The sequence below is a fragment of the Fervidobacterium sp. genome, assembly GCA_026419195.1.
GTDB lineage: Bacteria > Thermotogota > Thermotogae > Thermotogales > Fervidobacteriaceae > Fervidobacterium.
This window is the reverse complement of sequence record JANZZV010000006.1, coordinates 115,343-161,076: the sequence shown is the minus strand read 5'-3', so window position 1 is coordinate 161,076 and position 45,734 is coordinate 115,343. Positions and strand designations below refer to the sequence as shown.

The 45,734-nt window shown below is 35.5% G+C and carries 35 protein-coding genes; 25 read left to right on the top strand and 10 right to left on the bottom strand.

Features of this window, described 5'->3' with window-relative positions; all coding sequences use genetic code 11:
- Positions 1–116 precede the first annotated feature (116 nt).
- Genes N2Z58_06460 through N2Z58_06430 form a run of 7 tightly spaced genes read left to right on the top strand, consistent with a single transcriptional unit; the run spans position 117 to position 5,183 of the window.
- A complete protein-coding gene (locus N2Z58_06460; protein MCX7654301.1) occupies positions 117–1,025 on the top strand; it encodes an RnfABCDGE type electron transport complex subunit D in 909 nt (302 codons plus the stop codon).
- Complete coding sequence (locus N2Z58_06455) at positions 1,022–1,627, top strand: FMN-binding protein (GenBank protein MCX7654300.1); 606 nt, start codon at positions 1,022–1,024, stop codon at positions 1,625–1,627. Before N2Z58_06460 ends, N2Z58_06455 begins: the two co-directional genes overlap by 4 nt.
- Position 1,628: 1 nt before the next feature.
- Positions 1,629–2,246: an NADH:ubiquinone reductase (Na(+)-transporting) subunit D gene (locus tag N2Z58_06450; GenBank protein MCX7654299.1), complete on the top strand. Its 618-nt coding sequence runs from the start codon at positions 1,629–1,631 to the stop codon at positions 2,244–2,246.
- 17 nt (positions 2,247–2,263) lie between these two features.
- Positions 2,264–2,857 carry an NADH:ubiquinone reductase (Na(+)-transporting) subunit E gene (locus tag N2Z58_06445; protein MCX7654298.1) on the top strand — a complete coding sequence of 198 codons (594 nt, stop codon included), beginning with the start codon at positions 2,264–2,266 and terminating at the stop codon, positions 2,855–2,857.
- A gap of 28 nt (positions 2,858–2,885) precedes the next feature.
- Positions 2,886–3,995, top strand: coding sequence for a 2Fe-2S iron-sulfur cluster binding domain-containing protein (locus N2Z58_06440; protein MCX7654297.1), 1,110 nt, complete (start codon positions 2,886–2,888; stop codon positions 3,993–3,995).
- 29 nt (positions 3,996–4,024) lie between these two features.
- The gene (locus N2Z58_06435) at positions 4,025–4,474 is read left to right on the top strand and encodes a hypothetical protein (protein MCX7654296.1); all 450 of its coding nucleotides are present in this window, start codon (positions 4,025–4,027) and stop codon (positions 4,472–4,474) included.
- Positions 4,475–4,502: 28 nt separating this feature from the next.
- The gene (locus N2Z58_06430) at positions 4,503–5,183 is read left to right on the top strand and encodes a metal-dependent hydrolase (GenBank protein ID MCX7654295.1); all 681 of its coding nucleotides are present in this window, start codon (positions 4,503–4,505) and stop codon (positions 5,181–5,183) included.
- A 55-nt stretch (positions 5,184–5,238) separates the two neighbouring features.
- On the opposite strand, the gene N2Z58_06425 is transcribed toward N2Z58_06430, so the two are convergent.
- The 4 genes from N2Z58_06425 to N2Z58_06410 form a co-directional block, all read right to left on the bottom strand.
- A complete protein-coding gene (locus N2Z58_06425) occupies positions 5,239–6,882 on the bottom strand; it encodes a DEAD/DEAH box helicase (protein ID MCX7654294.1) in 1,644 nt (547 codons plus the stop codon).
- A 163-nt stretch (positions 6,883–7,045) separates the two neighbouring features.
- On the bottom strand, positions 7,046–7,570 hold the full coding sequence (locus N2Z58_06420; protein MCX7654293.1) for a cysteine hydrolase: 525 nt from the start codon (positions 7,568–7,570) through the stop codon (positions 7,046–7,048).
- A gap of 32 nt (positions 7,571–7,602) precedes the next feature.
- Positions 7,603–8,094 carry a transcription repressor NadR gene (locus N2Z58_06415; protein ID MCX7654292.1) on the bottom strand — a complete coding sequence of 164 codons (492 nt, stop codon included), beginning with the start codon at positions 8,092–8,094 and terminating at the stop codon, positions 7,603–7,605.
- A gap of 140 nt (positions 8,095–8,234) precedes the next feature.
- The gene (locus tag N2Z58_06410) at positions 8,235–9,761 is read right to left on the bottom strand and encodes a bifunctional UDP-sugar hydrolase/5'-nucleotidase (protein MCX7654291.1); all 1,527 of its coding nucleotides are present in this window, start codon (positions 9,759–9,761) and stop codon (positions 8,235–8,237) included.
- A gap of 429 nt (positions 9,762–10,190) precedes the next feature.
- Between N2Z58_06410 and N2Z58_06405 the strand changes: the two genes are divergently transcribed.
- The 4 genes from N2Z58_06405 (at position 10,191) to N2Z58_06390 (ending at position 17,294) form a co-directional block, all read left to right on the top strand.
- Positions 10,191–10,520: an STAS domain-containing protein gene (locus N2Z58_06405; protein MCX7654290.1), complete on the top strand. Its 330-nt coding sequence runs from the start codon at positions 10,191–10,193 to the stop codon at positions 10,518–10,520.
- Positions 10,521–11,034: 514 nt separating this feature from the next.
- Positions 11,035–13,374 carry a methyl-accepting chemotaxis protein gene (locus tag N2Z58_06400; protein MCX7654289.1) on the top strand — a complete coding sequence of 780 codons (2,340 nt, stop codon included), beginning with the start codon at positions 11,035–11,037 and terminating at the stop codon, positions 13,372–13,374.
- A 494-nt stretch (positions 13,375–13,868) separates the two neighbouring features.
- Positions 13,869–15,563, top strand: a complete 1,695-nt coding sequence (locus N2Z58_06395) for an HD domain-containing protein (protein MCX7654288.1) — start codon at positions 13,869–13,871, stop codon at positions 15,561–15,563.
- An 18-nt stretch (positions 15,564–15,581) separates the two neighbouring features.
- The gene (locus N2Z58_06390) at positions 15,582–17,294 is read left to right on the top strand and encodes an HD domain-containing protein (GenBank protein MCX7654287.1); all 1,713 of its coding nucleotides are present in this window, start codon (positions 15,582–15,584) and stop codon (positions 17,292–17,294) included.
- 32 nt (positions 17,295–17,326) lie between these two features.
- Here N2Z58_06390 and N2Z58_06385 read toward each other — a convergent pair whose 3' ends face one another.
- On the bottom strand, positions 17,327–18,631 hold the full coding sequence (locus N2Z58_06385) for a diguanylate cyclase (GenBank protein MCX7654286.1): 1,305 nt from the start codon (positions 18,629–18,631) through the stop codon (positions 17,327–17,329).
- A gap of 283 nt (positions 18,632–18,914) precedes the next feature.
- Positions 18,915–20,627, bottom strand: coding sequence for a methyl-accepting chemotaxis protein (locus N2Z58_06380; protein ID MCX7654285.1), 1,713 nt, complete (start codon positions 20,625–20,627; stop codon positions 18,915–18,917).
- Between the two features lie 358 nt (positions 20,628–20,985).
- Between N2Z58_06380 and N2Z58_06375 the strand changes: the two genes are divergently transcribed.
- The 14 genes from N2Z58_06375 to N2Z58_06310 all read left to right on the top strand — a co-directional run bounded on the left by N2Z58_06375 (position 20,986) and on the right by N2Z58_06310 (position 41,829).
- Positions 20,986–22,440, top strand: coding sequence for a glycosyl hydrolase (locus N2Z58_06375; GenBank protein ID MCX7654284.1), 1,455 nt, complete (start codon positions 20,986–20,988; stop codon positions 22,438–22,440).
- 42 nt (positions 22,441–22,482) lie between these two features.
- Positions 22,483–23,871: an extracellular solute-binding protein gene (locus tag N2Z58_06370; protein MCX7654283.1), complete on the top strand. Its 1,389-nt coding sequence runs from the start codon at positions 22,483–22,485 to the stop codon at positions 23,869–23,871.
- A gap of 412 nt (positions 23,872–24,283) precedes the next feature.
- Positions 24,284–25,411: a carbohydrate binding domain-containing protein gene (locus N2Z58_06365; protein MCX7654282.1), complete on the top strand. Its 1,128-nt coding sequence runs from the start codon at positions 24,284–24,286 to the stop codon at positions 25,409–25,411.
- A gap of 73 nt (positions 25,412–25,484) precedes the next feature.
- The gene (locus N2Z58_06360) at positions 25,485–26,879 is read left to right on the top strand and encodes an extracellular solute-binding protein (protein MCX7654281.1); all 1,395 of its coding nucleotides are present in this window, start codon (positions 25,485–25,487) and stop codon (positions 26,877–26,879) included.
- Between the two features lie 36 nt (positions 26,880–26,915).
- Positions 26,916–29,897, top strand: coding sequence for an extracellular solute-binding protein (locus tag N2Z58_06355; GenBank protein MCX7654280.1), 2,982 nt, complete (start codon positions 26,916–26,918; stop codon positions 29,895–29,897).
- Positions 29,887–30,780: a sugar ABC transporter permease gene (locus tag N2Z58_06350; GenBank protein ID MCX7654279.1), complete on the top strand. Its 894-nt coding sequence runs from the start codon at positions 29,887–29,889 to the stop codon at positions 30,778–30,780. Before N2Z58_06355 ends, N2Z58_06350 begins: the two co-directional genes overlap by 11 nt.
- A 9-nt stretch (positions 30,781–30,789) precedes the next feature.
- Positions 30,790–31,662 (top strand): carbohydrate ABC transporter permease, encoded by an 873-nt coding sequence (locus N2Z58_06345; GenBank protein MCX7654278.1) that lies wholly within the window; start codon positions 30,790–30,792, stop codon positions 31,660–31,662.
- Positions 31,663–31,685: 23 nt separating this feature from the next.
- Positions 31,686–33,704: a YIP1 family protein gene (locus tag N2Z58_06340; protein MCX7654277.1), complete on the top strand. Its 2,019-nt coding sequence runs from the start codon at positions 31,686–31,688 to the stop codon at positions 33,702–33,704.
- Positions 33,685–35,961, top strand: a complete 2,277-nt coding sequence (locus N2Z58_06335; protein ID MCX7654276.1) for a DUF5696 domain-containing protein — start codon at positions 33,685–33,687, stop codon at positions 35,959–35,961. Before N2Z58_06340 ends, N2Z58_06335 begins: the two co-directional genes overlap by 20 nt.
- Positions 35,958–36,812: a sugar ABC transporter permease gene (locus tag N2Z58_06330; GenBank protein MCX7654275.1), complete on the top strand. Its 855-nt coding sequence runs from the start codon at positions 35,958–35,960 to the stop codon at positions 36,810–36,812. The genes N2Z58_06335 and N2Z58_06330 overlap by 4 nt, the downstream gene beginning before the upstream one ends.
- Positions 36,809–37,735 (top strand): carbohydrate ABC transporter permease, encoded by a 927-nt coding sequence (locus N2Z58_06325; GenBank protein ID MCX7654274.1) that lies wholly within the window; start codon positions 36,809–36,811, stop codon positions 37,733–37,735. Before N2Z58_06330 ends, N2Z58_06325 begins: the two co-directional genes overlap by 4 nt.
- 31 nt (positions 37,736–37,766) lie before the next feature.
- Positions 37,767–39,911, top strand: a complete 2,145-nt coding sequence (locus tag N2Z58_06320) for a beta-glucosidase (protein ID MCX7654273.1) — start codon at positions 37,767–37,769, stop codon at positions 39,909–39,911.
- Positions 39,912–39,929: 18 nt separating this feature from the next.
- Positions 39,930–40,793, top strand: coding sequence for a glycoside hydrolase family 16 protein (locus N2Z58_06315; protein MCX7654272.1), 864 nt, complete (start codon positions 39,930–39,932; stop codon positions 40,791–40,793).
- Positions 40,794–40,815: 22 nt separating this feature from the next.
- On the top strand, positions 40,816–41,829 hold the full coding sequence (locus N2Z58_06310) for a substrate-binding domain-containing protein (protein ID MCX7654271.1): 1,014 nt from the start codon (positions 40,816–40,818) through the stop codon (positions 41,827–41,829).
- A 46-nt stretch (positions 41,830–41,875) separates the two neighbouring features.
- Here N2Z58_06310 and N2Z58_06305 read toward each other — a convergent pair whose 3' ends face one another.
- From N2Z58_06305 to rho, 4 genes are read right to left on the bottom strand one after another with little or no spacing between them, the layout of a single operon-like run.
- Entirely contained in the window at positions 41,876–42,130 is a 255-nt protein-coding gene (locus tag N2Z58_06305) for a hypothetical protein (protein ID MCX7654270.1), read from the bottom strand.
- 25 nt (positions 42,131–42,155) lie between these two features.
- Positions 42,156–43,556 (bottom strand): NADPH-dependent glutamate synthase, encoded by a 1,401-nt coding sequence (gene gltA, locus N2Z58_06300; GenBank protein ID MCX7654269.1) that lies wholly within the window; start codon positions 43,554–43,556, stop codon positions 42,156–42,158.
- Positions 43,547–44,410 carry a sulfide/dihydroorotate dehydrogenase-like FAD/NAD-binding protein gene (locus N2Z58_06295; GenBank protein MCX7654268.1) on the bottom strand — a complete coding sequence of 288 codons (864 nt, stop codon included), beginning with the start codon at positions 44,408–44,410 and terminating at the stop codon, positions 43,547–43,549. The genes gltA and N2Z58_06295 overlap by 10 nt, the downstream gene beginning before the upstream one ends.
- A gap of 53 nt (positions 44,411–44,463) precedes the next feature.
- The gene (rho, locus tag N2Z58_06290) at positions 44,464–45,714 is read right to left on the bottom strand and encodes a transcription termination factor Rho (protein MCX7654267.1); all 1,251 of its coding nucleotides are present in this window, start codon (positions 45,712–45,714) and stop codon (positions 44,464–44,466) included.
- Between the last annotated feature and the right edge of the window lie 20 nt (positions 45,715–45,734).

Below are 45,734 nucleotides of genomic sequence, written 5' to 3'. Positions count from 1 at the left end.
AATTGCAATATTTTGTGTAAACGTGATATAATTATATACGAAATATAGAAATCCTTTATCTTTCAGTTCAAATTTGGGGGGATGGTAGTGTGGATAAAATTTTTCAAAAGCAACCTATGATGAGAAAGATGCTTATAGCTCTTTTACCCGTGTTTGTTTTTTCTGTGATCGCGTATGGTTTTAGACCTATATGGCTTGGTATCTGGGTCTTTGCTACAGGGATATTCATTGAATATCTTTTCGAAAAAAATAAGAAAAAGCCGGTTAGTGAAGCTGCACTTGTCACTTGTATGCTGTATCTTCTTTCCTTACCTCCAAATACACCATTCTGGGTAGCAATTATCGGTATTGCTTTTGGTATAGCATTTGGAAAAGGGGTCTATGGTGGATTTGGTAGAAATGTTTTTAACCCAGCTATAGTTGGCAGGTTATTTGTTTACATAACGTTTCCATCATTTTTGACAATGGGCTGGGTAAAACCTTCTCTTTTCGGTACAGATGCCGTAAATTCTGCAACACCTCTTGCATTGCTAAGAGACCAACAAAATATCAAGTTTTTAGATCTTCTGTTGGGTTGGCGCGCCGGTTCACTTGGTGAAGCTCCAGTTTTAATAATAATCTTCTCGGCAATCTATTTACTTGTCACTAAGACAGCAAGCTGGAGATTGATGGTTTCAACTTATGTCTCAGCAAGTGCTTTAACATTTATGCTGGATATTTTGAAAGTTCCAAAGGCATTGCCAACATTACCTGCAATTCTCTCCGGAAGCTTGATTTTTATAACTGTATTCATGGCTACGGAACCGATAACAGCCCCGAAGAAAATAAGATCACAATGGTTGTATGGGATTATAATCGGTTTAACAGGAATTTTAATAAGGACTTTCTCGCTTTTTCCGGAGGGCTGGAGCTTTGCAATTCTGATTGGTAACACTTTTGCTCCGTTGCTTGATGAAATATTACAGGACAGAAAGAAGGTTTCTCCAAAACAAGCTGAACAAGGTACAAAGAAGGTGAAAGCATGAAATTTAATAGAGAAGGAAAAACTTACACTGTTGTCTTTACGATAAGCGTAACATTCCTTTTCGTGCTCATTTTATCTGGACTAAATACGTTTACAGCGGGAATGGTAAAGAAAAATCAGGAACTTTTCAAAATAAAAGCTATTTTGAACGCTGTAGGTATACAGTACGTTTCTGACGAAGAAGCAATAGAAAAATTCAAATCTTCAGTAATAAAAGAAGACGTTAAAGAATATGAGCTTTACAAATCAGTTGTAGACGGTGAGGAAATATACACTATTATCTTTAGCGGAAGTGGATTGTGGGGGACGATCACGGGTGCTCTTGCTGTAAACAAAGATGTGTCAAAAATAGTAGGAATAGATTTTATATCACAGAACGAAACACCTGGTCTTGGTGGTAGAATAGAGGAAGATTGGTTCAAAAGGCAATTTGAAAATGAATCGATAAAAAACGGTATTATCGTTTCAACAACTAAGGTTCCAGATTCAAAAGAAGATGGTATGGTAGATGCAATAACAGGTGCGACGCTAACATCCAAGTCTATTGAAAATATAATAAGGAATTATATTCCTATACTAAGGAACCTCTTGGGGGTGAATTAATATGTCCGAATATAAAAAGATATTTAAAAACAACTTATGGATTGAGAATCCGGTGTTTGTACAAATACTTGGCATATGTTCTACTTTAGCTGTCACAAATAATTTGAGAAATACCCTTATCATGACCATTGGAGTTACACTTGTAACAGGTTTATCTAACTTTACAATCTCAGCAATGCGAAATATTATACCTCGGAAAGTCAGAATGATAACTCAAGTGCTTGTCATTTCTTTTTATGTAATAATAGTGGATATATTCTTAAGGGCATATCTTCCAGACGTCAGTAAAGCTTTGGGACCATACGTAGGTTTGATCATAACAAATTGTATTATCATGGGACGTGCTGAAGCTTTTGCCCAAGGCAACAAACCATTAATATCTTTCTGGGACGGATTTACAGCAGGACTTGGTTACATGCTTGTTCTCGTGGTTGTGGCATTTTTTAGAGAACTGCTTGGATTTGGAACAATATTTGGTATTCGAATCATTCCATCGGCCGTACCTGCGTGGACGATTATGGTCATGCCACCAAGCGCATTTTTTGTACTCGCTTCGTTTATATGGTTCGTTAAGAGTATGCAGTTAAAGAAAACAGCAGGTGCATCTCCAAATAAGTAGATTGAGGGGGGATATTCATGGTTCCTGATATAAATCCTATCGTATTATTCTTTGCATCAATTTTTACAAGCAATATATTGCTAACAAATTTCTTAGGTATGTGTTCTTTCATTTCGATTTCTAAGGATTTAAAATCTTCCAACGGATTAGGTCTGGCCGTTACATTAGTCATGACCATAACTACAGCTTTGAATTGGATTTTGGAAAAATATCTTATTGCTAGCTTTGAACTTGGTTATCTTAGGTATATTCTATACATAATTGTGATAGCTGCCGTTGTCCAAATTTTAGAAATGATCATCGACAGGATATCTCCTAACCTTTATATGGTCTTAGGTATATTCTTACCACTGATAACTGTTAACTGTGCCATACTTGGTGTTGCATTGTTCATGCAATTGAGGAATTATACATTTATACAATCTGTCTTTTTCGGACTCGGTAGTGGTATTGGCTGGTGGCTTGCAATAGTACTTTTAGCAGCTATAAGAAAAAAGACAGAAAATGCACCTATCCCAGCATCTCTTAAGGGTGTGGGTATAACATTGATCACAATCGGAATTATGGCAATGGCATTTATAGGCTTTGCTGGTATGATAAGAGTTCAATAAATTTTTGGACCTAAGGGTGGTGGTGACGATGAACATATTTGTAGCACCGATTGTTGTTTCTTTGGTAAGTGGAGTCCTTGCGCTTGTTATTGCCATCGTTGATAGCATAGTAAACAATTACGGTGAGGTGGATATCGACATAAACGAAGGTAAGAAAATACTGAAAGTTAAAGGTGGTGCACCGCTGCTCCAAACCTTAGGTTCACAAGGTATATTTGTACCTTCAGCTTGCGGTGGAAGAGGCAGTTGTGGTGCTTGTAAAGTTAAAGTACTCTCCGATGTTGGTCCACACCTACCAACAGAGGTTCCTTATATGTCAAAAGAAGAAATCAAAGAAAATATCAGGTTATCATGCCAAATAAAGCTGAAAAAGAGTATAAAAATCTACCTTCCTGAAGAGTTGTTCAATATTCGAAAATTTAAAGGAATACTTGAGGGTTTAAAGGATGTCACCTACGACATCAAAGAACTTAGGATAAGACTTGTTGAACCAAATGAAATAGACTTCAAAGCGGGTCAATATGTACAACTTGTGATCCCACCTTATGAAAACATAAAAGAATTTACCCAGCGCGCTTATTCGATCTCATCATCACCCAAGAATAGGAATCATATAGAACTACTAATCCGACTTGTGCCTGGTGGAATTGCAACAACCTATGTACACAAACACATGAAAGAAGGAGATATAGTTGAGGTTATAGGACCTTTCGGTGAATTTTATATGAGGAATACTGACGCTGACATGATTATGGTAGCTGGTGGAAGTGGCATGGCTCCTATTAAGTCTATAATTTTTGATATGTGGGAAAGAGGAATAACAAACAGAAATGTATGGTACTTTTTTGGTGCAAGAAGTAAGAAAGATCTTTATTACGTTGATATTTTTAAAGAACTTGAAAAGAAGTGGGAAAAATTTCATTTTATACCTGCTCTATCCGAGCCTCTTGCCGACGATAACTGGACAGGTGAAACTGGTTTGATAACAAGCGTTCTTGAAAGGTATCTTGATAGTGTAATTCCAAAAGACAACAAAAAGGAAGGTTATTTATGCGGTAGTCCTGGTATGATTAATGCGTGTGTACAAGTTTTTTCTAAGTTCTCTATTTTTGATGTTTATTACGATAAATTCGCGTAAAATCGCTTAACTTTTCAGGGGGGAATTTTATGAAAATGACGCCAAAATATGTAAAAGCCCAAGAAAATATGAAACCAGGAAAGATAACTGCCGATGGATTCTTAGGAGATGACGATAGGAATATTGTTGATATAATACAAGCAGACGAAGAAGAATTTCAGTTTCTTGGCTTAGATTTCGTACAAGTTGCCAAATTAATGAGAAAACTAATGAAGGAAGGATTAAAAGGTTTAGGTGAGCCTGTTAAATTTGAAAAATGGGATATTAGAGTAGATGAAGCACGTGGTTTTCTACCTTGTCCGTTTCAAGACGGAATATTCAGAAAGCGTGTGGCAGTTGTTAAAAATTTAAATAACAACGAAGAGATTATATACAGCGAACTTTCAATACATTTGCTTGCCGCTCATCATTTTCTACAAGGTAAAGGTTCAAAATTCAGATTGGAACCAACAAAAATCAAGAAAGTATTTTATGAGTGATTTATTATAAATTAGGGAGGTGGATAAGATGAAACTCACATTCTTAGGACATGCAGCTTTGTTGATAGAAGGTATTGATGGAAAGTACAACGTTATAATCGACCCATTCATTTCTGGTAACCCGTCTTATCCAAAAAGCTTTATTTTACCAAAAATCGATTATATATTTGTCACACATGGACACGGTGATCACTTAGGTGATACTATTGAGTTGTGCAGGAAGTATAATCCAACAGTTATATCGAACTTTGAGATATGCAATTATCTTCAGTTGAAAGGTTGCAAAATTCATCCGATGCACGTTGGCGGAGTTTACTACTTTGAATTTGGTAAGGTTAAACTTACACCAGCGGTTCATGGTTCAGGAATACACGATGGAGACAAAACAATTTACGGTGGTAATCCATGCGGAATATTAATACAGACTGAAGGAAAAAGTATTTACCACGCCGGCGATACTGGACTTACGAAAGAGTTTGAGCTTTTGAAAGATGTAGACATAGCTTTCCTACCAATAGGTGGAAACTTTGTTATGGATGTTGAAGATGCACTTAGAGCTGTTGAGATGATAAGACCCAAGACTGTAGTACCAATTCATTACAACACATGGGAGATAATAAAAGCAAATGAAGATAAATTTAAACAGGAAACTGAAAAGCTTGGTGTAGAATGTATTATCATGAAACCAGGAGAAACAATAGAAATTTGAACTATTCGATAAAAAAGCACTGGATTGTTCCAGTGCTTTTTCTTAAAAAATAACATTATCTTTGACGTGCACGTTCGACAAATGGTTTTTCGTATCTATTCGCATGCTTTCGCTTGTTTAAAGTCCTCATAATTATTTCCGCATCAAGTTCGTTGACATCAATGAACGAATAATTTTCAAAAATTCTTACATTGTTTATATTTGACTTTTCAACACCTGTTTTATTTGAAATGAAATCCACCAGCTTCTTTTTATCTAATCCGCTTGAGCTTCCCATATTGACAAACAATCTTACGGTATTATCAAAATCCGCATGCTTGGTACGTTTTGAAAAATCTCTGATTTTTACGTCGCCATATCGTGAAGTATCTATCTTTTCTTTCAACAGTGCGTGCATCAACATCTCTACTGCTTCTGTTGGTCCCATTTCTTGTATCAGCTGCTGTGCCATTTGCCTGTACAAATCGTTAGAAACCTTAGGAGTATTCTTAATATTCTGCACAAGATTTTCAAGTTGTCTAAGTATAATCTCCTCTACTTGTGGAATTTTTTCTTTAACTATCTTAGCCTTAGCAAACCTTTTAACCTTAGTAAAATGAAAATAATCATCTCTTGTTACAAACGTAATAGCAAATCCCTTTTTTCCAGCTCTACCAGTTCTTCCTATCCTGTGAACGTAATACTCTGGATCTTTTGGTACGGAATAATTTATCACGTGAGTTAAGCCATCTATATCGATTCCTCTTGCAGCTACATCGGTTGTTACCAATATCTTTAGCTGTTTTCTTTTGAATCTATCAAGTACCCTTTCCCTTTGATATTGTGAATAATCACCGTGCAAACCATCCGCGTTGTAGCCTAAATCAGATAATTTTTTTGTAATTTCATCTACTTCCACTTTTGTTTGGCAAAAAACTATGCCATAAAATTCTGGATTCATATCGATTATCCTGCAAAGTAAAGGTAACTTGTCTTGTTCATCAACCTCAAAATACAGTTGCTGCGCGAGCTCAGTAGTAAGCTCATTTTTCACTGTAGATATGTGTACATAATCCTTCATAAAATTCTTCGCTATTTCAACTATTTCTTTTGGCATTGTAGCTGAAAAAAGAAACGTTCTTTTTGTTTTAGGAGTTTGCTTTATAATTTCAAGCACGTCATCAAGAAATCCCATATCTAACATTCTATCTGCCTCGTCAAGTATTAAATACTCAACATCTGAAAGGTTTATAGTCCCTCTGTTGAGATGGTCTATAATTCTTCCTGGTGTCCCAACAACGATATCCACACCTTTTTCCAGGTCTTTCAGCTGCCTTTCAATTGATTGCCCACCATATATGGTTGTAATTCTTATGTGTCTTCTCCCTTTAAGGCTTTTCAATTCCTCAAATATCTGTAATGCTAATTCACGTGTAGGGGTGACCACAATTGCTTTGATGCCTTTACCAACTTTGAAGTCAATCCTTTCAAGGACTGGTATACCAAAGGCAGCCGTTTTCCCCGTGCCAGTCTGAGCTTGTGCTATAATGTCCTTATCCGACGTTAAAGCAACCGGTATAACAAGCTTTTGAATATCCGTTGGCTGGACATATCCTTTCTTTTCCACCGCATCCAATACATCTTGACTCAGTCCGAGATCCTTAAACGTTTCATAAACCTTCTCCATAAAATCTTTACCACCTTTCTCCTTGTAGTCCATCCCCCAACCTTGCTTCTCAATTTCTGACAGTGGGTGTTCAAGCAAGGAGAAAGGGATTGACATATGAGTGATTCATCGAAATATGTTTATTTATTCGTGCTTGACAAAGTTTATCATATATTCTGATATATACAATTAAGAAAAAATTAAATTATAAAAAACATCATAATACTTTCGCAAGTAAAACATCTCTCATTTCCTTAAGAGCAAATTCATGCATGGATTTATCAAAACTATTTACACAATTGGAATGAACAATTACTTCTATACCTCTATTTCTCAATTCCTCAACAGTGAAAAGTACGCATATATGCGTAACAAGTCCTCCAACGTGTACTTTATCTATCTTGAGTTCTCCAAGTAGGTTCTCAAGGTCTGTACCATAAAAAGCGGAGTATCGACTTTTCTTAATTTCAAACGCATTTTTATATCCCACTATTTCCTCTTTTAGTTCATCTACAATTTCACTACCAAACGTATTACGCAAACAATGCACACCCCATATCTCAAACTCGTAATCATTATCTTCATGCCAATCTCTTGTGTAAATTATTGGCAGAGTTTTATTTTTAAATTCCTTGACAAGCTCTATAATCGGTGGTATAACATGCTCTGCACCCGGGAAATAAAGTGCCCCATTAGGCTTTGCAAAATCATTTTGCAAATCTACGATCAACAAAGCTTCCATAATTCTCCCTCCTTTAATCAACCTTTGCTTTTTTACTTTAACCTATACTTTTCTATAGCTCTCAATATTTTTTGCATTGTATCCTCGTCTGGTGCTTCTATTGTGTGAAGATGTATTCCACCGGAGATTTCTAACAGGGGTTTCGTGTTAGAAGACTTAAGAATTGTCATAAATTTCTCGACATCATCTAACGTTGAAACATCTATTCTCCCAATTATTTCACCGTAAACAGGGTGTTCGACGATAACATCTATAACTTTTCCACCATTTTCAACAATAGTCTTCAGTTCATCGTATATCTCTTCTGCTGAGTGTTTTACAGCAACAATTCTCCTAACCCTGCCGCCAGAATCAATAACGTAACCATCTCTTGTAGATACTATCTTAAATCCTTCTTCCCTTAGTTGCGATATATCTGAAACAATTATTTGGCGACTTACGCCAAGTCTTTCGGCAAGTTCTTTCCCTTTAACCGGTACTTTTGATCTTTTCAATATTTCCAATATTTCTTGCTTCCTATCCATAACAACCATCCTCCTGAGTATATACTACGACTATATTATACACTTAAGGTAAACAAAAGTTAATATACGAATCTGAAATTTGTAGTAATTAAAAAAGCGGGGAGTTTCCCCGCTTTTTTCTATTTAACTATTGATCTACTTTACTTTCTCTCCACTCTTGGTTTATCATCGTAGCTTTTTATATTTCCTCCGAGTACTTTCTGAATGTATTCTACAACAACATCTGCCATCACAAAGAACGTGTTGTATCCTTTTTGACCTTTAAGCATTGCGTATCCATCTCCACCAGCAGCCATATAATCGTTTGTCACGACTTTGTATATTTTTTCAGCCTCCACCGGTTTTCCACCAACAAGTAACTGTGTTAACTTCCCTCCTTCAGATCTCCAGGTTGCACCAGCAACTTGCAAGAACGCACCTTGACCATTTGGTACAGAAGCAGCGTATTCAAATACTTTTATTAAATCTGAACCCTTCATTTCAAGCACGTAAAGTGTATTACCAAATGGAAGGACTGTAAGTATGTCTCTAATCGTAATATTACCTGGCTTAATAGATGCTCTAATTCCGCCACCATTTGTTAAAGCAACTTCCGCTCCAACTTTCCAAAGCATCGAATCTGCTATCAAATTAGCAAGATTAGTCGTTTTTGACCTAACATTTGCCCTTTCTCCGTCAAGTAATATCTCAGTTGTACCTATAACAGTATCAAGCTTTGCTCCACCAAGTTTTTTGAAATAATCAAGCGGTGTTTTCACATAAAGTGCTTCTTGGGTAACTACTTGCAAGATATTCTTACCTGCTGCATCTTTGCCTACTACTTTGGATTGTACAACAGGAATAGCCTCCCATTCTATTTTTGTAATTTTCCCACCTTCGAAGTATATATCAGCTCGACCAACCACTTTTGCCCATTCGAAAGCTTGTACAATTGGTACACCATTTACTATTAAAGGTTTTGTCATATTAGTATGGCTATGTCCATCGATGATCAAATCTATACCTTCGACCTCTTTTGCAAGCTGGTCAGCTGTTGTATAAAGACTTGAATACCCTTGACCAACACCCAAATGTGTTAATGCAATAACAACATTTGCTTGTTTTCTTAACTCTGGTATAAGTTTCTTAGCTACTTCTATAACATTTTTAAATTCAAGGTCTTCCGAATTCGGTCCTTCAAGTATCTTAGTATGTTCCGTTGTAAAGCCTACGACGGCAACCTTGATCCCTCCAACATCTTTGATCACATAAGGTGTGAAGAAAGGTTTACCATCTTTGTATATGTTCGCACTCAAAAGTGGGAACTTCGCCCAAGAGAGTTGTTTTATAAGTACTTCTCTTGGTTTATCAAATTCGTGGTTACCAACAGCCATAGCGTCAAGCTTCATTCTGTTAAGCACAAAGATATCCGGAAGTGCATTTAAAAGATCAGACTCAGGTACCCCTGTGTTAAGATCCCCTGCGTGTAAAAAGAGCACGTTGGGATTAATCTTTCTCTCAGCATCAATAATTGTGGCAAGAGTTGCAAACCCACCTATGATATTTCCTGCAGAGTCAGTGAAGGGCCAGGCACGACCATGTGTGTCGTTGATGTGAAAAACCGTTATCTTTACCGCAAATGCAAACAGTGTAAAAAGCAAGACCACAAAAACTAAATACTTTTTCATAGCAACTTCCCTCCCGGTTTGTAGTTTAGCATCTATATTATACACTACAAATTGTCAATTAAGAATAAGTTTTTTAAATCAATACAAAGAATGGGCAGTTAATTGTCTAAAGTTTTTTACAAAAAGCATGAAAGACAATATTTCCGATGTAACAAGAAGATCTAAAGAAAAAACCTTATTAACAACAATTATATTTGGAAAAAATATAACTAAAGTAAAAGTAAATATACCCTATCTTGTCTGTTAAATTTACATCTTTCATCATTTGACAATAACTGTACTTTTCTGAAAATTTGTGTAAATAAATCATGAAAAATTTTAAAAATTCTTAACTACACTGAAACATAATTGATGTATAATATTATTTAGAAAATAGTACTAGGAACTTGCTAAATAAAAACTAGCAAGCAAAAAAGGAGGTGAAGAAGTATGTTTAAAGTTTTTGAAAATCATAAGAGCACGGTTTTAAGTGTAGAGAAAGATCTAACATTACTTAATGCCACAAGTTTTCTGGATATGGTTAAGAAGAACGTACTTCATAACGGAAAAACAAAAATAATCGTTGACCTAAGTAAAGTCAGTTGTGATACTTCAGGGTTGGCGGCATTGATGAAGCTTAATAGGGATTTGCAAAAACTGAATGGCAAGGTTTGCATAGTTCATGGAAAAGGAATTGTTAAAACACTGATTGAATTTTCAAAATGCCATGAGTACCTAAGTCTTTGCGAAAACTTAGAAGAAGCTATGGAAAAGATTTGATAACCCCCAACCAACTCTTCTGTCGACCTTTTTGGAGAATTTAGATTAACCGCTTTGGACTCCAAAATCTTTTCCAATATTACATAATTATCTAGTCATTTTGACAAAACACTAGAGAAATATAAACAACAGAGCCTCATAAAAAGTAGGCAAATATAGTAAATTTCGAAAATTAAAAACTCCGGTGTTAAGTGTTTAATTTATCAAAATGTATATCATAAGATGTCCCCATCTTTTATGGAGAAGTTTTTTATATTAATGAATTCAAAGATAAAAAAATAGATTAAATTGATTCACCAAAGACTGGCAAATTTTTTCAACAAGAATTTTGCCAAAATAGTTTTTTATGTTATAATATACAAATAGACAATGTTTAATCTTTGTTTAATCTTTCGAAGTAATTGCTTCAGGTAGTTTTGAAATATGCTCCTTGACGTAAAACTTCCCCTTTTTCATTCTTTTTTGAAAAACGTTCCTTTATCATTTTTTAGCATCAAAATTTGGGGGTGAAAACATGAGTATCAAACTTATGAACTTCGTTATACTTCCACTCTTGGTATTTGTTGCTGTGTTTTTAATGTTCTTAGTTGGCTTTTTTGGATTGAGAAGCTTAGGCAACATATGGAGTACTGAACTTCAAAAAACATTGCTTAACACCTTTGAACATCAGCTTGAGGCACTCACACCAACTTTGAAGTTTGCGGCAAGTATAATTTCTTCGAATTCTGAGATTATTCAAACTTTTGCAAACAACGATCGCGATAGACTTCTTGAGCTTTTACAGCCAATTCATAAGAAGTTTTCAGAAGAGTTCGGAATCACCTTGATTCATTTTCATACCGAAGATCTTAAATCCTTCCTTAGAACAACCGATCCGCAGAAGTACGGTGATTCACTCGATTACAGAAAAGACATTCAAAAGGTTCGTAGTACAAGTAAACCACTTCTAAGCTACCAACCTGGGAAAAGTGGACCTGCAGTAAGGTACATAGTACCTATAAATTACGAAGGCAGACTCATAGGTACTTTCGAAGTTGGCTATGTTATCAACAAAAACTTTCTGAAAGTATTCTCTGGAGAGGTGATCTTGAAACAGTTTCTTGATGAGCGCGGTGGAAAATCAGATGTTCTCGTGCGGGCAGAAGAGGTTGAAGATTTTTCCAACAAATATAACCTTGACAGCATATCCAAAGGTAATACGCAAATTTTCACCGATTCGAAGTACTTTTATATAGCTTATCCATTGCGTACAGCAGATGGTACTATTTTTGCATCGTTTTTACAAAGAATCGATGGTTCAGCTATACTCAATTCTGTAAGACAAACTACGCTCCTTCAAGTTATTTTCGGACTTGGATTGTTGATAGCAAGCGTTGCAGCGATGATGTTTTTTGGTTATATAACAACACGCAAATTAGACGTTATCTCCTCAAAAATGTTACAGCTGTCAAAACAAAAAGACCTGACTGTGAATCTTTCTATCAACGCAAAGGATGAAATTTCGGTTGTTCAAAATAGCTTAGGACAACTTATTGGTAGTATTAGAAATTCACTAAAAGATTTTATGTTAGCCGATCAAGAAGCAAATGTGTTAATAGGTGGACTGATCTCGAAATTTGATCAACTTACAACGATAATCGAAAATTTCAGAAAGTCATTTGATTTAAGTATAAATATGGTTGAGACAACGTCCTCATCATCTGAAGAGATTACTGCTACAATAGAAGAAATAGCTTCAGCTACAACAACTGTAACTAACGCTGCACAAAATGTTTCATCTGCAGTTGATAATGTCACAGAAGATGTGACATCAAGCACGCAAGCCATCGAAAAGATGAAAGAAAGCATACGTTCTACTCTTGAAGAGTCAAAACTTGTTGTTTTAGAAACCTCTGAATTACGTGAAAGGTCGGTAAAAATTGGTGATATATTAAAAACAATAACCGACATAGCCGACCAGACAAACCTTTTGGCACTCAACGCGGCTATTGAAGCTGCTCGTGCTGGAGAAGCTGGACGCGGTTTTGCCGTTGTTGCAGACGAAATAAGAAAATTAGCAGAAAGTACAAGGATATCGGCATCAGAGATTGCAAAAATACTTACGGAATTGAGAGAAAGAGTTGGAAATATAAGTAGTAAAGTTGAAACATTCGATGAGAAGATACGCACAATAGAGCAAGCTGCCATCGGTGTGGGCAACAAATTGGAAGAAATACTAAAAGAAATGTCCAAACTCGATAAGGATGCATCGAGTTTGGCTGCAGTCACACAAGAGCAAAGTGCATCTATACAAGAGATATCAGCGGCAATGACGAATATGTCTAAATGTGCTGCAGATCTCGGACAAATGGTCGAAAAGAATAAGGCTGAGTCGGATAAAATTGTCGAGGAATTTGAAAATATGTTAGGTATACTTAATGAAATCTCAAAGTTATTCAAGAATATTGCCAAGTCCATCTCAACTGACTTACATGTTTACAACTTCGAAGATATTATTAATATTATTCAAGCAGCTATAAACGCTCACGTAAGCTGGGTAAAAGCTGTTGAAGAGGCTGTTGAAAATCGAGCAAGTTCGTTGAATGTTATCTTGGACGGAACATTTTGTCGATTTGGTTCAATTTATCACTTTGTGCGACCACCAGAATTTATAGCTGAAAAATGGAAGAGTATAGATGAGCCACATATGAAAGTTCATGAGGTTGGAAAACAAATTAATGAAGCTTTGAAAGCTGGAGATTTCGTAAAGGCTAAGCAATTGCTAAAAGAAGTTTATCAAATAAAAGACCAACTTATTAGAACAATGGAGGAAATTAAAACTGAGCTAATACGTGCAAAAGAAGGAAAGATTTGAGATATATTCTGATTATACAGGAAAATATGTATGAGAAAATTTTCAAAAAACTACAAGAGATTTCTTCTACGCACTTGCTTGAGTTACAGCCAAACTTTGGTTAAATTTAATGTAAAAGTAGATCAATAAGCTAAGAATTACAAGAGTAAATTCTTCACACTACAAAGCATAATACCATTAAAAGAAAAAAACAGGTGCTATGTGAAGATTACATAAGCAATTGAGTTCCAAAAACAAAAACATCGCAATTGAATATATTGAATATGAAGTTAATTCAAATAAAAGCGGAAATTGACTTACTTTGCTGAGGAATGTTTTAATAAAAAGTCTGGTGTAATATCGACTTAGCTAAAATACTCCATCCTCAAGATGGAGTATTTTTATGCACAAATTATGAATTTTAAGATATTTTTATAAAAATAGCTTGATCTGTGTGATATAATATTAATATACTGGTAAATATGAGCTTAAACCATTTTATTGAGGTGATATTAATGAGCAAGAGAAGTATAAATAGGTGTGTGAATCTGAGTTTAATAGCTGTAGGTTTGCTTATTTCATATGCTCTCATCATAATTAGTTTCATCGCTTTTGAAAGCATAGTCCTTGAAAAACTTCACAAAACCCTGCGTGTTGAGTTTAAAAAAATCAACAACGTCGTTGCTGGTCGTGATAACTTTGATTCTTTAATACAAATTATGCAAAAATATAACTACGACTCTTCTACGTACTCTTCTACTTTGCAAAACTTCCTTGCTGGCTCTGCTCAAAAGGAATCACTTTTAGCTGAAATTAGAAATTTCGCAGCTTATCTCAACGATTTTCAAAACAAACAAATCGAAAAACACAACAAAAAAATTAGCTTGTTGTATTTTTTGCTTGTCTTGATTTCATCTGTTATTATCTTTTTCCTTTTCAGGTCTATGAATCGCGTTAAGCGTTACATAAGAAAGATTTTGAAAAGATTAGATTCAATATCTGATAATGCGTATATATCTCTTATCCCTGTGGAACAACCTGAATTCCGAGAAGATATCAAACTCAACAATTCTATTTACAATATCAATCTTGTTCAGTCTATATACGATATTTTTAAACATTCACAACTTACAACCTCGATTGAAGATTTTATTTACACAGTGGGACCATATTTGTGTAATTTGTTTAATGCTCAAAGATTTTCAGTTGCACTGATCGATTGGGAATCTGAGAGTGTAACTGCTGAGGTTGCTTACATTTCCAAACCGGATGTCGTTCCTTGCTTAACCCCTGGGTTTACGCAAAAATTAAATGAAACTTCACTCAGTCAAATGTTGAGTGAAAATCGACAAACTCGGATTATCAATAATCTTGAGGAATATTATGAAAAGACAAAGTCTGTTAGTACCCATCTTATTGTGGAAGAGGGATTCAAGTCAAGTTTAACGGCAATTGCGAGTATAAATACTCGTCCATTTGGTTTTTTCTTCCTGAGTTCGGATAAAGAGTACAATTTCAGAGAAAGGGATGCGAGGTTATTTGAATCGATATCGAATATACTTTCACACAGGTTACATTATTCGTTGACAACCCAAAAGCTTTTGTCGTACTTTGGGAATAGTCTAGTGAACATAGTGGAATTCAGGGATAATGAGACAGGGAATCATATAAAGAGGGTAGCATGGTATGGGAGGATAATAGCAGAAGAGTTGAAGTTACCACCGAAGATTGTAAGGGAGATATACGAATATTCACCGTTACATGACATAGGTAAGGTAAGTATACCAGATGCGATATTGTTAAAACCTGGGAAATTGGATGAAAAAGAGTGGGAGATAATGAAAAGGCACGTAGAAAACGGTGTAAAGATAATAGAAAATTTTGAAAGAGAAGCGAAATGGATATTAGAAGAAAGTAGCTTAAGGACGATGAAGAACATAATCTACGAACACCACGAATGGTGGGATGGGAGTGGATATCCGGAAGGGAAGAAAGAAGAGGAGATAAGTGTAGAAGGTAGGATAATAGCGCTAGCGGATGTATTTGATGCGCTAACTACAAAAAGGCCGTACAAAGAGGCGTATAGTTTTGAAGAGGCGGTGGAGCAGATAATAAAGGAAAGAGGAACACATTTTGATCCAAAGGTAGTTGAAGCATTTTTGAAAAGGATAGATGATATCCGTATGGTTTATGAAAAACTGAAAGATTAAAGATTGGGGGGAGGTTATTTGAAAGGACCACTTTCAAATAATGATAATATTGATTATCTTGTCAAAAAAAGCGTGAGAAATACAACGACAGTTATTGCCATGATTTTTTCAGTGATAATTTCCCTTACTGTTTTGACTCAACTATGGGAAACTTTTAAGAAGAACGAAGAGTTAAAGATCACTCAGGTAGAAACTATATGGGCTGAGAAAATTTTGTGCATATCTCACATGTGTAATATCTTAGCACAACAACCTGAACTATTTTCAAGTGAAGAGAGCATACAGAATGTTTTGAAGCACGTATATCTTGAATACTTTAAGCTTATTGCCTATCCAGCTTTCGGTACGGTTTACGGGAAAATGATCACCTATCCAAAATACGATTATCCACCAGAATACGATCCCAGAAGTCGTCCTTGGTACAGGCTTGCTATCAGCAATCCAAAAAACGTGGTGATAACACCGCCTTTCATTCACGGCATACTCAAAGAACCTACGATTGCGGTGGTAAAAGCGGTGTATAATAGTGAGGGTAAGTTCCTTGGAGTATTGGGATTTGACATAGTAGCAAGTAGGATTTCTGAAAATATTTTACCTGATAAGGCCTACATTGTTGATTCTGAAGGGACACTTGTGGCAAAGAAGGGTGAAATTTCAGCAATTTTCTCTCCTAAACGTGTGAAAAAAGGGGAAGGAATATACTTCAAAACCACAGGTTTAACCCACTATGTTGCGAAGGAATCTGTAGCAGGAACATATATAGTTGTAGAACATTCTTTAATGAATCACATTATTCCAACGTTTTTGCCAGTGATAGTTTTATTAACTTCAATATTAACACTTGGTTATCTCGTTTCAAAAAAATTAGTAACCTTCCTTTCGCTCAATATTTCAAAACCGATAGAAGAAATTGTAAATTCCGTTCGAAATTACCTCCTCGGAAAGAAGTTTAGTATTAACTTAAAGTCCGAGATAAGGGAAATCGACTTACTGCAAAAAGAATTCTCGGCCATGGTTGAAACAATTGATACACAGATGGAGGAAGTTAAGGAAAGTTACAAAAAGCTTGAAACAGTAAATTTACAATTGGAGGAATTAATAGATATTCTCAAAGAGAAAGATAGACAAATCACAGAGACTTATCACTTCTTAACAGAAAGACTTGCGATGGTTGTTGAAGCTTTTGATGAGCCTACTGGGAAACATGTGAAAAGAGTCAGGCTCTTGTCAAAATTTTTTGCAGAAAAAATAGGCTTACCTGAAGAAAAGATTTTTGAGATAGAACTGTTCGCCCCTTTACATGATATTGGAAAAATCTTTCTTCCTAAAGACCTACTTACAAAACCTGGTAGGTTAACACCTGATGAATTTGAGCTCGTTAAACAACACACTAAATGGGGAGCAGAACTTTTAAGTGGTGATGAAAAACTAAAGATTGCGTATAATATAGCTTTGTATCACCATGAAAAATATGACGGTACTGGTTATCCATTTGGATTGAAAGCCGACGAGATTCCAATTGAAGCTCAGATTGTATCAATTGTTGATGTTTACGATGCCTTGCGTTCGGATCGACCTTACAAAAAAGCACTTACACACGAAGAGGCTGTCAAAATAATCTTGGAAGGAGATGAAAAGACGAAACCTGATCATTTTTCACCTAAATTGTTGGAAATATTACGCCAACATTTAAAAGAAATAGATTTACTGTGGAATACTTTTAAAGATTGAACTGAAATTTGTGAGAAATTAACAGCTGATTTTCAAATTTCATTTTTGTTGTTTTTGTGCTTTTTCATTTCGTAAAGTAGCATATCTGCACTTTTAAAAGCCTCTTGATATTCGTTAGAATTATGAAATTCACCTATTCCATAACTTATATCTAAGGAAAATTTGAATGGTTTTTCCGTTATTACGTAATTTTTTATCCTCTCTGCCACTATGGTTGAGTCATATGCTTTTGAATTAGGTAGTATTATTATAAATTCATCACCACCATAACGAGCCGCTATATCTGCAGCTCTTATGTTTTTTAGTATTGAATGTCCAAGAAACCTCAGCACTTCATCCCCAACTGTATGTCCATAAGTGTCGTTTATGGTTTTAAAGTTGTTAATATCAATTAATATCAAACCCGAAGGTTGATGATTTCTGTCCAAAATACTTAAGTGCTTTTTTATTAATTCTTCGTAAAAATTTCTACTGTACAATCCCGTTAATCTGTCAAAATAGGCTATTTTTTCAAGTTCCTTTTCTTTTGAGTTAAGGTCTGCTAAGATGGTCCGCACTGGATTCTGTAGCGAGCGAACAACAATACCACGAAGTAATACATAGTAAGAGAAAAATTTAAATACATGACCAACGAAATTAAAAAATCCATACACATCAGTGTAAAGCGTGAAAGATAGTTCACTTGCTATAAGAAAATAAAGACTCATCTTTATTTCTTTGCAAAAGCATGAATCGTCTTCCGGCTCTTGCTTTTCATGAGCTTTAATCCTGAAGATAGTCAAAGCACTGAGAATGACAACTACATATTCCATCAATATTTTGAATTTTGTCAAACCTTTACCTTCTACATAACAATCAGGAAAATACCCGTAAGTTATCGAAATAATACCGGCGAAAGTGATTAAACTGAACGATGTAAACAACACTTTATTTTTCAATCTTTCAGGTTCTATGTAAAATATAATAAATGTCCCAAATGCCTGAATTAGTCTACCAAGTATCCACAATTGAGTAGGTTGATTTGCTGTCCATCCAATGAATATATTCATTCCTTTATATGCCAGCGTGTGAACATAGTCTACTATTGATGTGAAAAGGTAAATTATACCAACAAGGGTAAAGATTTTGTTTTTGCTTATATTCATGGTTACTAAGGAGATTAACGAAATGCTAAGTCCAACAAATATCGAGAAAAATTCTATTGTCGTATGATAAAACAGATAGTTGTAAAGGGAAACATCATACAAAACAAGAAATATAGCCAAGAAAGATAAATAGATAATACTTTGATAAGAAATTAAAATATCCGTGGCTTTAGTTAATTTCGTGCTTTTCACAGACTCACCTTCCTTGTGAAACATTTTACAAAAAGTTTCTGAATCCATAACTTTTTTCTATTATAGCATATGAATTTAAAATTATAAGATGAAGTTTTGTATTTACTTATAATCTCATATGGTTTTATGAGTTAAATTAAAAAAATCCGCCATTTGTAAGGCGGATTTGTAACGCAGAATAGTCTGTTTGTGCAAACTTCAAAATAAAGTGCTAGTTGTCAATGCGACATATGACAAACTAACAAAAGCTTTAATATTTAAGTTGGTAAAGAATGCTTTGTTATCATTCGAACTTATATTTTCTCATTAAATTTTCTAAGGTTTTCTTTGTGTTTTCCATCATTTGGGCATAGCTTACAAATTCCTTTTCAGTACTCACCAAATCGTGTGATATTTTTTCCATCTCATTGGATATACGAACAATACTTTCTACAGTCTGTTTAAAAACCGCTACCTCAGAATTGATTTCCTGAGAGGAAGCTGACTGTTCTTGTGACAAAGCTGCTATGGTCTGCAAGTTTGTGGATATGTCCTTTATACTACTGACTATGTTTTTGAAAAATCCATAAACTTCCTGCGCCATATTTTTAACTTCTTGCATTGACTGGGTTGATATGCCTATTTCTGAACTCATCGAATATATATCCTCAACAAGCTTTTTAAGTGTTGAAATTATATTTCCGGTGGTCTTTTTACTTTCTTCTGCAAGCTTTCGTATTTCATCAGCAACAACGGCAAATCCTCTACCTGCTTCGCCTGCTCTTGCAGCTTCTATCGCAGCGTTCAATGCCAGTAAATTGGTTTGTTCTGCTATGTTTGAAATACCCGATACTACACTTTCTATTCTCGAGAGTTCTAAGTTCAGCTGTTCAACTTTTGCTCTTGTATTATCCATAAAAACAGAGGTATCGTTTATTTTTTCAGTCAGAATTTGAATCTTTTCCATACCTTTTACTGTTCCTTGGTTTATAACGTCTGCATTCTCTGCTATTTCAGACACATTCCTTGCCAAAGAAGCGGCACTTTCGGCAAGTTGTGAAGTCGCACTTTCTATTTCCTTATATGAATTTTCAGAGTTTTCAGCATTATTTTCAAGTGTATCCACCGCATGATCGATAGTATTAACTTTTGTGCTTAGGTCTTTTTTAAAATACAGTATTCCATCAGAAATAGAACTGAGAATTTTTATTTCTTCTGCAATATTTGACATGTCTGACTTTAGACTTTTACTTAAATTATCAAATATATCCAATATTTTGTCTATTTCTTTGTAGTTACTTTTTTGGATTTTTGTCGTGAAGTCACCAGAAGACAGCGAGGTTGCAAGTAGATTTAACACATTAAGCTTCTTAAATATGTAAATTATCGTGAGAATCATAAACAAAAGTAGCGTAGCCACAATCGCAACAAGAGTGACGTAAACAGAAGCCTTTACACGGTTGACTTTTGAAACATCTATGTCAGCCATCAAGTAACCTAATTCTTTACCATCTATATTTATCGGAACGATAATTGTCATTAGGGTACCCCAGGTTGGGTCTGAATATGTTTCAGTGAATGTGTAACCGTTTTCTTTGAATAGTTCTTTACGAACTTTTCTTACTTTATTTCTGTAACCAGGTTGGGAAAATTCTTCGTCCTCCATAGCTGTACCGTCTATCCAAAGTACGTAATTCCCAGTTCCAATCTCAAAGATTTTGGAAATATAGAGATATTTGAAGTCGAATATTTTCATCTTTGTATTCAAAAATTCATTAAGAACCCTAAAATCTGGGTTTTCTTTGTAATTCGATGGTAAAGAAGAATCATTAATAAGCCTGGAAAGTTTTTCTTTGTCTAAGTTATTAACTATGTCTTTTAAGATAGGAACACTTTGATGAACTACAATCTCGAACGCCCCATTCAGTTCGCGGTTAAAAGAAAAAATTCCTATCACAGAAAGAGAAAGGACTACCGTAAGGGTATAGATAATTGCTTGCAGTTTCAAACTTTTCATGTTATCCCTCCTTCCTTAATTAGAAGATAAATTAACGATAATATTTAGTGTCCAAATCGTTAATTTTTAATATTATAACATAATCATGTTAAACAGAAAAGATACCTGGAAAATTTTACCGTGAGGTACAAGAACATACCTTACTCAGATTAAATCTGTGGTCTAACTCTCGTTAGTAACTTACACGTAAATCCAAAATCTCATTCTTTCGTACTTAGATATTCTTTTGAAGATTCAAGAAAAACTTTTCAAATTGCGCATTGCGTATCTTTTAGACCAAGAATAAAATTTATATAATTTCTAATGTAACATGTTACATTAGTACAATAATTTAAAATTGTCAGATGGAGTGAGTAATATGAGAATAAATAGGAAGATCCTCGAGGTTATTTTAACTATATTTACTGGCATTTTCATTGTTACAATATTTCTTTTATCAACGAATCAAATGAATAATTCAGGAGGTGCTAACGTGAAAGAGTTGAGTATCTGGCTTACGACAGTTGATCAAAAATACATGTTATCCAAAGTGGAACCTTCAGAACAAGTTATTTCAAGCTTTCAAGAGACATACAGAATCCTTGTGAATGTAAATAAGAAATACCAAAAGATGGATGGATTTGGTGCTTCGTTAACAGATGCTTCTGCATATTTAATTTATTACAAACTTTCTGAGAGTAAACGTATTGAGGTTATGAAAAAGTTGTTTGATAGAAAAGAAGGTATTGGAATATCTTTTTTACGTCAACCAATGGGAGCAACCGATTACACAACGAAAATATACAGTTACAATGACTTACCAACTGGTATTAAAGAAGACAGGGATTTAAAATATTTTTCTATAGATCACGATAGACTTTACATCATACCTCTTTTGAAACTTGCTAAACAAATCAACCCTGATTTAAAAATAATGGCCTCTCCATGGAGTGCACCTGGTTGGATGAAAACAACGGGGAGTATGATAGGTGGATCTTTGCTTAGAGAATATTACGATGTTTACGCGCAATATTTTGTGAAGTTTGTTAAGGAATACGAAAAGGAAGGATTGGAAATATACGCAGTGACTCCGCAAAACGAACCACTGTATGTACCAAAAGAATACCCAGGTATGAAGATGACATGGGAAGAGCAGGCTGATTTTATAGGTGAACATTTGGGACCTGCATTCGAAAAGGCAGGTATAAAGACAAAAATACTTACTTACGATCATAACTGGGACAATACAATTTTTGCTTCATATGTTTTATCACATCAAAAAGCTGGAAGATATGTTGCTGGTTCCGCTTGGCATTTCTACGGTGGAAAACACGAAGCTATGAGTCAGATAAAAGCTTTGTTTCCTGAGAAAGAGATTTGGTTTACTGAAGGTTCTGGTGGTGACTGGGTACCAGCGTTTTTCGAAGCTTTTATGGATCAGATGATGCATGTTATCAGAATACCCATGAATTGGTCTAAGACGGTTGTCTGGTGGAACATAGCACTTGATGAAAAACGTGGACCAACTGTACTTTCAAATAGTACGTGCAGAGGTCTTATAGAAATTAACAGCAAAACTGGTGAAGTTAAGTATAACCTTGATTACTATACTTTGGGACACATAAGCAAGTTTGTTGTTCCAGGCGCTCGTCGTGTGGATTGTTACACCTACTCTAATGTAGAGGCGGTTGCGTTTGAAAACCCAGATGGAACAAGAGTTTTGATTGTTTCAAACAGGACCAAGACAAACAAAAAAATTCTCGTAGAGGAAGGAGGTAGAAAGTTCGAATATATTCTTCCTGGGTACGCTGCAGCAACGTTTGTGTGGAAGTAATCTGTAATATTTTTTCGTGTATCTTCTAAGGAGGTGGAGAGTATGAGAAGATGGCTTTTGGTAACAATGTTATTCGCTATGTTTGTAACAAGTTTGCTTGCAAAGGTTACCCTAATTGTTTCGGTTTGGAGTTGGGATGTAGAGAAGTACAAGAAGCTGGCCGCAGAGTTCACTAAAATTTATCCTGATATCGAAGTGTCATTTGTAGTAAATGAACCTGATGTAAATGGATTTTTGACTGCAAGAGTTGCAGCGAAACAACCTTTGCCAGATGTCGTTGCGCAGTCTTGGGAAGGATTGTCTTATCCTGTTTCACAAGGTTGGGTCTATCCCCTTGATGAATTCTTGAAAAATGACAAAGAGTGGACATCCGTACCAAAGAATTTGAGAGAATCATTTATATACAATAACAAGACTTACGCAGTACCAGAAAGGTTGCATTTCCAAGGTATATATTTAAATCTCGATTTGTTGAAAAAGCTTAATTTACCAAAACCTGTTTATCAATGGAACGTAGAATTGTTTAAGCAATACCTCAGAAGAGCTACAACAAAAGAGTATTCCGGTATAAATCATTTGTGGGATTTTGATAATGTAATGGCTGCCGTCTTGAATAAAAATACAACGTTTTGGAGCTTCAATCCGTCGAAATTAGAATTTGACCTTGTAAATGGTGGATGGATACCAGCCATTACATTACAAAAGGAACTGAAATCTATACCAGGACTTGTCTCTGATGATTTGAAAAATGAAGAATTAAGAAATAAAGGTCAACTTGATGATTATCAGAAAAAATTCGGTAAGGACGCTGATGCATTTAGAGAATCAAAAGTACTCGCCGGACTCCATGGAACATGGGATTGGAGCTGGATTAGGACTGTACCATGGCAATTTGATTTTTATCCTTTACCAACAGATCCAAAAATCGGTGTGAGATTTCCAATTCATGTCAATTACACGTTTATGACTTCAACGACGAAGTATCCAAAAGAAGCTTATCTATTCTTGAAATTCCTAACTTTTGATCCAAGAGGCGTAGTTGCAAGATTAAAAATTGATGCGTCAGTTGGCGAAGAGTTTGGAAGACAAATTGAACTACTGATACCAGCAACTAAACATCCAGATGTAGTTAAATATTTTGAGACACTAAAACTTCCAGATGGGTTCAAATGGTGCCTTGCCAACCTTGATAAGGGTGTAAGAGTTGATATGTGGAAAACAATACCTGGATGGGATCAAGCTACTTGGGATGTTATTTTCCCTGTAAGTGAAAAGATAAGGCGAGGAGAAGTCCAACCTCAAACCGTAGCAGCAGACACTCAAGAAAAAGCAAATAAAATAATAAAAGCCGCTTGGGACGATTTTATGAAAAAGTTGGCCGATGTGGAAAAGAACTTCCCAAGCTTAAGAAAACAAATAGAGGGAAAATAGTCTAAAAATATTTTTCGGAATGGTGGCTTTTTTAAGCCACCATTTCTTTTTGTGAAACAAGTACGAAATATAAAAATGTGCTAAGCGAATAAATTTTGAGTCTGAATGAGCAAGAAGAAGAATATTCCACGTAACGTTTATTTCCACAACATTACTGCTATATTGTTACAACTAACTTATTGTTGTAAAACCGTTTTTTAATCTTAGGAAGTGAACAACTCAGTTAGAAAAGAGTAAATTTCTGTGTTTCATTTCTTATGAAACAAGTTACATCATACAATACTGGTTGTAGAAGGTTGAATATACTCTCCGGAAGATGATTGTGTAATATCTAAAACGTTTTGTATTGTAACTATGATGGGATATTTCAAAAGATGTGAAGTGTAAAATTTAAGAATGGGGGTGTAGGTGTATGAAAAAGTTTGTAATTGTGTTTCTGTTGGGTTTAGTAATTATTTTAAATGGACAACCAACAAATGTTGATAAGAGTCAAAGGAGTAATTTGGTTAGTATTCTAAACAACTGGAACTTTAAAGAACCTATAAAGAATGACCAGTTGAATTTTCCGTTTGACTGGTGGATTTGGGAAGCATCTAAGTATGGCATAAGTAGTGCGAAGATCTCCAGATACGACGTAAAAGACGGAATTATCTATTTAAAGATAGAAGATAGTGGAAGTGATTCTTGGCATATTCAATTTAATCAATGGGTACAATTAGTTCCAATGAAAATTTATTACATCTCGTTCAAGGCAAGAGCAGATATATCAAAGAAGATAAATGTTAAAATATTACAAACCCACGATCCTTGGGTAAATTATTTCGCTAAGACCATAGAACTTTCAAAAGATTGGCAAATTTACGAATTTTATTATGTTCATCCAGAAAGAGCTGATGGAGTTGTAACGTTTGGATTTGAGCTTGGTAAGACGGAAAACACTACGGTATATTTTTCTGACATAGTATTGCGACAAGTAGATCGTTCAGAAGTACCAGCCGAGTATCTGCCCCAGGAAGATGAATCTGAAGCAATAGACTATTCTTTCGAAAGCGAAGAAGAACCTGATAATCTCGTAAACAATGGTGATTTTTCCTACAAAATAATAAATGATCAAGGAAATATGCCATATGAATGGTGGATTTGGCAAGCAAGTCAGTATGGAATTTCTGGTGCAAAGGTCTCAAGATACGGTGTTATGGATGGAATAGGTTTTATTGAATTACTGAACACAGGCACAGAGACTTGGCATATACAGTTTAATCAATGGATAAAGCTCAGAAAGGGAAATAATTATGTTATCTCTTTCAAAGTGAAGGCAGATGAGCGAAGAAAGATTAATATAAAGATTCTGCAAACAACAGCACCATATTCAGTTTACTTTTCAAGAGAATTAGATTTAACCAATGAATGGCAGTCATTTAGATTTGAATATACTCATCCTGAGATTGCAGACTCTGTGATAACATTAAGTTTCGAACTTGGTAAAGATAAAGCAACATCGATCTATTTTGCAGATATTGTTGTTTCACCAATGAAGTAAAGAAGCAAAACTATCTGTACTATTTCTTAAAAAGCGTTAAGTTCAACACTGTTGTCTGATGGAGGTGGTTTTAATGAAAAGGTTGGTAAGTTTAATATTGTTTACGACTTTTTTAGCTATCTCTGTATTTGGCAAAGCTGTAATAAATGTTTCAGTATGGAGTTGGAATGTCGAGAACTATAAGAAATTGGCTGCTGAGTTTAATAAATATTACCCTGACATACAGGTGAATTTCATAGTGAACGAACCAGATGTCAATGGTTTTTTGACTGCACGCGCTGCAGCGAAAAAAGCATTACCTGATGTTGTGGCTGAATCATGGGAACCGTTGGCATACCCTGTTTCACAAGGTTGGGTTTATCCACTTGATGAATTTTTTAAAGATGATCCTTATATACAATATGTTCCTGAAAGTGTTCGAAACGCGTTCAAATACAACAACAAAACCTATGCGTTAGGCGAACGGCTCCACTTTGAAACTATTGTGTTGAATTTAGAGCTTCTCAAGAAATTAAATTTGCAAAGACCCGATTATACTTGGACAGTTGATCAGTTTAAGAATTATGCAAGAAGAGCAACAACTAAGGAATATTCTGGAATAAACCATTTGTGGGAATTTGATACATTTATGGCAGCAGTATTAAGCAATCGAACAACTTTTTGGAGTTTTGATCCATCAAAATGGGAGTTTGATTTGGTAAACGGTGGATGGATAGCAGCCATAAGTCTTCAAAGAGAACTGAAATCAATTCCTGGACTTGTCTCGGATGATCTTATTAATCAAGATTTGAGAAATCAAAATCAACTTGATGATTATCAAAAGAAATTTGGAAAAGATGCTGATGCTTTTAGAGAATCGAAGGTTTTAATGGGATTCGAAGCAACTTACGATTGGAGCTGGTTGAAAAGTGTACCTTGGGAATTCGATATGTATCCATTACCTCAGGATCCAAAGATTGGTTTGAGAATCCCGGTACATATCAATTACGCTTTTGTGTCATCAACAACAAAATATCCAAAGGAATCATTTCTATTTGCAAGGTTTATAACGTACGATCCAAGAGGTGTAATAGCAAGATTGAAAATATTTGAAGCTCAAGGAATTGAGAAAACAACCGGTAGGTTAAACGACTGGTTTATACCTGCAACAATGCATCCAGAGGTAGTGAAGTATTTTTCGGGTTTAAAGATACCTGATGGAATAAAGTATATGCATAAGAATCTCGACAAAACAGTTCGCGTTGATATGTGGAAAGTTGTTCCGGGCTGGTTTGAGGCAATTTGGGATGTTATATTCCCAGTTAACGAAAGAATCAGGAGAGGAGAGGTACAACCTTCAGCGGTAGCTTTTGAAACTCAGGAAAAGGCAAACAAAGTTATTAAAGAATCTTGGACTGTGTTTTACAAAAAGCTTTCCGAAGCTGAAAAAAATTTTGAGAAAATTAGAAAGCAAGTCGAAGGTAAGTAAATTCGGAGAAATTGATGAATCAATGGAGGTTAGAATGTGAAGAAATTTTTGATTATTTCTATTTTTTCTTTCTTGGCAATGGTTTTGATACTGTCTTTACTATATTTTATAGGAAGAGATGAATATATTAAATTAAAAACAGGATTGGAAAAGCTTTCTATGAAAAATGAAGCTCATGTTTTCGGCGATCTTAGTGCTAACAAAATCGCTGATAAGCTTTATGAACTCTATAAAAATCGATACGGCAAATTACAAGAGTATGGAATTTCTTTTGAAATTAATAGAAATATAGATGTTGATGAAACTTACACTTTGTCATTCAGAAGTGATGTAAGTGGACAGTTCAAGGTTGTAATCGGTTTTGAATATTCATCAGAAACATCTGCAAATGCCTCACTTGATATAGAGGTTAATAAGGACCAACATTATCAAGTTTTCATCGATAATTTTGTTTATTACGACTTCTCAAACAAACATTATGACAGATACGGAAATGAGATTGTTCCAGAACAATATGCTTTAAAGGGTTTAATTTATGGTTTTTTTAAGGATGGAAAAAGAATTTCAAGTAACCCTATCACTTTAAATTTAGTTAAAGGTGAGAATGTTTTAAGAATAAGAAATTTACGAAAACCAATATGGATAAAAAGTATAACTTTTGTGCCTGTTGATAATGTAGCGGAATTTTCATACAATGATTATAAAAGCTTAAAGCTAAAGAATGCAAGCTCAGAGATTTTTGCTGGCAAAACAATTTTACTCGAAGCAGAGAATTTAGTTGGAAAGAGCGATTTTTTGATTGGTATATCAAATGTCCAAAGTGCTCAAGTAAGTCCGTATGAGATATTAAGAAAAAAGATTAATGTTATCGAAGAAAGTACTTTTAAAGACGCTGGTCAGGAGATTTTTTGGAGAGTTTATATTGAAAAGCCAGGAATTTACAAGATAGGTTTCAGGTATCGTCAGTCTACGAGACAAGGTATCCCAGTGTTCAGAAACGTTTATTTTGATGGAAATATACTTTTTAAAGAATTGAAAAATGTACCATTCGAGTACACATCTTACGATTGGAAAGACAAGATTCTGCCTTACGAAATCTATCTCGAGAAGGGATATCATTTTTTGTCTCTAGAAGTTTCGACTGGTATTTACGAGGATTTGATTAAACAGCTTCAGGAGTTGGTAAGAAGAATACAAAATATAGGACTTGATATACAGAAACTTGTTGGGAGTAATCTCGATCCGAATAGAACTTGGAACATAGAGAAATATATGCCTGGTACGTTAGACGAACTTAAGTACATATCCAAAAAGTTGAGAAAATACTACAATGATCTTATTGGTTATGTAGGTCAACATGGCCGATCTTCTGTTTCTGATTTGGTTGTTGCAGCCGATCTTATTGACAAGATTTTGAAGAAACCTGAGAAACTACCGTTTTTCTTAGATGAGTTAAGCGGTGGTGCTTCGTCTGTAGCGCAAAGATTATCCGATTTGTCGATGAAATTACGTGAACAACCAATGGGAATTGATAAAATATATCTCTTCCAAGGTGAGCCCCCAAACATCTTAACTCAGATGAGTGAAGGTTTAATAAGTGCGTACGAAGAAATAGAAAAACTTTGGTTATCGATTTCCAATAAGAACCAGGATTATTCTATATTTGAAAAGACAGATTCAAGAGCTTTACAAGTTTGGATCAACAGACCAATTCAGTATGTTGAAACTTTACAGTATCTTATTGATACTGATTTTACGAAAAAAACAGGTGTACCTGTTATACTTTCGCTGATGCCAAACGAACAAAAACTGATACTAGCAGCCTCATCAGGAAACACACCTGATATTGCATTGAGTATTAGTAATTGGATCCCATTTGAATTAGCAATTAGAAAGGCACTGTATCCAATTTCTGATTTTTCTGATTTTTTTGAATTTGTTTCAAAGGATTATAACATAGAAACACTCTTACCGATGGTGATAGATGATAAGGTTTATGGAATTACTGAAACTCAAAATTTTTACGTTTTGTTTTATCGAAAAGATATAATTTCAAATTTGGGCATTCCATTACCTGATACCTGGGAGGATGTTAAAAAGATTCTCCCCGAATTACAAAGAAGAGGAATGAATTTCTTTATACCTATGTGCGAGCAAACTACAAAGTATTTTAACACAACTGCTCCGTTTTTTTTCCAAAATGATGCAAGGCTGTATTCAGAAGATGGTTTGAAAGCTGCGTTAAGTGAAGAGAAAGCTGTAAAAGCTTTTGAATTGATGACGGAATTGTTTTCTATATACGGAATTCCAGAGCAAGTAGCAAGTTTTTATAACTCTTTCCGATATGGAAAAATACCGATTGGTGTTGGTGATTTTGGACTTTATGTAGTTCTTTCAAATGCTGCTGATGAGTTGTATGGTATTTGGGATATCTCGGTTTCACCTGGCGTTAAGAATGAAAGTGGTGTGGTAAAACGATATCAAGTTTCTGGTGACCGAGTAGATGTTGTGTTTGCAAATTCAAACAAAAAAGAAAAGGCTTGGCTCTTTTTAAAATGGTGGCTTTCGAAAGAAACACAGTTAAGATTTTCACGTATGCTTGTTAACAGATATGGTCCTACATACCTGTGGAATACGGCTAATGTAAACGCATTTAAAGAACTTGACTTTATTGATGAAAAACATAAGAAAGTAATTTTGAATCAATGGAAATGGATCAAAGAAGTACAGAGACACCCGGGAGGTTACATGACAGAGAGAGAAATTAGTAACGTCTGGAATAGGGTTGTGGTGGAGGGATATCCATTACGTGCGTCTATCGATCGATCTGTTATCTTAGTAAACAGGGAGCTTGAGAGAAAGCTAACTGAATTTGGGTATGTTAAAGAAGGAAAACGTGTTAAAGTTTATAACATGTATAACAGTATGGAAGAGTTTATTAAGAAGAATCTTGGAGTGAAGGCTTCAGAAATCATGGAAAATCAAAGAAGGATCTGGAGTGATGTTCATGGCTACTAAATTAACAAGGCGACACTCAGATCATTGGATTCTTTTATCACCTTATTTAACACTTTTCACAATTTTTATTGTTTTACCAGTCGTAGTTGCCATATTTTTATCGTTCACTTACTTTAACGCAATAGAAAGACCAAAATGGATAGGAATCCAGAATTATATTACTTTGCTGACAAGAGACCATGTTTTCATGCAAAAAGTGCTCCCAAATACGATTAAATACGCACTGATAGTAGGTGTAGGTGGTTATATACTGTCTTTTACCCTTGCTTGGCTCGTTGCACAACTTACAAAAGTGCCAAGAACCATTTTTGCACTCATTCTTTATTCTCCATCTTTAACAGCCGGAGTTACGATGACAGTTGTTTGGCGTGTATTGTTCAATGGTGATCAACAAGGGTATCTGAACGCACTGTTATTAAACCTTGGGTTGATAGATAAACCTGTGCAATGGTTACAATCCCCTCAACATCTTATGGACATTATGATTATTGTGTCACTGTGGAGTAGCATGGGAGTGGGTTTTCTTGCTATGCTTGCTGGGATATTGAATATTGATGAACAGTTGTATGAGGCAGCCTATATAGATGGGATAAAGAACAGATTGCAGGAGATAATATACGTCACCATTCCAGCAATGAAACCTCAGATGTTGTTTGGAGCTGTTATGTCAATAGTTAACACCTTTACATCTGCAGGTATAGGTGTTGCCTTGTCCGGTTCCAATCCAACACCTCAGTACGCTGGACAATTGATGGTTAATCACATAGAGGATTACGGCTTTCTACGCTATGAGATGGGGTACGCTGCAGCTTTGTCTGTAGTCTTACTATTGATAATTTGGTTCTTTTCACGCGTGGCATGGCGCTTGTTTGGTGAAAGGTAGGGATCCACTATGGCAAGGTTTAGTACAAAAACTAATCCAAGATATTTTCATAAAAGTCAATTAAAATTTTATTTTATACTGACTCCCATTGCCGTGTTTATGATGCTGCCCATAATTTTCATCTTTTCGCAGGCTTTTAAACCTCTGGACGAGTTGTTTCTCTATCCGCCAAGGTTTTTTGTTAGAAGACCTACACTTGCAAATTTTTATGAACTTTTCGCTTTAACAAGGACTTCTAATATTCCAGTTAGTAGATACCTTATGAACAGTATTTTTACTGCATTCTTCACTGTCTTGTTCACGATTTTGATATCCGTTTTTGCTGGGTATTCACTTTCAAAAAAACATTTTAAGACTAAGGGACTGATTTTTACGATCAACAATCTTGCACTTATGTTTGTACCTGTAGCAGTTATAATTCCAAGATATTTTATAATCCAAAGTCTTGGATTGATAGATACGTTCATAATAAATATACTCTCTCTACTTGCAATGCCTATAGGTGTGTTCCTCGTTAAGCAATTCATAGATCAGATACCAGATGCTTTGATTGATGCAGCATTAGTAGATGGTGCTAATGATTTTCAGATAATATTTGGTATTATAATACCTCTCCTAAAACCTGCAATTTCAACGGTAGGAATTTTGGCTTTTCAGGTTGCTTGGAATAGCGCCGAGGCTTCCGCATATTATATAAACAATGAGAATCTTAGAACATTTGCTTTTTACGTTTCCAATTTAACTCAAACAACTGGAAACACCATAGCAGGACAAGGTATTTCAGCAGCAGCTGGTCTAATAATGTTTGTACCAAACTTGATACTTTTTATCATTATGCAATCACGAGTTATGAATACTATGGCTTACAGTGGATTGAAATAGTTAAGCGGAAGGTGAAGTACATAATGATAAGAAATTTCTCCCTAATTTTGATGTTAACTATAGTGCACAACCTGTTTTCTTCGCTCGTGTTTGGGGTGGACAGCACATTCTTAACTTATACCCTCAGTGGTAATAACAATTGGAAAATAACACAAGATGCGTATTTAGTAAGCGAGGTATTGTTTAAGGATTTTGATTTGTACTATCCTGAGGACTTGTTTATAAAAGGTTCAAAATTATATGTTGTTGACTCAGGAAATGCTCGGATTGTCGTATTTGATATGAATACACGAGAAATAAGGATTATTGGTGATATGTCATTGTGGCAACCAACAGGAATTTTTGTAACAGACAAATATATATACGTTGCTGATCCGGGAAGTTCTGAGGTTGTTATTTTTACGCATGATGGAGAAGAAATCGGGAGAATAGGAAGACCTACTAATCCACTTTTCGGAGAAACGGCGAATTATAAACCCAGAAAGCTCGTTGTGGATAAAAGAGGAAATTTGTATATTGTTAGTGAAGGTACTTTTGAAGGGATAATACAGCTTGACAAAGATGGTCAATTTCTTGGATATTTTGGAAGTAACACTGTCAGTTTAACATTCTTGGATAAGTTTATTGATTTATTTTATACAAAGGAACAGAAAGCTAAACTGCTAAACAGAATTCCCAAGCCTTATACAAACATTGAAATTGATAATAAGGGGCTTATTTACACAATAACTCAGAAAGAAAATGGCAATGCGATAAAAAGACATAATACTGTAGGAATCAATGTGCTTTCCGCTTCTCGCGAGAAAAGGATGATCGATGAAGAGAATTTTGTTGATATTTCTGTCGATCAACATGGAAGAATGTATGCACTAACCGAAACAGGTCTAATCTATGAATACGACCAAGAAGGAAATTTAATATTCTCTTTTGGCGGTCGTGCTATAGCTACTGAAAGAAGTGGATTGTTTTCGGTAGCAGTTGCCATAGAAATCGATGATGAAGGACGTTTATATGTGCTTGACAAGGAGAGAGGACTTGTACACGTCTTTGTTCCAACCGATTATGCAAATATACTCCATAAAGCTTTAAATTTGTATGAACAAGGCAAATACTTGGAGAGCAAAAATCTTTGGAAGACTGTTATGACGTACGATGGTTACTCAAAAATTGCCCATCATGGTTTGGGGAAGGCATATTTTCAGGAAGCTAATTATGGTAAAGCTGCATTTCATTTTAAGGAAGCCTTCTCAAAAAGAGATTATTCGGACGCGTTTTGGGAACTCAGAAATATGTTTTTACAGAAGTACATGGGGAGTATATTGTTGTCCATTTTACTTGTTATTGCCGGATTCGGAGTCTTTAATTGGTTAGTTAAAAGTGGAAGAGTTAATATAAAATTAAGAATTGAATCAAAGTTATTATCAGACATCGTTTTCATGGTTAATATATTGAAACATCCATTAGATACGTTCTACTATATTCAAAAGAAGAAGCATGGCTCTTTATTATCAGCTTCAGTTGTTTATCTGCTATTCTTACTTATTGTAGTAATAGATTACTTTGGCAGAAGTTTTATATTCAACCTGAATACACAACAAAGAAGTATCGGATTTGTTATTTTAACTGCCACCGCTTCCGTTGGGCTTTGGATTGTCTCGAATTGGCTTGTGAGTTCAATAAGCGATGGAAAAGGTACACTGAGAGATATATACATTTTCACGGCATATTCTTTTGCACCATATATACTATTTCAGCCGTTTGTAATTTTAAGCACATACATCTTAACTTACAACGAAATGTTTCTTGTTGATTTTTCTTCGTTAATAATCATCACTTGGAGCGCTGTCTTACTCTTCACAGGTGTAAAAGAAATACACGATTACAATATAAGGAACACGATAAAAAGTATCCTACTAACACTTGGATGGATATTTGTCATGATACTTATATACTCTATAGTTTACATGTTGTGGGATCAGCTTGTAGAAACAATGTTCAGTATTGTTCAGGAGGTGCTTTATCGTGTTAGGTTCTCAAAATAGGTTGACAGCCGTAGTTTTTATAATATTTTTTATTTGTTCAGTATTTTCTCAAGGTGTTGGAAATGAATTTTTGTCGAATAGATATACAAGACCGGAAAAGTATATACAGATTAAATCACAGTTCACATTGGATGGCTATACAAGTATTGCAAAGTCAAAAGATATAGAATTATGGGCTGACTTGAAAACTTCTTCTTTAAGAATCATAGATAGAAGAAGTGGATACATCTGGGGCGATGTTTTAGTTACAGACGATGCGTATAATGAAATGAATGATACATGGAAGTCAATAACCAAGTCGATAGTTTTGATAGAGTATTTTGATGAACGTGGAATTTCGAATGTAATAGGAAGTGCTGATGTATCTGCTGAGAAAAGTTACAAAAAAGTTGAAAATGGTATAGATTTCAGATTTAGCTTTAAAAATATAGGAATTTCGCTCGTGGTGAGTCTGAGAGTAGATGAAAATAAGGTTATTTTTCAGATCAAGAATAAAGACATAATGGAATCTGGAAAATATTCATTAGCTTCTGTGATTTTTGTTCCGTTTTTGGGAAGCACTGTTGCAGATAGAATAGACGGTTATATATTTGTACCAGATGGGCCGGGTGCACTTATTCGATTTTCTAAACCCGCTCATTATTTAAATTGGTTTGAGAAAAGGGTATATGGTAAAGACTATGGAATTGAGAATTTAGCTTCAGTAAATGATCTTCGCTCAAGAAGACCAAACGACTTTTTACGTGAGGAACCATCTGTGCTAACACCAATTTTTGGAATAGTTCACGGTGTGAGACAAAATGCTATATTTGGTGTTGTTACCTCTGGAAAAGAATATTCGGCAATAATTGCTTATCCAAGTGGAATATTGAGCCTATATAATTGGGCTTCTGCGAAGTTTATATATCGGCAAAAGTACCTTCAGCCCACAAGTCGAAGTGGAGCAGGTATACAAGTAGCCCAAAAGGAAATGAACAAGTTCGATGCCGAACTTCAAATTTCATTTCTGACAGGGAACGATGCAGATTACATTGGGATGGCGAAGTATTACAGGAATAATTACCTTGAAGATGTATTGAGGGGAAAAGTTGTAGATAGTGATATTCCATTAGCTATTCTGTTTATCGGCTCGGATATAAAGAAAGAAATAGTTGGTTATCGAACAGTCCGTATAACCACGTTCAAACAGATTGAAGAAGCGATTAAGGATTTGAAAGAGCTTGGTGTGAGGAATTTGAAAGTTATAATACATGGTTGGCAAAAAGGTGGTGTGCATGGAAATAAGGTAAGTAAATTGTCATTTGAAAGAAGCTTAGGAAAGATATCAGACATAATTAATTTGCATAAAGCAGGTAAAAAGACCGGCTACGATGTTTATTTGATGGATAATGTCACCAAGGTTTCTGAAAAGCAAATCAACCTGAAGAATGAAGTCGGAATAAATCTATCTCAGTCGATTATATTCGAGGAGAGAGATAATAAGGAACTCTGGTTGTACAGAAGTTATTATACAAATATCAAACTTGCAAACCAGTATGTTACTGAAAAGATTACAAAGCTCACAAAAATGGGATTTAGTAATTTTGCTCTATATGATTTTGGCTCGAAATTGTACGGAGATTTGAAATACGGGCAAGAGTTTACAAGAAGTGAGGCGCTAAGGCTTGTCAAGGACACACTTGCTAAGATTTCGGTAATGTCAAATAGTATATACCTTACAAATTCAAATGACTATACATGGAAGTATATAAATGGAATGCTGGAGATGCCGATGAATTGCAGTCAGTATCTTTTCGAAACAGATACGGTTCCATTCTTACAGATCGTTCTAAGTGGAAGTATGGATTATTTTGCACCTTTTATTAACAACAGCTTTTTTTCTCGAAATGATGTACTTAAGATGATAGAATACGGTGCATTACCATCTTTTATATTAACAGCTGTTGATAATTACGTGATCAAAGATACTCCATTATGGGATTATGCGTCTACTAAATTCGATGACTGGAAAACGAAAATGGTGGCTGTTTATAATGAAGTAAGAAGCGCTTTAAAAGATGTGCGTGGCATGAGGATAGTAGACAGAATTGTACTGGAGCCAGGCTTTGTGGTTGTAGTATACAATAATGGTTACTCTATACTGGTAAACTACACATCAAGAACTTATAAGCTCGGGCATTATAAAATAAAACCACAGTCGTGGTCAGTTGCAAGTCTAAGAGATATCAGTGGAATTATTGGAGTTGGTGAAAAATGAGCGTGAGACGACGCCGACGAAAAGCTTTAACTGGATATTTGTACATTTTACCTTGGATAATAGGTTTTTTAGTCTTCACAGCATATCCGTTCTTTTATTCGCTCTACCTAAGTTTCTTCAACGTGAATTTTACGGTTGAAGGTATAAGAGCGACTTTTGTTGGACTAAAGCACTACATCTATGCCTTTAGAACGGATCCAAATTTTCCAATAAATTTCTGGAACACCGTCTTGAGTATTGTATTGTCAACACCGCTGATTGTAATTTTCTCACTTGTAGTTGCCATATTACTCAACAATAAGTTAAGAGCAAGAGCTTTTTTCAGGCTATTATATTTCTTACCAGTAGTCATAATAAGCGGTCCTGTTATAGCCGAACTTATTGCAAATAATGCTGCACAAATAGTCGATCCAAGAAAATACTTTATTTATAGCTTTTTTACGCTTCTTCCAAATACGATAAGCTATCCATTTATATACATGTTCAACAATCTTGTACTTATATTATGGTTCTCAGGTGTTCAAATACTTTTTTTCCTAGCTGGATTACAAAAAATCAGCGGAAGTATATACGAAGCGGCAAAAATTGATGGAGCAAACAGCTGGGTAATTTTTTGGAAGATAACTTTGCCACTTATAAAACCTTTCGTTTTGATAAATACCATATATACTATAGTGGATTTGGCTTCTTTTGCTAATAATCCAGTGAATACAAGTATAACCCAGAGAATGTTCGATATTGATAAACCATATTCCTATTCGTCTGCTTTGTCTTGGATTTATTTCATCTCCGTAATGGTTATAATAGGTATTTCTTTCTTGCTCTTGAAAGGAGGCAGGAAAAGTACATGAGGAAATTTAATTTTGCCGTTTCCAAGGCAAGTATTTATTACAAATATTTAAAAAGCCCGTCCATGAAATTTATAATTTATTTTCTACTACTGGGAATTGGATATGCATATTTATATCCTTTGCTTTACATGATAACTACTTCTTTCATGAGTGTTGAAGATCTTGTGAACCCTACAGTAAACTGGATACCAACAAGACTTACGTTTGAGAATTTTGTAAGAGCTTGGAAAGTGCTTGATGCCGCAAAATCGCTATTGAATAGTGTCTATATGTCAACCATTCCTGCCCTTTTCCAAACTTTCATCACCGCAATAATAGCTTATGGATTATCACGTTTTGAATTTCCGTTGAAAAAGCTTTGGATTGTACTTATGCTCGCAACCTTTTTGATACCATCACAAGTTACTTTGGTTACTAAATATATGTTATTCAGTAGACTAAATCTTACTGGAACACCATTTGTTAGTTTTCTACCTTCTTTGACTGGTCAAGGAATTAGAAGCGCAATTTTTATTTTACTGTATTATAATTTCTTTAATATGTTACCAAAGACCTTCGATGAAGCTGCGGAACTTGATGGGGCAAATTCATTCCAGATATTTTTCAAGATTGTTTTTCCACTCTCTATTCCAGCTATGGTAACAACATTTATATTTTCATTAGTTTGGTACTGGAACGAAACTCTGCTAACAGGACTTTTGTTAGGTAACAATATTAAAACTATTCCAATTGCTTTAAGAGATTTTGTTTCCAGATACGCTGTGATGTTTCCTACTGCAGACGGGAGTGCAGCTAACAGGATTAATGAAGGAATAAGAATGTCTGCAACATTGATAACTATTATACCTTTACTAATAACTTATTTGATATTACAAAGGCAATTTGTTGAAAGTCTTGAAAGAACAGGAATTACAGGTGAATAAGCTACTCAGTTTAGAAGGGAGAGGAAACCATATGGAAAAGTTTGATATTGAAAAGATTCTCAGTCAGATGAGTTTAGAAGAAAAGATACATTTCGTTGTTGGTGTTGGTTTGCTTGGAATAGAAGATAATCCGAAACCAAAGGTTAATGGGGCAGCAGGTGAGACGTTTGAAATTCCAAGATTGGGAATTCCAAGAACAGTATTGGCAGATGGACCTGCTGGTCTAAGAATTGACCCGGAGAGAGAAAATGATGAAAAGAAATACTATGCAACAGCATTTCCTGTAGAAACAATGCTTGCTTCAACGTGGAATAGGGAAATATTAAAAAAAGTAGGAGAGGCTATGGGAGAGGAAGTTAGAGAGTATGGCGTTGATATTTTGTTAGCACCAGCTATAAACATACACAGAAATCCACTCTGTGGAAGGAATTTCGAGTACTACTCCGAAGATCCATTCTTAGCTGGAGAGCTTGCCGCAAGTTTTGTTGAAGGAGTTCAGTCACAAGGCGTTGGCGCCTGTTTGAAACATTTTGTAGCTAACGAACAGGAAACAAACAGAATGACTGTGGATACTGTTGTTTCTGAAAGGGCATTAAGAGAAATCTACCTGAGACCATTCGAAATTGCAATCAAGAAATCAAAACCTTGGACTATTATGAGCTCTTATAACAAGCTGAACGGTAGTTATACTTCTCAACACAAATGGCTGTTAACAAACGTTTTGAGATACGAATGGCAGTTTGATGGTTTTGTTATGACTGACTGGTTTGCTGGTGATGATGGTGCTAAGCAAATGGTAGCTGGTAATGATCTTATTATGCCAGGGAAGAGTCATCAAGTATTTAAACATAGGAGAAATGAAATCGATGATATAAGAAAAGCTCTGGAAAATGGTGAGTTGACAGAGGAGGTGCTAAATGAAAGAGTTAGAAACATACTCAAGGTATTAGTAAGAACACCATCATTCAGGAGATATACTTACTCCAATAATCCCAATCTTGAGAGACATGCACAAATTTCATATGAAGCAGGCTGTGAGGGTGTTGTATTGCTCAAGAATGATAATGTTTTACCTATTTCCGAAGACACTCCAGTTGCGCTTTTTGGAACAGGACAAATTGAAACTATAAGGGGCGGAACAGGAAGTGGTGAAACTCATCCACCTTATACTATATCTTTCCTTGATGGGTTTGTTGAAGCATCATTAAATATTGATAGAGAACTTGAAGATTTTTACAGAAAGAAAGTTGAAGAGATGAGAAACAAAGAATATAAGATAACACGAGGACAGTGGAATGAGGAAATTAAACCTAAGCTACCGGAAAATTTGTTTACACCAAGCCAATTGGAGTACATATCTAGGAAAAATGATGTTGCAATAATTTTCATAACAAGGATATCTGGTGAGGGTTATGATAGAAAAGCTGAAAAGGGAGATTATTATTTATCAGACGATGAATTTGAACTAATTAAAACTGTGTCTGGAACATTTCACGGATCCGGCAAAAAGGTTGTTGTCGTGTTGAATATAGGTTCCCCCATTGAAATAGAGAGTTGGAAAGAAATGTGCGATGCAATAGTACTTGTATGGCAGCCTGGACAAGAAGCAGGTAGAATCCTTGCAGATATCATAACGGGAAAGGTTAATCCATCTGGCAAACTGCCAACTACATTTCCCAAGGATTATACCGACGTCCCATCCCGATCATTCCCCGGTGAACCTCTTGATAATCCTGTGACCGTAATTTACGATGAGGGTATATATGTTGGATATAGATACTATGATACCTTCAGAATTAACCCAAGTTTTGAATTTGGTTTTGGACTTTCATATACAAATTTCGAATACAGTAAGCTAAGGTTATACAAGGATGGTTCTTCTGTAGTTGTTCGTTTTGACGTCAAAAATGTTGGAAATACACCAGGAAAAGAAGTAGCACAACTTTACGTCAGGGCCCCAAAAAGCTTGATAGATAAGCCTTATCAAGAGTTAAAGGGATTTCACAAAACAAGATTATTGAATCCTGAAGAGGTAGAGACAGTGGAAATAATATTACCTATAAGTGAGCTGGCTTCTTTTGATGGAAACAAATGGACTGTTGACGAAGGAGAATATGAATTCATAATTGGAGCTTCGTCGAGAGATGTTAGGTTGAAAGGTTGTTTGAAGCTGTAACATCTTGGAGGTGTAACTATGGGACATGTGTTTTTCGTAAAGAATATAGTGTTCTTATTTGTTATTGTGTTGTTTTTGATTTTGCAATACAACACGTTGGAGGCGCAAAGTGTGAATATTGATATTAATGATTCAAGGTGGAAGTTAGTATGGGCTGATGAATTTGATGGGAAAGAGCTTGATAGAAACAAATGGAAATACGATATAGGGAATAATAATGGATGGGGTAATAATGAACTTCAATATTATACTGAAGGAAAGAACATTAAGATAGAAAACGGTATGCTGATAATTGAGGCAAGAAGAGAAGATATAAAAGAAGGGAATCGCGTTTACAATTACACATCTTCAAGAATAAAGACTGAAAGTCTTTTTTCGGTACAGTATGGCAAGATAGAAGCGAGAATTAAGTTTCCATATGGCAAGGGATTATGGCCCGCTTTTTGGATGCTTGGTTCAAATATCAGGTATGTAGGATGGCCTATGTGTGGTGAAATAGATATTGTTGAATTCTTGGGACACGATAAGTGGACTGTTTATGGTACAATTCACGGTCCTGGATACAATGGAAGTAGGGCTATATCGAAAAGTTTAAGACTTGATGCGGTGAAAGACAAATCATTTGTGGACGAATTCTATACATATGGAATCATGTGGAATGAAAAGGAAGTAGTGTGGTACGTCAACAACACAATTTACCATCGTGTCCAAAAGGATAGTCTGGAAAATCAAGGAAAAATCTGGGTATTTGACCAACCTTTTTTTATCATACTAAACCTTGCTGTTGGTGGGAATTGGCCAGGATATCCAACATTTGAAACACCTTTCCCAGCAAGAATGTACGTTGATTATGTGCGTGTTTATCAGTTTAAGAGCGAATAGATTGTACTAAGGAGTGATTAATTTGTCAAATATCCGCGAGGTTGCCAAGCTTGCTAATGTTTCGATAGCTACGGTATCACGCGTGCTTAATGGAAGTGACAAGGTATCCCCGGAAACCAGGAAAAGAGTGTTAAGTGCGATGAAAAAGTTAAATTACAAACCATCCTTTTCATTTAAGGATACAGCTACAAAGCTATTACACACGATAGGCGTGCTAATGCCGGATATTCGAGGATACCATTACAGTGATATAGTAATGGCCATCGAGGAATACGCCTATTCTAAGAATTTTGATATTATGCTTGCACTTCCTAAATGGGAAGCAAATATAGAACAGCATGTACTTGACCAATATTTTCGCAGAAAGGTTGATGGTATAATTCTTGGTGAATTGTTCTCTGGTCAGAAAATTGTTGAGAGGTTTAAAAGAAGTGGTGTACCAATTGTTGTAATCGACTTTCGCGTGGATGAGATAGACTTTGACGTGGTGAATGTAGATAATGTGACAGGCGGTTATTTAGCTATAAAATATCTCTATGAGAACGGACATAGGAATATTTTGTTCATACCAGGTCCGGAATTATCACCGGCGGCAATGGATAGGGAAAAGGGGATTCGAAAATTTCTTGACAAAGTATTGAGAAAAGAAGAGGTTAAAATATATTTTGGAGAGCATCGCGGATACAATTCAGAACATGGACGAGTTAGTGTAGCACGGCATTTAAATAAACACGGGTTGAATTTCACTGCGATTTTTGCTGTTAACGATTGGGCAGCACTCGGTGCGATTGATGCATTAAAAGATTATGGAATAAAAGTTCCAGATGAGGTTTCTGTAATTGGTTTCGATGATGCACCTTTTGCCCAGTACACAAATCCGAGATTAACAACGATTATGCAACCTCGTTGGGAAATGGGAACCACTGCTGCGCAGTTGTTGATAGAACGAATACTCGAAAGACATGTTAGACTTCCCAGGAACGTTATTTTACCGACAAAAATAATTGAGCGCGAATCGGTTAGAAAAATACGTTAAAAATACCTAGAACTCAGATTCGGACTCAAATCTTTTGTTCGGGGATTTATTTTCTTCTTCGAAGTTTTTCTGCAGTAATTGTTACGATATATGTTTGATTGTCAATTTTTACTTTGTAATCTAAGGAGAATGTATTCGGTAAATTTTTTAAACTAGTTTCGTCAATGGTTTGCCAAAATATATTTTCAGCCGTTAATTGCGCTTTCTCCTGTCTAAGTGCTTCCTCAAGGATGATTTTTTGTAACGGTACTGTCGATGTAACGATAATAATAATTATTAGTAAAATAACGATGGCTGACATTATTTCCGTGTAAAACATGGTTTTTTCACCATTCTTCGAGGAATTTCATAATTCCTTCAACGGCTTTTTTACCTGCGCCCATTGCTGAAATTACTGTCGCAGAACCAGTGACTATGTCACCACCAGCGAAGATTTTCGGATTACTCGTTTGTCCAAGCTCGTTTGTCACAATATACCCATACTTGTTGGTCTTCAAATCTGGGAATTGACTAAGCAAGAATCTATTTGCCTGTGTCCCTATGGCTTCAATGACAGTGTCTGCTTGTATTATAAAATTACTATTTGGAATCTCCACAGGTCTTCTTCTTCCACTTTCATCCGGTAAGCCAAGCTCCATTCTGATACATTCAATAGCTATCAAGTTACCTAAGTCGTCTCCAAGGTATCTTATTGGGACTGCCAATGTGTAAAATTTGACACCTTCCTCTTTTGCATGCTGGATTTCATCTCTTCTTGCCGGCATCTCCGCTTCAGTTCTTCTGTACACTATTGTCACGTCAGCACCAAGTCTTAAAGCACTTCTTGCTGCATCCATTGCCGTGTTACCACCACCTACTACAACTACTTTTTTTCCTACACGCACTGGGGTATCGTATTCTGGAAATTTGTAAGCTTTCATAAGATTTATTCTTGTTAGAAATTCATTGGCTGAGTAAACACCGTTTAATTCACTACCTGGAATTCCCATGAATTTAGGTGTCCCAGCACCTACACCAACAAAGATTGCATCATAATATTCGATTATTTCTCTAACAGATATAGCATATCCGACTGGAATATTTTTAAAAAATCTCACACCAAGTGCTTCAAGGTCCTCAGTTTCTTTTTTGACTATGGATTTTGGCAACCTGAATTCTGGTATACCATAAGTTAAAACACCACCAAATTCGTGTAATGCTTCATATATATCAACATTGTAGCCGTACTTACCGAGTTCAGACGCAACTGTTAAACCTGCTGGTCCAGAACCAATTATTGCTATTTTCTTATTTTTTGTGATTTTTTGCTGCGGTGAAGTACTTGGCACTAAATTTTCGTGTTTAACTTCATTCTCATATGCCCAATCTGCGGCAAATCTTTCGAGTGCACCAATATTGATTGGTTTACTGATTTTATTTAGTACACATGCCCCTTCACATTGAGTTTCTTGAGGACAAACACGTCCACATATGGCAGGTAAATAGTTGTAAGACTTTAGTATTCTGTAAGATTTCTCAAAGTTTCCCTTAGCAATTTCTTTAATGAAGCCAGGGATGTTAATGCCAACAGGACAACCAAAGATGCAAGTAGGAACTTTGCATTGCAAGCATCTTGACGCTTCTTGTTGGGCCAACTCAGGAGTGTACCCAAGTGATACTTCAGAAAAGTTGGATTTTCTGATATCTGCAGGTTGTTCTGGAACATGAATTCTTTCCTTCACAGCCATGTAGGTTCACCAACTTCTCTTAAGTATTTTTCAAGTGATAGTTTTTCTTGTTCTTTGTATTGGTTAAGTCTTTTTATAAAGCTATCCCAATCCACGTATCGACCATCAAATTCAGGTCCATCGACACACACGTATTTTATTTCCTCTGAGTTCTCTGTTTTTATTACAGTTCGACAACCGCCGCACATACCAGTACCATCTATCATTATCGAATTCAGTGAAACCCATATTGGAATGTTATAAGTTTTGGCAACCTCACTTGAATATTTCATCATTAAAGCTGGACCAATTGACCAAATAATGTTGTAATTCTCACTATCAAGCTCTGTTTTCATAGCGTCTATCACAGTTCCTTTGTAGCCTATAGAACCATCATCGGTTGTTAACACAAGTTTGTCCGCAAAGGTAAATTCATCTTTTAGTATTAGATCTTGAGCAGTTTTTGACCCTATAATAACAGTTATTCTGTTTTCCGTATTTTTTAAAGCCTTTGCAATTGGTAATACAGCAGCTATGCCCACTCCACCACCAATTACTAGAACGTTACCATAACGCTTAACTTCACTAGGTTTCCCAAGAGGTCCCACAACATCGTAAAGTGTATCTTTCTCTTTCAAAGCACACAGTTCATACGTTGATTTACCTACTGCCTTGACAACAAGTCTAAGATCTTCTCCATTCACGTCCACTATTGTTAATGGTATTCTTTCACCTTTTTCACTTGTTCTTACTATAACAAATTGACCGGGTTTGGCTTGTTTACTAATAAGGCTATTTTCTATCCAAAATTCGTGGATACCGTACGACAATTTACGCTTACTTTTGATTATATTGCTAATTTTCTCAACGGTCATTATTTATTCCTCCTAAAGAAGGGAAAAATTAAACTAAGATTCAATGTTTTGAATCAAACAGTTTTTTGTGCATCTATAAGTGCCAAGAATTCGTCGTTGGATCTAGTCTCTTTTAGCTTTGAAATTATTAATTTCAAACCTTCTTCTTCTGCCATAGAACTTAACATGCGTCTGAGTATCCAAATTTTCTTTAAGCTATTAGGTTCTAGCAAAAGCTCTTCTTTCCTTGTACCTGAAAGTGAAAGATTGATAGCAGGGAAGACTCTTTTATTTGCAAGCTGTCTTGAAAGCACAAGTTCCATGTTACCTGTCCCTTTGAATTCTTCAAATATTACTTCGTCCATTTTAGAACCAGTTTCTATTAGTGCTGTCGCAATGATTGTCAGACTTCCACCTTCACGTGTATTTCTTGCTGCTCCAAAAAAGTGTTTTGGTCTGTACAAAGCTGCAGGATCAACTCCGCCAGTTAATAGTTTGCCGCTTGGCGGTACGGTTATGTTATATACCCTTCCAAGTCTTGTAAGACTATCAAGAAGCACTACGACATGGTTTCCGTACTCAACAAGTCTTTTACACATCTCAAGCGTAAGTTCTGCTATTTTTATTTGCTTATCAGAGGGCATATCAAACGGGGCAGCTATGACTTTTGCATCTACAGATTCTTTTATATCAGTTACCTCTTCGGGACGTTCATCAATGAGGAGAACTATTCTAATTGTATCAGGATGGTTAGCTGCTATTCCATTTGCTATCTCTTTAAGTATAGTTGTTTTTCCTGTCTTTGGTGGAGCGACTATCATCCCTCGTTGGCCTCTTCCAATGGGTGCAAATAAATCTATTAGTCTTGTTGAATAAATGTCCTTTTCCGTTTCGAGTATGTAGCGCTCTTTTGGATAATCTGGCGTGAGGTTTTCGAAGTTTACCCTTTCGTCAGCAAACTCTGGAGGTTTATAATTTATCGCTTCAATTTTTATCATTGCATTAAATCGTTCGCCTTCTTTGGGTGGACGTATCACTCCAGAAACGATGTCTCCAGTGTTGAGGTTGAACTTTCTTATTTGCGACTGAGATACGTATATATCTTTTGGACCAGATAGCATTGTTTCGAGACTTCTCAAAAATCCATAACCATCTGGAGCAATTTCAAGAACTCCTTCTCCAAAAAAATATCCTTCGGCCTTTGCCTTTGCCTCCAAGATTTCGAATATGAGATCTTGTTTTCTCATGCTCGTGTATCGTGGAATGTCATATTTCCTTGCCAATTCGTACAATTCTCTCATGGTCATTTCTTCTAACTGTTTCATGTTTATTCCTTCAGTCAAAT

What these genes read in the sequence shown, in the direction of transcription:
- N2Z58_06460 (MCX7654301.1), top strand. Translation starts at nt 117, where the DNA reads ATGATGAGAAAGATGCTTATAGCTCTTTTACCCGTGTTTGTTTTTTCT.
- N2Z58_06455 (MCX7654300.1), top strand. Translation starts at nt 1,022, where the DNA reads ATGAAATTTAATAGAGAAGGAAAAACTTACACTGTTGTCTTTACGATA.
- N2Z58_06450 (MCX7654299.1), top strand. Translation starts at nt 1,629, where the DNA reads ATGTCCGAATATAAAAAGATATTTAAAAACAACTTATGGATTGAGAAT.
- N2Z58_06445 (MCX7654298.1), top strand. Translation starts at nt 2,264, where the DNA reads ATGGTTCCTGATATAAATCCTATCGTATTATTCTTTGCATCAATTTTT.
- N2Z58_06440 (MCX7654297.1), top strand. Translation starts at nt 2,886, where the DNA reads ATGAACATATTTGTAGCACCGATTGTTGTTTCTTTGGTAAGTGGAGTC.
- N2Z58_06435 (MCX7654296.1), top strand. Translation starts at nt 4,025, where the DNA reads ATGAAAATGACGCCAAAATATGTAAAAGCCCAAGAAAATATGAAACCA.
- N2Z58_06430 (MCX7654295.1), top strand. Translation starts at nt 4,503, where the DNA reads ATGAAACTCACATTCTTAGGACATGCAGCTTTGTTGATAGAAGGTATT.
- N2Z58_06425 (MCX7654294.1), bottom strand. Translation starts at nt 6,882, where the DNA reads ATGGACTACAAGGAGAAAGGTGGTAAAGATTTTATGGAGAAGGTTTAT.
- N2Z58_06420 (MCX7654293.1), bottom strand. Translation starts at nt 7,570, where the DNA reads ATGGAAGCTTTGTTGATCGTAGATTTGCAAAATGATTTTGCAAAGCCT.
- N2Z58_06415 (MCX7654292.1), bottom strand. Translation starts at nt 8,094, where the DNA reads ATGGATAGGAAGCAAGAAATATTGGAAATATTGAAAAGATCAAAAGTA.
- N2Z58_06410 (MCX7654291.1), bottom strand. Translation starts at nt 9,761, where the DNA reads ATGAAAAAGTATTTAGTTTTTGTGGTCTTGCTTTTTACACTGTTTGCA.
- N2Z58_06405 (MCX7654290.1), top strand. Translation starts at nt 10,191, where the DNA reads ATGTTTAAAGTTTTTGAAAATCATAAGAGCACGGTTTTAAGTGTAGAG.
- N2Z58_06400 (MCX7654289.1), top strand. Translation starts at nt 11,035, where the DNA reads ATGAGTATCAAACTTATGAACTTCGTTATACTTCCACTCTTGGTATTT.
- N2Z58_06395 (MCX7654288.1), top strand. Translation starts at nt 13,869, where the DNA reads ATGAGCAAGAGAAGTATAAATAGGTGTGTGAATCTGAGTTTAATAGCT.
- N2Z58_06380 (MCX7654285.1), bottom strand. Translation starts at nt 20,627, where the DNA reads ATGAAAAGTTTGAAACTGCAAGCAATTATCTATACCCTTACGGTAGTC.
- N2Z58_06375 (MCX7654284.1), top strand. Translation starts at nt 20,986, where the DNA reads ATGAGAATAAATAGGAAGATCCTCGAGGTTATTTTAACTATATTTACT.
- N2Z58_06370 (MCX7654283.1), top strand. Translation starts at nt 22,483, where the DNA reads ATGAGAAGATGGCTTTTGGTAACAATGTTATTCGCTATGTTTGTAACA.
- N2Z58_06365 (MCX7654282.1), top strand. Translation starts at nt 24,284, where the DNA reads ATGAAAAAGTTTGTAATTGTGTTTCTGTTGGGTTTAGTAATTATTTTA.
- N2Z58_06360 (MCX7654281.1), top strand. Translation starts at nt 25,485, where the DNA reads ATGAAAAGGTTGGTAAGTTTAATATTGTTTACGACTTTTTTAGCTATC.
- N2Z58_06350 (MCX7654279.1), top strand. Translation starts at nt 29,887, where the DNA reads ATGGCTACTAAATTAACAAGGCGACACTCAGATCATTGGATTCTTTTA.
- N2Z58_06345 (MCX7654278.1), top strand. Translation starts at nt 30,790, where the DNA reads ATGGCAAGGTTTAGTACAAAAACTAATCCAAGATATTTTCATAAAAGT.
- N2Z58_06340 (MCX7654277.1), top strand. Translation starts at nt 31,686, where the DNA reads ATGATAAGAAATTTCTCCCTAATTTTGATGTTAACTATAGTGCACAAC.
- N2Z58_06330 (MCX7654275.1), top strand. Translation starts at nt 35,958, where the DNA reads ATGAGCGTGAGACGACGCCGACGAAAAGCTTTAACTGGATATTTGTAC.
- N2Z58_06325 (MCX7654274.1), top strand. Translation starts at nt 36,809, where the DNA reads ATGAGGAAATTTAATTTTGCCGTTTCCAAGGCAAGTATTTATTACAAA.
- N2Z58_06320 (MCX7654273.1), top strand. Translation starts at nt 37,767, where the DNA reads ATGGAAAAGTTTGATATTGAAAAGATTCTCAGTCAGATGAGTTTAGAA.
- N2Z58_06315 (MCX7654272.1), top strand. Translation starts at nt 39,930, where the DNA reads ATGGGACATGTGTTTTTCGTAAAGAATATAGTGTTCTTATTTGTTATT.
- N2Z58_06305 (MCX7654270.1), bottom strand. Translation starts at nt 42,130, where the DNA reads ATGTCAGCCATCGTTATTTTACTAATAATTATTATTATCGTTACATCG.
- gltA (MCX7654269.1), bottom strand. Translation starts at nt 43,556, where the DNA reads ATGGCTGTGAAGGAAAGAATTCATGTTCCAGAACAACCTGCAGATATC.
- N2Z58_06295 (MCX7654268.1), bottom strand. Translation starts at nt 44,410, where the DNA reads ATGACCGTTGAGAAAATTAGCAATATAATCAAAAGTAAGCGTAAATTG.
- rho (MCX7654267.1), bottom strand. Translation starts at nt 45,714, where the DNA reads ATGAAACAGTTAGAAGAAATGACCATGAGAGAATTGTACGAATTGGCA.